The 47,805-nt window shown below is 57.6% G+C and carries 42 protein-coding genes and 1 CRISPR repeat array; of the genes, 22 read left to right on the plus strand and 20 right to left on the minus strand.

Features of this window, described 5'->3' with window-relative positions; translation table 11 throughout:
• The first annotated feature begins 241 nt into the window (after positions 1-241).
• On the plus strand, positions 242-889 hold the full coding sequence (locus tag GJV78_RS18300) for a hypothetical protein (RefSeq protein WP_155109659.1): 648 nt from the start codon (positions 242-244) through the stop codon (positions 887-889).
• Between the two features lie 588 nt (positions 890-1,477).
• Here the strand turns inward: GJV78_RS18300 and cas6f are convergent.
• From cas6f to GJV78_RS23735, 9 genes are all read right to left on the minus strand, one after another.
• On the minus strand, positions 1,478-2,032 hold the full coding sequence (gene cas6f, locus GJV78_RS18305) for a type I-F CRISPR-associated endoribonuclease Cas6/Csy4 (protein ID WP_155109660.1): 555 nt from the start codon (positions 2,030-2,032) through the stop codon (positions 1,478-1,480).
• A 9-nt stretch (positions 2,033-2,041) separates the two neighbouring features.
• On the minus strand, positions 2,042-3,043 hold the full coding sequence (gene csy3, locus GJV78_RS18310) for a type I-F CRISPR-associated protein Csy3 (RefSeq protein ID WP_155109661.1): 1,002 nt from the start codon (positions 3,041-3,043) through the stop codon (positions 2,042-2,044).
• Between the two features lie 9 nt (positions 3,044-3,052).
• Positions 3,053-3,988: a type I-F CRISPR-associated protein Csy2 gene (csy2, locus tag GJV78_RS18315; RefSeq protein ID WP_167519637.1), complete on the minus strand. Its 936-nt coding sequence runs from the start codon at positions 3,986-3,988 to the stop codon at positions 3,053-3,055.
• Entirely contained in the window at positions 3,985-5,298 is a 1,314-nt protein-coding gene (gene csy1 / locus GJV78_RS18320; protein WP_155109662.1) for a type I-F CRISPR-associated protein Csy1, read from the minus strand. Before csy1 ends, csy2 begins: the two co-directional genes overlap by 4 nt.
• 17 nt (positions 5,299-5,315) lie before the next feature.
• Complete coding sequence (gene cas3f, locus GJV78_RS18325; RefSeq protein WP_155109663.1) at positions 5,316-8,579, minus strand: type I-F CRISPR-associated helicase Cas3f; 3,264 nt, start codon at positions 8,577-8,579, stop codon at positions 5,316-5,318.
• A complete protein-coding gene (gene cas1f / locus GJV78_RS18330; protein WP_155109664.1) occupies positions 8,576-9,550 on the minus strand; it encodes a type I-F CRISPR-associated endonuclease Cas1f in 975 nt (324 codons plus the stop codon). Before cas1f ends, cas3f begins: the two co-directional genes overlap by 4 nt.
• A 126-nt stretch (positions 9,551-9,676) precedes the next feature.
• Positions 9,677-10,365: a CRISPR direct-repeat array (repeat unit 28 nt; unit sequence TTTCTAAGCTGCCTGTACGGCAGTGAAC).
• Between the two features lie 240 nt (positions 10,366-10,605).
• Complete coding sequence (clpA, locus tag GJV78_RS18335) at positions 10,606-12,882, minus strand: ATP-dependent Clp protease ATP-binding subunit ClpA (protein WP_155109665.1); 2,277 nt, start codon at positions 12,880-12,882, stop codon at positions 10,606-10,608.
• 30 nt (positions 12,883-12,912) lie between these two features.
• The gene (clpS, locus tag GJV78_RS18340) at positions 12,913-13,233 is read right to left on the minus strand and encodes an ATP-dependent Clp protease adapter ClpS (protein WP_155109666.1); all 321 of its coding nucleotides are present in this window, start codon (positions 13,231-13,233) and stop codon (positions 12,913-12,915) included.
• Positions 13,234-13,330: 97 nt separating this feature from the next.
• The gene (locus GJV78_RS23735) at positions 13,331-13,405 is read right to left on the minus strand and encodes a hypothetical protein (protein ID WP_230979185.1); all 75 of its coding nucleotides are present in this window, start codon (positions 13,403-13,405) and stop codon (positions 13,331-13,333) included.
• Between the two features lie 150 nt (positions 13,406-13,555).
• On the opposite strand from GJV78_RS23735, the gene cspD reads away from it, so the two are divergent.
• Entirely contained in the window at positions 13,556-13,777 is a 222-nt protein-coding gene (cspD, locus tag GJV78_RS18345) for a cold shock-like protein CspD (protein WP_155109667.1), read from the plus strand.
• Positions 13,778-13,864: 87 nt separating this feature from the next.
• On the opposite strand, the gene macB is transcribed toward cspD, so the two are convergent.
• Positions 13,865-15,808, minus strand: coding sequence for a macrolide ABC transporter ATP-binding protein/permease MacB (gene macB / locus GJV78_RS18350; protein WP_155109668.1), 1,944 nt, complete (start codon positions 15,806-15,808; stop codon positions 13,865-13,867).
• A complete protein-coding gene (macA, locus tag GJV78_RS18355; protein ID WP_155109669.1) occupies positions 15,805-16,923 on the minus strand; it encodes a macrolide transporter subunit MacA in 1,119 nt (372 codons plus the stop codon). The genes macB and macA overlap by 4 nt, the downstream gene beginning before the upstream one ends.
• 147 nt (positions 16,924-17,070) lie before the next feature.
• Between macA and GJV78_RS18360 the strand changes: the two genes are divergently transcribed.
• Positions 17,071-18,021, plus strand: coding sequence for a VirK/YbjX family protein (locus GJV78_RS18360; protein WP_155109670.1), 951 nt, complete (start codon positions 17,071-17,073; stop codon positions 18,019-18,021).
• Here the strand turns inward: GJV78_RS18360 and GJV78_RS18365 are convergent.
• Positions 18,018-19,676 carry an ATP-dependent endonuclease gene (locus GJV78_RS18365; RefSeq protein WP_155109671.1) on the minus strand — a complete coding sequence of 553 codons (1,659 nt, stop codon included), beginning with the start codon at positions 19,674-19,676 and terminating at the stop codon, positions 18,018-18,020. The two genes, GJV78_RS18360 and GJV78_RS18365, sit on opposite strands and share 4 nt — an antisense overlap.
• A 463-nt stretch (positions 19,677-20,139) precedes the next feature.
• Here GJV78_RS18365 and aqpZ point away from each other — a divergent pair, with 463 nt between their 5' ends.
• The 8 genes from aqpZ (at position 20,140) to GJV78_RS18405 (ending at position 30,487) form a co-directional block, all read left to right on the plus strand.
• Positions 20,140-20,835 (plus strand): aquaporin Z, encoded by a 696-nt coding sequence (gene aqpZ / locus GJV78_RS18370; RefSeq protein WP_155109672.1) that lies wholly within the window; start codon positions 20,140-20,142, stop codon positions 20,833-20,835.
• Positions 20,836-21,343: 508 nt separating this feature from the next.
• A complete protein-coding gene (locus GJV78_RS18375; RefSeq protein ID WP_155109673.1) occupies positions 21,344-22,246 on the plus strand; it encodes a lysine exporter LysO family protein in 903 nt (300 codons plus the stop codon).
• Positions 22,247-22,387: 141 nt separating this feature from the next.
• Positions 22,388-24,040, plus strand: a complete 1,653-nt coding sequence (gene hcp / locus GJV78_RS18380) for a hydroxylamine reductase (RefSeq protein ID WP_155109674.1) — start codon at positions 22,388-22,390, stop codon at positions 24,038-24,040.
• 10 nt (positions 24,041-24,050) lie between these two features.
• Entirely contained in the window at positions 24,051-25,019 is a 969-nt protein-coding gene (gene hcr / locus GJV78_RS18385) for an NADH oxidoreductase (protein WP_155109675.1), read from the plus strand.
• 159 nt (positions 25,020-25,178) lie between these two features.
• On the plus strand, positions 25,179-26,897 hold the full coding sequence (gene poxB, locus GJV78_RS18390) for a ubiquinone-dependent pyruvate dehydrogenase (RefSeq protein ID WP_155109676.1): 1,719 nt from the start codon (positions 25,179-25,181) through the stop codon (positions 26,895-26,897).
• A 37-nt stretch (positions 26,898-26,934) separates the two neighbouring features.
• Positions 26,935-27,933, plus strand: a complete 999-nt coding sequence (gene ltaE, locus GJV78_RS18395; RefSeq protein WP_155109677.1) for a low-specificity L-threonine aldolase — start codon at positions 26,935-26,937, stop codon at positions 27,931-27,933.
• 10 nt (positions 27,934-27,943) lie between these two features.
• Entirely contained in the window at positions 27,944-29,377 is a 1,434-nt protein-coding gene (locus GJV78_RS18400) for an SDR family oxidoreductase (protein ID WP_167519638.1), read from the plus strand.
• 96 nt (positions 29,378-29,473) lie between these two features.
• Entirely contained in the window at positions 29,474-30,487 is a 1,014-nt protein-coding gene (locus GJV78_RS18405) for an NAD-dependent epimerase/dehydratase family protein (RefSeq protein WP_155109678.1), read from the plus strand.
• A gap of 18 nt (positions 30,488-30,505) precedes the next feature.
• Here GJV78_RS18405 and GJV78_RS18410 read toward each other — a convergent pair whose 3' ends face one another.
• Both GJV78_RS18410 and GJV78_RS18415 read right to left on the minus strand, forming a co-directional pair.
• Positions 30,506-31,360 (minus strand): N-acetylmuramoyl-L-alanine amidase, encoded by an 855-nt coding sequence (locus GJV78_RS18410; RefSeq protein WP_155109679.1) that lies wholly within the window; start codon positions 31,358-31,360, stop codon positions 30,506-30,508.
• Complete coding sequence (locus GJV78_RS18415; RefSeq protein ID WP_155109680.1) at positions 31,360-31,680, minus strand: heavy metal-binding domain-containing protein; 321 nt, start codon at positions 31,678-31,680, stop codon at positions 31,360-31,362. The genes GJV78_RS18410 and GJV78_RS18415 overlap by 1 nt, the downstream gene beginning before the upstream one ends.
• A gap of 317 nt (positions 31,681-31,997) precedes the next feature.
• Between GJV78_RS18415 and GJV78_RS18420 the strand changes: the two genes are divergently transcribed.
• From GJV78_RS18420 to artJ, 6 genes are all read left to right on the plus strand, one after another.
• Positions 31,998-32,513, plus strand: coding sequence for a lipoprotein (locus GJV78_RS18420; protein WP_155109681.1), 516 nt, complete (start codon positions 31,998-32,000; stop codon positions 32,511-32,513).
• A 218-nt stretch (positions 32,514-32,731) separates the two neighbouring features.
• A complete protein-coding gene (gene artP / locus GJV78_RS18425) occupies positions 32,732-33,460 on the plus strand; it encodes an arginine ABC transporter ATP-binding protein ArtP (protein WP_155109682.1) in 729 nt (242 codons plus the stop codon).
• Positions 33,461-33,477: 17 nt separating this feature from the next.
• The gene (gene artI, locus GJV78_RS18430; RefSeq protein WP_155109683.1) at positions 33,478-34,209 is read left to right on the plus strand and encodes an arginine ABC transporter substrate-binding protein ArtI; all 732 of its coding nucleotides are present in this window, start codon (positions 33,478-33,480) and stop codon (positions 34,207-34,209) included.
• 6 nt (positions 34,210-34,215) lie between these two features.
• Complete coding sequence (artQ, locus tag GJV78_RS18435; protein WP_155109684.1) at positions 34,216-34,932, plus strand: arginine ABC transporter permease ArtQ; 717 nt, start codon at positions 34,216-34,218, stop codon at positions 34,930-34,932.
• On the plus strand, positions 34,932-35,600 hold the full coding sequence (gene artM, locus GJV78_RS18440; protein WP_155109685.1) for an arginine ABC transporter permease ArtM: 669 nt from the start codon (positions 34,932-34,934) through the stop codon (positions 35,598-35,600). Before artQ ends, artM begins: the two co-directional genes overlap by 1 nt.
• 175 nt (positions 35,601-35,775) lie before the next feature.
• The gene (artJ, locus tag GJV78_RS18445; RefSeq protein WP_155109686.1) at positions 35,776-36,507 is read left to right on the plus strand and encodes an arginine ABC transporter substrate-binding protein ArtJ; all 732 of its coding nucleotides are present in this window, start codon (positions 35,776-35,778) and stop codon (positions 36,505-36,507) included.
• 46 nt (positions 36,508-36,553) lie between these two features.
• Here the strand turns inward: artJ and rlmC are convergent, their stop codons facing one another.
• The 5 genes from rlmC to nfsA form a co-directional block, all read right to left on the minus strand.
• Positions 36,554-37,729 (minus strand): 23S rRNA (uracil(747)-C(5))-methyltransferase RlmC, encoded by a 1,176-nt coding sequence (gene rlmC, locus GJV78_RS18450; protein WP_155109687.1) that lies wholly within the window; start codon positions 37,727-37,729, stop codon positions 36,554-36,556.
• Positions 37,730-38,095: 366 nt separating this feature from the next.
• A complete protein-coding gene (locus GJV78_RS18455; protein WP_155109688.1) occupies positions 38,096-38,584 on the minus strand; it encodes a YbjO family protein in 489 nt (162 codons plus the stop codon).
• Positions 38,585-39,088: 504 nt separating this feature from the next.
• The gene (locus GJV78_RS18460) at positions 39,089-39,565 is read right to left on the minus strand and encodes a type III secretion system chaperone family protein (RefSeq protein WP_155109689.1); all 477 of its coding nucleotides are present in this window, start codon (positions 39,563-39,565) and stop codon (positions 39,089-39,091) included.
• An 89-nt stretch (positions 39,566-39,654) separates the two neighbouring features.
• On the minus strand, positions 39,655-40,557 hold the full coding sequence (gene rimK, locus GJV78_RS18465) for a 30S ribosomal protein S6--L-glutamate ligase (RefSeq protein WP_155109690.1): 903 nt from the start codon (positions 40,555-40,557) through the stop codon (positions 39,655-39,657).
• A gap of 52 nt (positions 40,558-40,609) precedes the next feature.
• On the minus strand, positions 40,610-41,332 hold the full coding sequence (gene nfsA, locus GJV78_RS18470; RefSeq protein WP_155109691.1) for a nitroreductase NfsA: 723 nt from the start codon (positions 41,330-41,332) through the stop codon (positions 40,610-40,612).
• A 229-nt stretch (positions 41,333-41,561) separates the two neighbouring features.
• On the opposite strand from nfsA, the gene GJV78_RS18475 reads away from it, so the two are divergent.
• Entirely contained in the window at positions 41,562-41,825 is a 264-nt protein-coding gene (locus GJV78_RS18475; RefSeq protein WP_155109692.1) for a GrxA family glutaredoxin, read from the plus strand.
• Positions 41,826-41,856: 31 nt separating this feature from the next.
• Here GJV78_RS18475 and GJV78_RS18480 read toward each other — a convergent pair whose 3' ends face one another.
• A complete protein-coding gene (locus tag GJV78_RS18480; RefSeq protein WP_155109693.1) occupies positions 41,857-42,234 on the minus strand; it encodes an inner membrane protein YbjM in 378 nt (125 codons plus the stop codon).
• Positions 42,235-42,501: 267 nt separating this feature from the next.
• Here GJV78_RS18480 and GJV78_RS18485 point away from each other — a divergent pair, with 267 nt between their 5' ends.
• The 4 genes from GJV78_RS18485 (at position 42,502) to GJV78_RS18500 (ending at position 47,617) form a co-directional block, all read left to right on the plus strand.
• The gene (locus GJV78_RS18485) at positions 42,502-44,193 is read left to right on the plus strand and encodes an aspartate:alanine antiporter (protein ID WP_167519639.1); all 1,692 of its coding nucleotides are present in this window, start codon (positions 42,502-42,504) and stop codon (positions 44,191-44,193) included.
• Between the two features lie 361 nt (positions 44,194-44,554).
• Positions 44,555-45,646, plus strand: a complete 1,092-nt coding sequence (locus GJV78_RS18490; RefSeq protein WP_155109694.1) for a hypothetical protein — start codon at positions 44,555-44,557, stop codon at positions 45,644-45,646.
• Between the two features lie 116 nt (positions 45,647-45,762).
• Positions 45,763-46,317: a serine acetyltransferase gene (locus GJV78_RS18495; protein ID WP_155109695.1), complete on the plus strand. Its 555-nt coding sequence runs from the start codon at positions 45,763-45,765 to the stop codon at positions 46,315-46,317.
• A gap of 94 nt (positions 46,318-46,411) precedes the next feature.
• On the plus strand, positions 46,412-47,617 hold the full coding sequence (locus GJV78_RS18500; protein ID WP_155109696.1) for an MFS transporter: 1,206 nt from the start codon (positions 46,412-46,414) through the stop codon (positions 47,615-47,617).
• Positions 47,618-47,805: the final 188 nt, after the last annotated feature.

The following is a 47,805-nucleotide window of genomic DNA, read 5'->3' on the forward strand; positions in this document are numbered from 1 at the left end:
ATTGCCGGGAGCAATTTTGAACAGCGCCTGCGCTGGCCCCGAAGGGGCGAGGCCCAGGGATGGGCCGGGTAACGGCGAGCGAAGCGAGTCAATCCCCCTCTCACCGCCATAGTTGAGTTAAAATTGCGCCTAATGGGCCAGGCTCTTATTTCATGATAATTGCTAATGGCGCTTACGCTTTTTTATGGTAGCATCACGTCAGTTTATCTCGACGTGCACTCAGACAATAATTTTTTGGATTATGATAAATGGAAAGATCGTTATTATTTTTTATTGCCTGGGGGGCTCTGCCCTGGTTTATTTCGGCATCAAACTTATAAAAGACGAACATAGAGGATATAGTTTTGCTCTGATTGCCTGTGTCATAACCAGTTGTATTATAGTGTCTTCCTTTTCATCATTGTCTACAGGAATCTGGTGGGTATTAGTCATAGTGCTAACCTTCACAATGTTATTCGTAGTATTGTTTTTATCAGTTATAATTAAAAATTATTTAATGACAAGGTACATCAACAGCCTTGTCACGCAGCTAAAGAACACTCCTTCCTTCAATTTAGCAGAACATTTAATTAAAGAGCACCATAAGTATCAATGGTATGCCTTGCATTTTCCTTTAGAAAACACGTTTGAGTTGGGTTTTAATTTTCACGGTATCAATCCTGTCATAGGCAAAAAACTTTATATCAAAACCTTAACCGGACGTCATCTTCACTTCATTCCCATGCAGCTACCGCAAGAAATTGATTTTAATTCAACTACTCTCTCTGTCCTTCCGTCTTTTTACAGTTTTAATCAACGGACAAAAGCGTTGGTTGACGATTACCTGCTCAGAATTAAGGATAATCACAAGACACCGTGGATTATTAACGATGTGGTTGATAAAGAATAAAAACAGGATGTTAAACTTAGCACCTGAAAATAATAAACCGCGGGACGACGTAATGCCCTGAAAAGGATCGGCAGTAACGTCCTCCCCTGCCATAAAATATCCGCCTTGAATAGTGGCAGCCCGGTCGGCCCGACGGCTTTTTGATCAGCAGCGTCGCAGAGCCCGTTTATCCTCTTCAGAAGAAAGCGCCTGCCCGACGCAGAAGCTGAACAGGCACCGACTACGCATTCAGGATACGACTCCCCAGGCCACGAGGTTGCCGCTCCCCTTCCCGTTACCGATCGTTTCGTTGCCTGGCCCGGAGAAATGCCGGCCTGCTCATCGCTCTTTCAATGTAGGTCTTAAGATGGTTATTTAAATCAATCCCGCACAGCAGCGATTGCAGTGTATCGGAGCAAATAAGGTAAAAGCCACCGCTGAGTGCCTTTCACGGTCGCCCGCCGGCCCATGCTTTAACACAGCCTGTAGCCCTTTCCCACAGGCTATGTTAAATATCTCCTGGCGGTGTAGAGCCATTTAGCTATCTTACTTCGAGTCTTCGTGCGAAATAGCGTCCACGTTCACGATAAATAGCACAGCGCCACGGCCTCAGAACCACGGAATTGTCGCTGTCGTACTCAGCCCATAAAAGTTGAACAAACCGCTCACTGGCTCTGTACGCAACTGACCGTGAAGAATAAACAGCCGGAACTGCTGACCGCTCGACAGGCTCTTAACGTTAATATAGGGTAGCCCGGTGCGCCGTTCTTTGATCGTCAACAGACGCTGTCGGGCCTGCTCCTGGGTCAACCACCCCTTGTTAACCGAGCGGCGAATTAGCCGCTGCGGACAGCTTTTTACCTGAACCCGGCTAACCGTTCGCCAGCCGATAATTTGTGGAACGAGAGCTACACCTGAACACTGGCAGTAGTCATTCAGCCCCTTGCGCCACGATAGCGCCTCAAGCGCCTGTAACGCCGTTTGGGAGCCGTGAAGCCGCAAAATCGCTCCCGGCGTTTTAGCCATCTGCGGAAAACTGACGCCGATATCGCCTTTACCCCGCGTCGCCAGGGCGCGATGCAGCTTTGCAAACAGCGCCGCCATCAGCATCTCTGCAGAAAATTCAGGGTCCGCAACAACCCGGATCTCAAGATAGTGATCCATCGTCGCTCCTTATTCGCCTTTCTCACCGAATACACCGCCGCGAATCAGCACGGCCATGACATAGTGTTGCTGTGCTACCTCCGGTTTTACACCCTTCGTTACCCAACTATCCAGCAGCGTATAGAAGTCCATTTTATCTTTTGGCTGCCGGCAGGCCACGCCGCGACTGGTTACCGAGCCGTATGGCTCAACCGCAATGGCTCCCATTTCTTCCGCTCTCGGATGCCAGGTATCAATGGTGCGCAGCGCATTACCGATCTTCTGCGAATGCATTCCGGCAACGCCTGCTACCTGGTATAAAACGCGACTCTTGCTGCTGTTGCTGTCCAGTACCAGTTCCTGCGATGGGAATACCTCCTGGCCGGCACCCAGACGGACCTGTGCTTCAACGTTCAACATAACCCACCCCTCACCCTGCAGACCTTTTTCGATAACGGCGGACAAGGCGGCAAGCTCAGTGTCCGACTGTCCGAACTCACGTAACGAATAGTCGTAGCTGCTGAACGTCCACTCATCCTCTCCGGCACGCACGCTAACCTGGATTTGCTCAGCGCCAATGCGATTGCGCCACAGAAAGCGTCCATTTGCCAAATTAAAGGCATAGCGACGGGCAAGCTCACCAAAACCCTGCTCACTAATATATCCTTCGATAACCTGGCGCAGCGCCTCCTGATAGGCCATATCATTACAGACCGATGGAGTCGATAAATTACCCAGCACGCGCAGCGTAAACGCCACCTTCAGCGTGTCGGCACCTGCCGGCAGCGCTGCGGTGTCCACGCGCTGTAGGTTCGCCTTCTGGATTTCAGCGTCCAGTTTGGCCGGATCGCCGGTAATGGCGTTTTTCAAACGGTTGGAGATGGTTCCACGAACGGCCTTCTCCTGAATTGCTATCGCCTGCCATTGATCTCCCAACCAGTTTCCGGAATACATCATGGCATCGGAAACGGCGAGCTTACGCTCAAATGCCAGTACAGAAGCAGTTTTTACAGTTACGGGGGCCTTTGCCATAATCAGTCCTTATTCAAAATCGTCGTCATCATTTAGCGTCAAATCATCGGAAACCGACAGCGCCGAGCAGTAGTAGCCTGTTTCCGTGGTACGGTAGCGCCAGAGAAGCGGTTGTAGATCGGTAATACGATGCACGCCGCGCCATTCACCGACGCCGTAAACGGCTTCAGTGAAGGCAAAAGGGATAGTGGTGTCTCGTGCATTAGCCACTTCACCGGCAGGATAAAGCGGTGAAATACGCTGATAGCCGCACATCAGCGGCACCAGATAGCCCGGCATCGGTTTAGGTTGATATTCCCACACTGCCTTATCCCCCTCCTCCGGGAGATTGGCCTGATACCGAAGCGCCGCAAAGTCCAGCCAGGCATCAAGCAGCGTTTTATTGCGATCCTGATGTTGTAACGTACGATGGTGCTCCAGCAGCCATTCACTACGATCGTACAGGGCAAAGCCTGGCATCAGGCACCAGAGGATCTGCCGCAGCTGTTTTTGATTGTCAGAGGCCTCATATATATGTGGATCGCGCATACTAACGACGTTCCCTCCCGCCAGCTTCTGCCCCTGGCAATGCTGCTTAAGCCATGAACACAGCACCTTCTTCCCATATTCGCCATTTGCAATCTCGCCCTGGCATTCAACCAGCAGGGAGACAGTAAGATGCATTCGCGCTTCTTCATTGAACGGCGCAGTTTTTCCTTCTTTCGTCAGCGGGTTACGGGTGAGAGCAAACAGCCAGTCGCGGCCCGATGTATGTGCCTGGACATACTGCTCGTGGCTGATAATCGCACAGCCGGAGAACGAGACGCCGTGCTCCGGGCCAATCTTACGGGAAAGCGCATGGACATAGCCCAGGAAATGAGTGATTGCCGGAAACCCCCACGTCAGCCCGGCAACAGCATTGGCATTTTCAATGCGTATGTGGGGCAACAAAACCAGATAGCTCACTTTAGCGCCTCCTGTACAATGGCTTCCATCTCACGCATCCGCTGGTCAAACAGCCGCTGGGTTCGCCACTCCCGACGCTCGGTTATCCCGACGTCCAGGCGTACGTGCTTCAGGCGCTGATTCAGCCAGCGGGAAAAATCATCCGCAACGGCGGATTTCCAGCCCTCTTTTTCGCGCTCAAGCCGAAAGGCCGCATCCACTTTGCTGTGCCAGGGATCGAGCCAGAGCTGCTGATGACGAGGAAGCTCCGGACTATTTAACGTCCATCCCTGCCAGCTTTCCTGCTGAAACACCGCCGCATGCATAAACAGAAGATCGATAAGCTCATCGACAGCGTTTCCTCGCGCACGGCGGATATGACGGCTATTTTTTGCCGCATTCTCTTGCAGCAGGAGGACTATGCGCCGGACGGTATCTGAAGCTTCCCGATTAAAAGATCCGCTGAGACTAAAGAGGCTACGCATATTTTGGGGCGGCTTTTGCGACTTCGTCCAGACAGGGGGCCGCGACGGCAGCAGCCAGACACGCCCGCCGCGCGTGCTGTTCAGTGCAGAGATATTTTGCGGCTTGGTGCCGCCAAAATGCATTTCGGCCAGATGTGGATAGCGCACGTCGGGAGACGGATGCCATCTGCTGGCCCGGTGCGCCTCGCGCACCGCTTTTGCCTGCTCGCCAAAACGCGCGGCAATCAGTTTTTCATGCATCCTCTGCGCCAGCGAGGTGGCAAACAGCGGGCACAGAAGGTGATAGCCCTCCTCTACGGGAAAATAGATCTGTTTGGCAAGTTTATGCGAAGCGGGCTGAGCGGGGGCGAGCGCCTGTTGAAATCCAGTGACCCATTGCCTGAGCTGCGCTTCATTTTCAGCAAGAGTATTAAGCGGCCGATAATCGCCCCGCTTCAGACAGGCCAGCAGCGAATCGCCATCCACGTTAGTTTGCAGCAGCTTCGCCACGTCAAGGGCTGCGGCGTTACCTACAGCGTCCGACGTGATATCAGCAAGCGATGCGGTGCTTAAATAGCCCTCTTCATCCGGAGTTTCACGATAGATGCTGCTGCTTTTTGAATCCCCGTGGGTAAACTTCGCCGCATGGGTCACCAGGCTGATTTGCCCCGCCCGCCTTGCCGCCTCCGTCAGCCAACTCTGCGGCTGATAGCGTGCCTCAAGATCCTGGCGCTCCTGGGCCACGACGGCGGGATCTTCCCCCCGCGCCAGGCGCCTTGCCGCCTCTTTGTCAAAGGCATCCAGTTTGGGCTGCTTTCGCGAAGCGATATACCCGATGATAAAACGGGTCAGAGCTTCTGTTGACATAATTTTTCCTGACATCATTAAAATTTATCCCGATAAACACCCAGCCACGGGTGATAGCACCAGTCGCTAATGGCGCTTTCTTGCTTATTAACCGGCACGGTTATCTCACCAAAAGTCTCACTGGCGAGTCCGATTTCGATATTAAGCCTGTCGGCCAGCTCCAGCAGCACCTCGCCATAATCCACGCTTCCCCAGTTGGCAACCCCTTCGGCGCACTCAACCTCAGCCGAAACAAACCCTTCGGCGGACTTCATCTCACCGCCTTCGGTGCGAAAGACGAAGTACGGCTCGCTCAGTTCATCTTCCAGGTACAGAAAAAACGTCGCCTCCGGCTGCGACTGGCGAAACGGCGTTCTGCGCTGCATCCAGGCGTTCCATGAAAGGGGATTGCGCCACCACTCTGCGGCCACAATTCGCTTGCCCCGGCTGTTCATAAGCGTTTCTCTTAAGCGTCGGTGCTCCAGCTCTGCCAGTTTGTTATCGCCGTTTGCCGGTAGGATACGCGGCAGAGCGTTAATGGTCTGGTAATCCTGCGGCGGCAAAAGTGTATAGAGATCGTGACTGTCCAGCGGACAGGCCTTATCTTCAAAACCTGGTCGACAGAATGCGGGCGTCAGGTTTCTGAGCGCCCTGATATTACGGCTGAGGAGCACCACGTTTTCCGCATCCGGTACGATGCGCCGATGGCGCTGTATTCGCCCTGCAAACTGAATAATTGAGCGCATGGAGCTGGGCTCAATAATGCCCCAGCTGGCGTCCCAGTCCCGGCCCACCTCCATTACGGAAGTACCGAGCACCACAAAAATATGCTGCGTTTCCGGGCGCTGCCGAAGAACATGCGCTATTGTCGGATGCTGCCACAGGGTGGCAGCATCGTGACGGATAAAGGCGGCATCGAGACTCGCTTCCATCGCCGAACGTACCGCCAGAGGATGACGGGCGTGGTAAACGCAATAGTGAATACACACATCCTGCGGCGAGGGGGTGGCCAGCAGCGCTTTTGCTACCGCCGCCAGCGGGTCAATATTGGCAAAGCGTACCAGCCCCAGGGAGATCGCTTTTCCATCGGTGCGGGTTTCTTTGTGCACCCGATGTAGTTCAAGGATTTGCTGGTGTACGGTCTGTGCCACAGCCGCAATCACATCAGCAAAAGAGGCAGAAACGGGGCGAACCGACGCAATGCGACCAGAATGTAGCCCCGGCTTTTCCGCCAGCATCAGCGCACGTCGTTCGACAAAAGCACGATGTGCTTCGCTAAATTTACGTCCGTCGGGCAGCTGTTCCGCATGTGCTCGCTGTTCGTCAAACCACGCACAGCAGATATTAACCGGCCTGTCGCTTTCCCCGCATGACTTCTGCCATACTTTGCGCCCCGCGAGGTATGCGGCGAACAACGCCTGAACCAACTCCGGCGGCAGCGTAGCGGAAGATAACAGCACCCGCGTTCCCAGCATTCCTGCCCAGTTCATTAGTCGACAGACCGCATACAGATCGGCAATATCAAAATCATCTGGTTCATCCAGGATCAGATCGCTGCTCAACAGACGTAGCATGGCAGGTAGCTGCTTTCCTCCACGCACCCCCTCCGTAGCCGGGATCAGATGATCAATAGTGGCTACCAGCACCGGAGCGCTGACCAGCGCGGACAGCCGGGTATCGCTCTGTAGCCACTTTTCCAGCGCCCCCGCCTGCACGCTGCCGTCGTAATGCACGTATTGCTGCTCATCCAGCGGTGATTCCACCGACGCGCTGCCCCGATCGGATTCCGCTTGTTTTTTCTCTTTTTCCACCTGCTGCCAGAGTTGCTTCACCGCTGGCGAACCCACTAATACCGCCAGATCGTCTTCATCCAGATGCAGACGCCGCCGCAGCGCGTCGCCGGTTTGCAGCGTCAGCGTACGCAAACCCAGCGCAATGGTGAAGCGGCAGCCTTTCTGCTCGTCCGCTAAGGCGTACATAATTCGGGCATTAGCAAACGTTTTACCACAGCCGGTGGAGGCCATATTTACGCCAAAGAATCCTTGTTCCCGGCTGCGTTCACGCAGCGCGACGGCAACATCCCAGGCCTTATTTTGCCACTGGAAAAGCGGATCTATCGCCCGTTGACGAAACCCCTTATGGCGAGCAATGGCGGGCAGCGACGCGCGGGCGCGCATCAGCTGGCGTCCCACAAGTAAAGCGTGATGTGCCACGCCGGTCAGATGCTCATCAACCCGCAGCTTCAACGCGCCGCTGCTTCGATCGCTGTTGGCCCAGACAGGATACAGCGGGTCCTGCCAGTGCGGCTGCGGATCGCCTGATGAACAGAAGCGATCGGCCAGCATAAGACAAAAACGCGCCATATGCAGGATAAACGGCTGCTCCATGCTTCCCCATTGCCTTAGCGCCGGCGTATTTCTCGCCCGCCTGGCTATCTGTCGGGCCTTTTCACGCCAGACGCGGCTCTGCAACGGCGTTCCTGACGGAAAGGTCCAGACATGATGAAAATCGGCCTCCGTCCAGCGAAAGGCTTTTTCCGTATCATCATGATTTAACGCATTCCACTCGACATTGAGCTGCGTTTCCAGCCATCGCGCGCAGTGCTCAGACGACTCCTTACTCTGGCTGCGCAAATTTTCCGGCAGTCGATGGTGAGACAGCACCAGCCAGGCGACAACCCTGGCAAGCGGAGGAAGCGTGGTAAAGGGGCTATCACTATAGTGCGGATTATCCTTTTGCAAACGAGCAAGAAGCGCAGTCTCATCTTCGCTTGTCAGCGATTCCAGCTTTTCCAGCCACCGAGCGTCATCCTGTTCTCCAACGAACGCCTGAAACAGCCGTACGGAAATCCACTCATGCCGATAAGGCTGAAAGCTTCTGCTATTTTTACCGGTCAGACTCTCCTGAAAACAGCGCCCTGCCTTACCAAAATCGTGAAACAGCCCGGCAATGGCTGCCAGCAAGGCAATACTCTCCGCGCTTTGCCAGCGGTATTCCTCTTTATCTACTGTGGCAAGGGTGGAGGTACGATGGGTTGGCACGCGCCCCTGGGCGTTAAAGCGTCGCGGATTGCCGACGATCCACAGCAGCTCCGACTGACCGTTTTTCTTAAGCCAGTGGCAGGCAACCGCAGTATTACGCCTTGCACTTTTCCGCAACAGCCGACGTAACGTATTTGCGCCTTCAAAAGTAATGATGGTCTGCCAGGCAGCATCGCCGGTACGCTCGGCAAACTGGTCGAGAATACGACAGCTTTCCTCACGGGCGTGCTTGCTGCAGCGGGAAATAATCAGTACGTTCATAGCTGGTTTCCGGCGAGACTGCGAGCGGTTTCCTGCAGGGTAATAATCATCAAATCCAGCGCCTCAGACTGCTGAAACTGACTAATACAGCGCTGGCGGAAACCTTGTGCGTCCTCCCCCTCCATAGCGGCAAGAAAGGCCAGCGGCATGACTATGGCATCTTTAATTAAATCTGCCAGATCGAAAACCAGCCCGCCACGCCGCGTTTTTCCATGCATAACGGCAAGCGCATGCGGTATGCCCGTTACCCATGCGGCGACGGCAGCCAGACCATAAGCCAGATAATTCCCCTGGTCAAGAAACCGGTTTGCCAGATCGATTCCGCCACCCCGTTTTGCGCGCGTAAATTCTCCATAGCCGACGGTCTGGCTCACCAGCTTATATAATGATTTGGTAAGTAGCGCTTCCTGCAATAGTAATGAGGTATGATTTTCTGCTTTAGACAGGGATTCACGTGCACGATTGATTATATCACCCAGCCGTTTTATATCAGGTTTAAATAAATTACGCGGAGAAGAAAACCAATATTTTTCAATCTGCTGCAGCCGTATTTCCTGAAATCGCTTTGCTGCTGCGAGTCTTTTTTCTTCATTAAACCAGAAAGAAACCCAGCACTGTAAATATTCTGTCGGGCGATATTCGCTTTGCGGCGATAGCCATGAAACTTCAATATCCACTTCATTGGCAGAGTAAAGCGGAGTACCGTCCGTGCCGCAAAAACCAACCATTACGCCCGCTCTGGCAAATTCACGCATGGCTGCCTGCGATACCGAAGTACCCATTCCCAACATCACTGCCGTAGTATTAGCGACAGGAATATTCCAGTAATACGATTCATTACCCGCCTGGGTAATATATTCCACCCGCCCGCCGTTTACCTGCACACGACATTTCTCAAGATAATAAATATTGGCACGTTTAGAATGCAATATCGTTTTCAGATCGGTTGGCGAGATAAATTTTTCGGGCATAGACGCGCATTTCCCCATAAAAGAGGCTTAACATAATGAACTATGCTACCGTCAGGTAGAAGTAAACAGAATTGATTAGAATCAATCTATTCGTTATTGCTTTATTAACTGTATAACAGGAGCTTTTTTATACGCTGATTGTACGGCAGTGAACGCGCCATGTGCGCCCGGTGCGCTGGTCTGGGCTTTCTAAGCTGCCTGTACGGCAGTGAACCGATTACAGAAAGGCGGCGGGCTGGTTATGTGTTTTCTAAGCTGCCTGTACGGCAGTGAACAAAAAACAGTCCTGACAAACAGACGCCCGTAATTTCTAAGCTGCCTGTACGGCAGTGAACGGATATACCCAGCTCCTTCAGGTTCGGAGTAATTTCTAAGCTGCCTGTACGGCAGTGAACAAACACTGCGCCACCACAGGCTGCCCGATTAATTTCTAAGCTGCCTGTACGGCAGTGAACGTTCATGGTGCAATGCCCTCGTCCCAGGCGTATTTCTAAGCTGCCTGTACGGCAGTGAACACTGACTCTGGCAGAACGCTGACTTTACGCACTTTCTAAGCTGCCTGTACGGCAGTGAACGCCGGATTTGTCCAATCCCTCAACGGCTAACATTTCTAAGCTGCCTGTACGGCAGTGAACAGAGCCGCGCGCGATATACAAAATGCTGTTGCTTTCTAAGCTGCCTGTACGGCAGTGAACCCAATCACGACGTGCAGCAGAGCGTGAAATCTTTTCTAAGCTGCCTGTACGGCAGTGAACGAAATAAAGCTGCTCTCCGGCATGCTCGTTCCTTTCTAAGCTGCCTGTACGGCAGTGAACTGATAGCAACAAACGCTATCATATTGTTATATAACATATAAATAAAATTAAATGATTTTAACCCTATTCTTTGCTGCATAAATAATAAATCTTAAAATCAATAACTTATAATTTATATTGAAAAAAGGGTCAGAAGAAAGACGCTCCATTGCGGCTGCAGCTTAAGCAATGAAACCCGTCGTTGGCGGATATAAAAAACCGGGTACGTGAACGGAACCCGGTTTATCGTTTAAAACAGCATTAATGCGCTGTTTCTGGCTTGTGCTTCTGTGCGCTCTGGAAACCGTAGGTCAGAGCGTTTTTCTCTTTATCCAGCGCAACGGTGACCTGCCCGCCGTCCACCAGCGTTCCAAACAGCAGCTCGTTCGCCAGCGGCTTCTTCAGATTATCCTGAATCACCCGCGCCATAGGCCGCGCGCCCATCGCCCGATCGTAGCCCTTCTCCGCCAGCCAGTTGCGCGCTTCCTGGCTGACTTCCAGGGAAACGCCTTTCTGATCCAGCTGAACCTGCAGCTCAACGATAAACTTATCGACAACCTGATGGATCACCTCGGTAGAGAGATGCTCGAACCAGATAATGTTGTCGAGACGGTTGCGAAACTCCGGCGTAAAGATCTTTTTGATCTCACCGAGCGCGTCGGTGCTGTTGTCCTGATGGATAAGGCCAATGGATTTACGCTCGGTTTCACGCACCCCGGCATTGGTGGTCATCACCAGCACCACGTTGCGGAAATCCGCTTTACGCCCGTTGTTATCGGTCAGGGTGCCGTTATCCATTACCTGCAGCAGCAGGTTAAAGACGTCCGGATGCGCCTTTTCGATCTCATCAAGCAGCAACACCGCGTGGGGATGTTTGATCACCGCGTCCGTCAGCAGCCCGCCCTGATCGAAGCCGACATAACCCGGAGGCGCACCGATCAGGCGGCTTACGGTATGGCGTTCCATATATTCGGACATATCGAAGCGCAGCAGCTCAATGCCCAGCGCTTTCGAAAGCTGCACCGTTACCTCGGTTTTCCCGACGCCGGTCGGACCGGCAAACAGGAAAGAGCCAACCGGCTTGTGCTCATGGCCGAGGCCCGCCCGACTCATCTTAATAGCCTCGGTCAGGGCCTCAATGGCCTTATCCTGGCCGAAGACCAGCATTTTCAGGCGATCGTTGAGGCTGCGCAGCGTATCGCGGTCGCTCCGGGAAACGCTCTTCTCAGGAATGCGCGCAATTCGCGCCACCACCGACTCGATATCCGCCACGTTGACCGTTTTCTTACGCTTGCTGACCGGCATCAGGCGCGCCCGCGCGCCGGCTTCGTCAATCACGTCAATCGCCTTGTCCGGCAAATGTCGGTCGTTGATATATTTTACCGCCAGCTCTACCGCCGCACGCACCGCTTTCGCGGTGTAGCGCACGTCGTGGTGCGCTTCATACTTCGGCTTCAGGCCATTGATGATCTGCACGGTTTCCTCCACCGACGGCTCGGTAATATCAATCTTCTGGAAACGACGCGCCAGGGCGCGATCTTTCTCAAACACGCCGTTGAATTCCTGCCAGGTGGTGGAGCCCATGACGCGAATTTTGCCGCTGGAGAGCAGCGGTTTAATCAGATTCGCCGCGTCCACCTGCCCGCCTGATGCCGCCCCCGCACCGATGATGGTGTGGATCTCGTCAATAAACAGAATGCTGTTGCTGTCCTGCTCCAGCTGCTTCAGCAGCGCTTTGAAACGTTTCTCAAAATCGCCGCGATACTTGGTGCCCGCCAGAAGCGAACCGATATCCAGCGCGTAAAGCGTGCAGTCCGCCATAATATCCGGCACGTCGCCCTGGACGATGCGCCAGGCCAGCCCCTCGGCGATAGCGGTTTTACCGACGCCGGATTCCCCCACCAGCAGCGGGTTATTCTTCCGCCGACGGCAGAGCACCTGAATGGCGCGCTCCAGCTCTTTTTCACGACCGATGAGCGGATCGATACCGCCCACGCGAGCAAGCTGGTTGAGATTGGTGGTGAAGTTCTCCATGCGCTCCTCCCCGCCGGCCTGCTCTTCGCTACCCGGCTGCTGCGCCGAGTCAGAAGGCTGGCCCGGCTCATCTTTGCGCGTGCCGTGAGAGATAAAATTCACCACGTCAAGGCGGCTGACCTCATGCTTACGCAGCAGCCAGGCCGCCTGAGATTCCTGTTCGCTGAAGATAGCAACCAGCACGTTAGCGCCGGTGACTTCGCTGCGCCCGGATGACTGAACGTGAAAGACGGCGCGCTGCAGCACGCGCTGAAAGCTCAGCGTCGGCTGCGTGTCGCGTTCTTCAACGCTTTCAGGCAGAACGGGCGTGGTTTGTTCAATGAAGGCTTCGAGTTCCTGCCGGAGCGCAGCCAGATCCACCGAACACGCTTCCAGCGCTTCGCGGGCCGACGGGTTACTGAGCAGCGCCAGTAACAAATGCTCGACGGTCATAAACTCATGACGGTGCTCGCGCGCTCTGGCGAAAGCCATATTTAAACTGAGTTCCAGTTCTTGATTGAGCATTGGCACCTCCCCCAATTTTTATGCCTGTATTCAGGCTTTTTCCAGCGTACACAGCAGCGGATGCTCGTTTTCCCTTGCGTACTTGTTCACCATCGCTACCCGGGTTTCCGCAACCTCGGCGGTATAAACGCCGCAGATTGCTCTCCCCTGGTAGTGAACCGCAAGCATCAGCTGCGTTGCACGTTCAATATCATAAGAAAAGAATTTCTGTAACACGTCAATAACAAACTCCATCGGAGTGTAATCATCATTGACTAATATCACTTTATACATAGATGGCGGTTTTAGCGCGTCGCGCACTTCATCTTCCGCCAGCTGATGGAAATCCATCCAGTCGTTCGTTTTACCCATGTCAGTCATCATCTTCAGTTACTGTTTTCGGCAAACCATGCCGCCGCTGACAAGAGCGATTACGCACTCTCAATCTACCTCAATTGCCAGATAACTATCACCTATTACTGGCATCCGCGACACCTGTCACATTCCTGGCAATAGCGTTAACTGCTTCAAATTTTTGATTCAATTTTACCCAATCAACCCTGTCTGATGCTTGACGCCTCGTCCGTTTTCTCTAAATTGTAATTTCGAGAGTTGGCGAGGTTTTGAACAGCCTCCACTCCACCACCGGTTCATTCCATCTTACTTATATAAGATTTATGAAGGATGTCGAAGCATGGAAACGGGTACTGTTAAGTGGTTCAATAATGCCAAAGGGTTTGGCTTCATCTGCCCTGCAGGCGGCGGCGAAGATATTTTCGCACACTATTCCACCATTCAGATGGATGGTTACAGAACGCTAAAAGCCGGACAAGCCGTCCAGTTTGATGTACACCAGGGGCCAAAAGGCAATCATGCCAGCGTTATCGTGCCCATCGAAGCAGAAGCGGTCGCCTAGCTCTTCTGTTTTATTGTGTACATCCCGCAGACAAAATGCCAGCCCGATCGGCTGGCATTTTTATTGCCGTCGCCCCTCCGTGCCCGGCTACTCTCTGGAGAGGGCGTCAACCGGATCGAGCCGCGCCGCGCTGCGGGCGGGCAGCCAGCCGAACAGCACGCCGGTAAAGGACGAGCAGAAAAACGCCGTCAGCAGCGCCACCGGTGAAAAGCCAATTTCCCATCCGGGCAGAAACAGCTGCAGGGCAAAGGCGATCAGCATCGACAGGATAATGCCGAGCGCCCCGCCAACCAGGCAGACCAGCACCGCCTCAATTAAAAACTGCTGCAGCACGTCGCTGGCCCGGGCACCAACCGCCATGCGAATGCCAATTTCCCGCGTCCGTTCGGTGACCGACACCAGCATAATGTTCATTACGCCAATTCCTCCGACCACCAGCGAAATCACCGCCACCAGCGTCAGAAACAGCTGCAGGGTGCGCGTCGTCTTTTCGGCGGTTTTCAGCACGCCGTCGACATTCCAGGTAAAGAAATCCTTCTTGCCGTGGCGCAGGGTCAGCAGCCGGGTAATCTGCTGCTCCGCCTTCGCGCTGTCGAAACCCTCTTTTACCCGCACGGTAATGACGTTCAGCCACGACTGCCCCATTATCCGCCCGGCCATGGTGCTGTAGGGCAGCCAGACCCGCAGGATCTGCGAGCTGCCAAACATGGTTTTCTTCTCTTCCACGACGCCGATTACCGTGGCGGGCATATTACCCACCAGAATCACTTCACCCACCACCTTCGCCTTATGCGGAAAAAGCTGGCGGCGGGTATTGCTGTCCAGTACCACCACCTGGGCGCGCCCGGCGATCTGCTCGCGGTTGAAGGTACTGCCTTCGCTGAAGGTCATCCCGTAAACGCTGAAATAGTCGCTAACGCCGTTGGCGCTCGCCGCCACGTCGATATTGCCATAGCGCAGCCGCAGGTTTTGCGATACCGCAGGCGTGGCCGATTCCACCCAGGGCTGCTTCTGAATGGCGCTCAGATCGTCATACTTCAGCGCCTGCTGGTACTGCGGATCGTCGTCGCCAAAATCTTTGCCGGGGTAGATATCAATGGTGTTGGTGCCGATGGCGCGGATATCCGCCAGCACCAGCTGCTTTGCCGCATCGCCCACCACCACGATCGACACCACCGACGCAATGCCGATGATGATCCCAAGCATAGTCAATAGGGTACGCATCTTGTTGGCCGCCAGCGCCCGCCACGACATGGTCAGCGCCTCGCGAAAACCGCCGACGAACTGGCTCCAGCCGGAGGCAGCCTCTGCGGCCGGCCCGGCGATCCCCCTGCCGGCGGAGGCCTTTTGCGACGGCGGATTACGCACGATCTCACCGTCGCGGATCTCAATAACCCGCTCCGCCTGGGCGGCGACCTGGGGATCGTGGGTGACGATAATGACCGTATGCCCGCGATCGCGCAGCTGATGTAAAATCGCCATCACCTCCTCACCGGAGCGGCTGTCCAGCGCGCCGGTCGGCTCGTCGGCGAGGATCACCTGGCCGCCGTTCATCAGGGCGCGGGCAATGCTGACGCGCTGCTGCTGGCCGCCGGAAAGCTGGGAAGGCTGATAGTTTATCCGCTCCTCCAGCCCCAGACGCTTCAGCAGCTCGCCGGCGCGCGCCAGCCGCCGTTTACGTTCCGTGCCGGCATACACCGCCGGGACCTCGACGTTCTGCACCGCGGTCAGATGGGAGAGCAGATGGTAACGCTGGAATATAAAGCCGAAATGTTCGCGCCGCAGCTGCGCCAGGGCGTCGCCGCTGAGCGTCGAAACGTCGCGCCCCGCCACCCGATAGGTGCCGCTGGTGGGCCTGTCCAGGCAGCCAAGAATGTTCATTAGCGTCGATTTGCCGGAGCCGGAGGCACCGACGATCGCCACCATTTCACCGGCGTGGATCTGCAGGGTGATGCCCTTTAGCACCTCAACCTGCGTCTCTCCGGAGGGGTAGCTGCGGCGTATGTCGCTAAGCTCAAGCAGCGCCGTCATTGCGCCGCTCCCGGCGCGCCTTCGCCGATCACCACCTCATCGCCCGCCTCCAGCCCTTTGACGATCGCCACGTCGGTGTCATTGCGTACGCCGAGGGTCACTTCGCGCTCGCGGGTTTCGCCGTTGCGCAGCAGCGTCACCTTATAGCGGTTGTCGCCCACCGGCTCGCCGAGCGCCGACAGCGGTATGGTCAGCACATTTTTTACCGTGGCGAGCTGAATGTGCACCTGGGCGGTCATGTCGAGGCGCAGCACGCCCTGCGGGTTAGGCACTTCAAACCGGGCGTAATAGAAAATGGCGTCATTGACTTTCTCCGGCGTCGGCAGCACGTCCTTCAGCGTTCCCTCATAGCGGGTCTGCGGATCGCCAAGCACGGTAAACCAGGCCTTTTGCCCCGGCCGAAGATGAATCACGTCCGCTTCGGAAACCTGCGCCTTAACCAGCATGGTGCTCATATCCGCCAGCGTCAGAATGTTCGGTGCCTGCTGGGCGGCGATGACCGTCTGCCCCTGCAGGGTGGTGATTTGCGTCACCTCCCCCGACATCGGAGCCACGATACGGGTGTAGTCGAGGTTAATTCTGGCGGTGTCTAACGAAGCCTGGTTGCGCTGAATCTGCGCGTCGATGGTGCCAATCTGCGCCTGCCTGACTGCCATCTGGGTGGCGGCGGTATCCAGATCCTGACGGGATATCGCCAGCGTTTTCGCCAGCTGCTGCTGGCGCGCGAGCGTCACCTTCGCCAGCTTCAGCTCCGCCTCCGCCTGGGTGCGCTGGGCGCGAAGCTCCATCAGCGTGGCTTCCGCCTCTTTGATCTGGTTCTCCGCCTGTTCCGGATCGATCACCCCAAGCAGCTGATCTTTTTTGACTTTGTCACCGATGGCCACCGACAGCGTTTTCAACTGGCCGCTCACCTGCGCCCCGACGTCCACCTTACGCAGCGCGTCCAGCTTGCCGGTTGCCAGCACGCTCTGTTCAAGGTCTCCGGGGCGGACAATCAGCGTCTGATAGCGGGGTAACGGTGCGTTTAACGTTTTCCAGAGACCGATTCCTCCCAGGATGAGTATAAAAAGAAGAAGCAGATAACGTTTTTTAAATTTATATCCCTTAATACCCATAGCTATCCCGTTGGAAAGTGACGTTCTGAATTTAAACCGTACCTAAACCAACCCGCGGTCAGGAAAACCAGGCCGGGAGACATTGACGATTGGTTAACATTCAGCGTGATTCAATCTGCGGCATCATCTTTGTTGCGGATTTCACTCATGACGCAGGTTACCGATAATACCTTCTCTGGCACCGGGATTACCTCTCCTTTACAATTATTTATTCACCTTAGCCGAGGCCAGCTGCTGCCGGGAAAGTTCTGGCGTAAGGCCAGCTTTCGACGCAAATTTTTACTGCGTTCGCTGCTGATGCCCCGCGCGACCGGTCGGCTGTTGGAAACCCTGACCCAATGGCCCGAGCTGGCTTCGCTGCTGGCCCGCCAGCCCCGGCTGCCGATTCGCCTGCACCGTCCCTATATGGCCGTCAACGTTAAGCGCGCGTTCGCGCTCAGCGCCCTCTGCTGCCATTATGACAAAATGCGGCAACTCCTGACCCACAGCCAGCTTACCGACTATCTAAGCCACTCCGGCCTTAATCTGGCAAAATTTACCGCTAAAGATGATGCCCCCTTCCAGCTGGATTTAGTCAGCCTGGTCTCACTGGATAAAGAAGGGGAAAGTACCCTCGTGATTCGCGATGCGCAGCTGCGCATTCTGGCGGAAATTACCTTTACCTTCTGCCAGCTCAACGGCAAGCCGACGCTGTTTATCGGTGGGCTGCAGGGCGCAGCCAGCGACGTGCCGCACGAGGTGATTCAGCAGGCGACCAAAGCCTGCCACGGGCTGTTTCCAAAGCGGATCGTTATGGAGGCCGTCTGCTGCTTTGCTCAGGTGCTGCGGGCCGAACAAATCATGGCGGTCAGTAACGACGCCCATATTTACCGCAGCTGGCGCTACCGGGATAAGAAAAGAGAGATCTACGCCGACTATGACGCCTTCTGGACATCGCTGGGCGGCGAGAAGGTCGCCGGCAACTATTTCTCTCTGCCGCTGGCCCTGGCCCGTAAAAGCGAAGAGGAGATTGCCAGTAAGAAGCGGGCCGGATATCGCCGCCGCTATGCGCTGCTCGACGACGTCGCCGGACAGATCTCCCGCGGCTTCAGCGGCTAGTCGGCGCGCCCCCGCGCCAGCCACAGCACCCGCGAAAACATCTTGCGCAGCAGCGGCGGTACGGCGTCCACGCCCCGCCGTCCGGCCTCCATCGCCACCTCAATGGCCAGCTCCGGCTTCGATGAGCGGTGGATCGCCTTTGAGATGATTTTGCGCATGTTCATCGGCACCTTCTCCGGAAGCTGGGCAACCCGGTGGAAGACGTCGGCGAAACCCTGCCGGTACATAAAATGCTCCATATCCAGCGCCGGCAGCGCGGTAAGGTGCTCGTGCTCGGCTTCCCGATCGTTGTTGAGCAGTCCGCGCACCGTGGCGGCATATTTTTTCCCCGCCTCGTCGCCATCCACCAGCACATGCCACTCAATGCCCATCCGGCGGGCGAACTTCACCAGCGGCCGCAGACCGGACTGGGCAAACTCAATAACCTTAATCCCCTCGGCGTCAAAGTGATGGCCGCACTGGCGCGCCAGCTCGTGGATCAGCCAGGTCTCGGTTTCGCCTTCAACCAGCAGCCAGCAGCGGGCGAACAGCGACGAGGCGCGGTTAAAGCGAATATGAAAGGCAATACGCCGCCCATCTTCGGCGCTCAGGCCGCCCGGCCCCAGCCGCCAGGCCGCCACGCGCGACGACTCGCGCACCAGCCGACAGACGTGCTCCACCGGCGTTAGCGACAGCAGCTCGCCGGAGTTGGTGGTGGCAATACGCTGCAGCGGCAGCAGGTTCAGCAGTTGCCAGGCTACCGACAGCATAATCGGATGCAGCCGCGTTTCCGGATCTTCAACCAGCAGCAGCGGACGGGCGTCTTTATCCAGCCGAAGAGAGCCTTTCGCCTGCAGAAGCGTGGCGAAAACCCCCAGCAGGATCACCCGGTGGGTTCGTCCGCCCGGCCTGTCGATTATCCGGTTAATGATGTCGAGATAGCGCCAGCTGCGCCGCTCGTTATCCGCCCGCCGCCGCATCAGGCGATGGCGGGCGGGCGAGGCCCCCTGCGCGGAAAAGTAGTGCTCCAGCAGCTGCACCATCGCCGACAGCCCCTGGCGAATCTGTCCGTCGGTCAGATTCTGCGGCCGGGCGGCCAGCTCCCGGGCCAGGTAGTCCAGCTGGCGGGCGGTCACCTCCACGTCGGGCATGTCGGGGAGCGCGCCGTCGCGAATGCGTCGCATAAAGCGCGCGTCGCGCAGGCGTAGTACCGGCATTAAGCGCACCAGGTGCCGGGCCAGGTCATTGATATCTTCTCCAATGAGAGGATGTCCGTCACAGTCCAGAAAGCTGCGCAGCGTCATCACGCTACCGTCCCCGGCACTCTCTCCCTCCAGGCGATAGAAAATGCGCTGATAGCCGTCGCGGCAGAGTGACCAGCAGGGAGCCAGCGGCCGATAGCGCCGCGCCCGGTAGCGGCCCGGCAGAGATTCACGAAAGGTAAGAATGATATGCAGGTGATGCTCGCGCCCTTTGCGATCGCCGGGGGGAAACCAGAAGTCATGCTGCTCAAAATGGTACAAATCGATTTCTGGCGACAGCAGCAGGGTCAGCGCGTCCAGCAGGCTGGATTTCCCCCAGGCGTTCTCGCCGATCAGCACGTTGTTGTGCTCCAGCATCAGCGACAGCCGGTTGATACCGCGAAACCCTACGATCTCAACACGTTCGAGAATCATCTTTCCTCCAGCGGCGAAGCGTTATCCCTTAAACTCCCGGCAGTATATACCAGCCGCCAGGTATATTGGCGACATGAGGCTCCGGAATCCCTGAGCCTTGCCCGAACGGACTATCGCCCGGCGGCGTTCAGTCGCTCCCCGGCCGACTGGACGATCGTTGAGCAAAACGCACTGCGCATTATCACGCCACCCGAATTTTCAGAATATGGCCCGGCGTAATAAATAGAAAAACAATACATTTCGTTTGAAAATATTCTGAATTACGTTTCCCCAAAAAAAACGCCGCCGTAATTAAACCGCATTGTCCTGAATCAAATTTATAACTTTTATTTAACTGATGAATAGTTAGCACATTTTTTTAAAACAGCGGCTTATTTATTGCTGTTGTCGTCCTACGTTTATGGTGATAATAGCGCCCGGCCCGGCAAGTGGGGCCACTATTTTAATTTTGAGGTGGAAAAATATGTTCAGAAAGTTAGCAGCCGAATGTTTTGGTACATTCTGGCTTGTTTTTGGTGGCTGCGGGAGTGCCGTTCTGGCAGCAGCGTTTCCGGAATTAGGCATCGGCTTTACCGGCGTTGCGCTGGCCTTCGGCCTGACGGTGCTGACCATGGCCTACGCGGTGGGCCATATCTCAGGCGGCCACTTTAACCCGGCGGTCACCCTCGGCCTGTGGGCGGGCGGCCGTTTTGCGGCAAAAGAGGTGATTGGCTATATCGTGGCCCAGGTTATCGGCGGCATTATCGCCGCCGCGGTGCTCTATGCTATCGCCAGCGGAAAAGCGGGCTTTGACGCGGCGGCCAGCGGCTTCGCCTCTAACGGCTACGGCGAACATTCACCGGGCGGCTACTCCATGCTGTCGGCGATGGTGATTGAAATCGTGCTGACCGCCGGCTTCCTGCTGGTGATCCACGGAGCCACCGACAAGCACGCCCCGGCCGGCTTTGCGCCGATTGCCATCGGCCTGGCGCTCACCCTGATCCACTTAATCAGCATCCCGGTAACCAATACCTCCGTTAACCCGGCGCGCAGCACCGCGGTGGCGATCTTCCAGGGCGGCTGGGCGCTGCAGCAGCTGTGGCTCTTCTGGGTGATGCCGATTATTGGCGGCATCCTCGGCGGCCTTATTTATCGCGTCCTGCTGGAAAAACGCGATTAATTTATCATTGCGCCGGCCTCGCCCGGCGATTAACCTGGCCCTGACCGCAAGGTTGGGGCTTTATTTTTTAAGCGTATATTCCCGTCCGCCTTCAGGCTGCATGTGCGTTGGCCTTCCTGCAATCCGAATTATTTAGGGTATATGACGCATTCCGGCTTTTAAAAGCGACACAGATTATCCTTAACGTGGGTTATCCCCTGACTAATTCGGGTGGCATGATAAAACCCGGAGCGTTTTTAACAGCCGTAGTGCTGGCCCCGCAGGATAAGTCTTATACCCGGCATGGCGGGAATAGCGGTGAAATAAGGGCGGATAAAATAGACGCCGCGAAAAAACGCGCGTGGCCGGAAGCCTCCCCTTCCCGGCGACGGCGCAAAAACGCCCCCTGCCGCTCCGGGTCATCGGCGAAACCCTCGCCCGGCTTCGCGCAGGCGGCTTTACTCATCTCCCGCCATTGGGTAGTGTGTCACCGCGCCGTTTATTCTCTTATTGCAAGGACCGGGTATTAATGTTTTCTGGGCTGTTCATTATTCTGCTTCCGCTGATCGTCGGCTATCTTATTCCACTTCACCACGCGGCCGTTTTACGGCTAATCAACCGGCTGCTGAGCGGAATCGTTTATCTTATCCTGTTTTTCATGGGCATCAGCCTGGCATTTCTTGACAACCTTACCGCCAACCTGGTGGCGATTGTTCACTACTCCGCCGTCAGCGTGGCCGCGATTTTGCTGTGCAACGCCGCGGCGCTGCTCTGGCTGGAGAAAGCGCTGCCGTGGCGATATCAGCACCAGCAGGAGACGCTGCCCTCACGCCTCGCAATGGCGCTGGAATCGCTGCGGCTGTGCGGCGTGGTGGGGCTGGGATTTATCACCGGTCTCAGCGGGTTCGCCTTTTTACAGCACGCCACCCAGGCCAGCGAATTTACCCTGATCTTCCTGCTGCTGCTGGTCGGCATCCAGCTGCGCAACAGCGGGATGACCCTCCGCCAGATCGTACTTAACCGCCGGGGGGCGATCGTCGCCGCCGCGGTGGTGGCCAGCTCACTGCTCGGCGGCCTGATTAGCTCGCTGCTCCTCGGCCTGCCGGTAAAAACGGCGCTGGCGATGGCCTCGGGCTTTGGCTGGTATTCGCTGTCCGGCATCCTGCTGACGGAGGCCTACGGCCCGGTAATCGGCAGCGCCGCCTTCTTTAACGACCTGGCGCGGGAGCTGATCGCCATTATGCTGATCCCAGGCCTGGTGCGCCGCAGCCGCTCAACGGCGTTGGGGCTGTGCGGTGCCACCTCCATGGACTTTACCCTGCCGGTGCTGCAGCGCTCCGGGGGCCTGGAGCTGGTGCCCGCCGCCATCGTTCACGGCTTTATCCTGAGCCTGCTGGCACCGGTTCTGATGGCGTTTTTCTCCGCATACTGACGCTCCGGCGGCGCTCCGCCCGCCGCCAAAATTGCGCTAAATCAATGTCCCTTTAAGTTGTATCAGAAATTACTTTTCTCCCTTCGCCCACAGGCATAACCTTAAACATGTATATTAAATATAACTTTAAAAGGTGTGATCATGTTTTGTGTGCAATGTGAACAAACCATCCGTACTCCGGCAGGAAACGGCTGCTCTTACGCGCAGGGGATGTGTGGTAAAACGGCAGAAACTTCCGATCTGCAGGATCTGCTGATCGCTTCCCTGCAGGGGCTCTCCGCCTGGGCGGTGAAAGCTCGTGAGTATGGCATCATTAATCACGATATCGATAACTTTACTCCGCGTGCGTTCTTCTCCACGCTGACCAACGTTAACTTCGATTCCCCGCGCATCGTCGGCTACGCCCGCGAAGCGATCGCCATGCGTGAAGCGCTGAAAGCGCAGTGCCTGAGCGCTGACGCAAACGCCTCCGTCGATAACCCGATGGCCGATCTGCAGCTGGTCAGCGACGATCTGGGCGACCTGCAGCGCCAGGCGGCGGAATTTACGCCGAACAAAGACAAAGCCGCTATCGGCGAAAACATCCTGGGCCTGCGCCTGCTGTGCCTGTACGGCCTGAAGGGTGCCGCGGCCTATATGGAGCACGCCCACGTTCTCGGCCAGTATGATAACGACATCTACGCGCAGTTCCATAAAATCATGGCGTGGCTGGGCACCTGGCCTTCCGATATGAACGCTCTGCTGGAGTGCTCTATGGAAATCGGCCAGATGAACTTTAAGGTCATGAGCATCCTGGACGCCGGTGAAACCACCAAATACGGCCACCCGACTCCGACCCAGGTTAACGTGAAGGCGACAGAAGGCAAGTGCATTCTGATCTCCGGCCACGATCTGAAAGATCTCTACAACCTGCTTGAGCAGACCGAAGGCACCGGTGTTAACGTCTATACCCACGGTGAAATGCTGCCGGCTCACGGCTATCCTGAGCTGCGTAAATTTAAACATCTGGTCGGTAACTACGGCAGCGGCTGGCAGAACCAGCAGGTGGAATTCGCCCGCTTCCCTGGCCCGATCGTGATGACCTCTAACTGCATTATCGATCCGACCGTCGGCTCCTATGACGACCGCATCTGGACCCGCAGCATCGTCGGCTGGCCGGGCGTAAGCCACCTTGAAGGCGACGACTTCGGGCCGGTAATCGCTCAGGCGCAGCAGATGGCGGGCTTCCCGTACAGCGAAATTCCGCACCTGATCACCGTCGGCTTCGGTCGTCAGACCCTGCTGGGTGCCGCCGATTCGCTGATCGACCTGGTGAGCCGCGAAAAACTGCGTCACATCTTCCTGATCGGCGGCTGCGATGGCGCGCGCGGTGAGCGTAACTACTTCACCGACTTCGCCACCAGCGTTCCGGACGACTGCCTGATCCTGACCCTGGCCTGCGGTAAATACCGCTTCAACAAGCTGGAGTTCGGCGATATCGAAGGTCTGCCGCGTCTGGTGGATGCCGGTCAGTGCAACGACGCCTACTCTGCCATTATCCTGGCGGTCACCCTGGCGGAAAAACTGGGCTGCGGCGTCAACGACCTGCCGCTCTCGCTGGTGCTCTCCTGGTTCGAGCAGAAAGCGATCGTTATCCTGCTGACCCTGCTCTCCCTGGGCGTGAAAAACATCGTCACCGGCCCGACCGCGCCTGGCTTCTTTACTCCGGATCTGCTGGCTATCCTCAACGAGAAGTTTGGTCTGCGTTCCGTAACCACCGTTGAAGAAGATATGAAGCAGCTGCTGAGCGCCTAAGGAGTTACCTATGACTATGCCAACCAATCAGTGCCCGTGGCGGATGCAGGTTCATCACATCCATCAGGAAACGCCGGACGTATGGACAATTTCGCTGCTGTGCCACGGCTATTATCCTTACCGCGCCGGGCAGTATGCACTGGTGAGCGTGCGCAATTCGGCGGAGACGCTGCGCGCCTATACGATCTCCTCCACGCCGGGCGTCAGCGAGTACATTACGCTGACCGTGCGTCGAATTGACGAAGGCGTCGGCTCACAGTGGTTAACCCGCGACCTGAAGCGCGGCGACTATATCTGGCTTTCCGACGCGATGGGTGATTTCACCTGCGACGACAAAGCGGACGATAAGTTTCTGCTGCTGGCAGCGGGCTGCGGCGTGACGCCGATCATGTCGATGCGCCGCTGGTTGGCAAAGTACCGCCCCCAGGCGGATGTGCAGGTCATCTTCAACGTGCGCTCGCCGCAGGACGTTATTTTCGCCGAAGAGTGGCGTCAGTATCCGGTCACCCTGGTGGCAGAAAACAACGCCACCCACGGCTTCGTGGCCGGTCGTCTGACCACGGAGCTGCTGAAAAGCGTGCCGGACCTCGCATCCCGCACCGTAATGACCTGCGGCCCGGCTCCCTATATGGATCTGGTCGAGCAGGAGGTGAAGGCGCTGGGCGTGACGCGCTTCTTTAAAGAGAAGTTCTTTACGCCGGTGGCGCAGGCGGCTACCGACGGGCTGAAGTTTACTAAGCTGCAGCCCGTGCAGGAGTTCTACGCGCCGGTCGGCACAACGCTGCTGGACGCGATGGAAAGCAATAAGGTTCCGGTCGTCGCGGCCTGCCGGGCGGGCGTCTGCGGCTGCTGCAAAACCAAAGTGGTTTCTGGTGAATATACCGTTACCAGCACCATGACCCTGACCGACGCGGAGATCGCCGACGGTTACGTGCTGGCCTGCTCCTGCCACCCGCAGGGCGACCTGGTGCTTGCCTGACCCTTAGCCGAATAACGGCATAAAATCTTCAAAAATGGCCTGGCCGGATATGCATAACGCTGTCCGGCCATTTTTTTGCTCCTCTCCCCCGCCCGCCGCTATCGCCGTGAGATTCAACTAGACTTGAAGCCGGTATCATAGTGAAGGAGACGGAGAACCATGAAACAAACGGTTGCTGCTTTTATTGCCAAAACCCTGGAACAGGCGGGCGTTAAGCGGATCTGGGGCGTGACGGGCGACTCCCTGAACGGCCTGAGCGACAGCCTCAATCGCATGGAGACGATTGAGTGGATGCCCACCCGCCATGAGGAGGTTGCCGCCTTCGCCGCGGGCGCGGAGGCGCAGCTCACCGGCGAGCTGGCGGTCTGCGCCGGCTCCTGCGGGCCGGGCAACCTGCATCTGATAAACGGGCTGTTTGACTGCCATCGCAACCAGGTTCCGGTACTGGCGATCGCCGCCCATATTCCCTCCAGCGAGATCGGCAGCGGCTATTTTCAGGAGACACATCCGCAGGAGCTGTTCCGCGAATGCAGCCACTACTGCGAGCTGGTCTCCAGCCCGGAGCAGATCCCCCAGGTGCTGGCGATCGCCATGCGCAAGGCCGTACTGAACCGCGGCGTCTCGGTGGTGGTGGTGCCGGGCGACGTGGCGCTGAAGCCGGCCCCGGAAGGCGCGACCTGCCACTGGTATCACGCCCCGCAGCCCGTCGTCATCCCGCAGGATGAGGAGCTGCACAAGCTGGCCCAGCTGCTGCGCTACTCCAACAAGATTGCCCTGCTGTGCGGCAGCGGCTGCGCCGGGGCGCACGACGAGCTGGTGGAATTCGCCGGCAAAATTAAAGCGCCGATCGTCCACGCCCTGCGCGGAAAAGAGCACGTTGAATATGACAACCCGTACGATGTCGGAATGACCGGGCTGATCGGCTTCTCGTCGGGCTTCCATACCATGATGAACGCCGACACGCTGCTGCTGCTCGGCACCCGGTTTCCCTATCGCGCCTTCTACCCGGCCGACGCGAAGATCGTGCAAATCGATATCAACCCGGGCAGCATCGGGGCGCACAGCAAGGTCGACATCGCGCTGGTGGGCGACATCAAAGCCACCCTCCGCGCCCTGCTGCCGCTGGTGGAGGAGAAAAGCGACCGCCGCTTCCTCGACAAGGCGCTGGACGATTATCGCGACGCCCGCAAAGGGCTGGACGATCTGGCGAAGCCCGGCGACAGGGCCATTCACCCGCAGTATCTGGCCCGGCAAATCAGCCGCCTGGCCGACGATGACGCTATCTTCACCTGCGACGTCGGCACCCCTACCGTCTGGGCCGCCCGCTATCTGCAGATGAACGGTAAGCGTCGCCTGCTGGGGTCGTTCAACCACGGCTCGATGGCCAACGCCATGCCGCAGGCCCTGGGCGCGCAGGTCACTGCGATGGACCGGCAGGTCATCGCCCTGTGCGGCGACGGCGGCTTCAGTATGCTGATGGGCGACTTTCTCTCGGTGGTGCAGATGAAGCTGCCCGTTAAGATCGTGGTGTTTAATAACAGCGTGCTGGGCTTTGTGGCGATGGAGATGAAGGCCGGCGGCTACCTTACCGACGGCACCGACCTCCATGAAACCAACTTCGCGCGTATCGCCGAGGCCTGCGGCATTACCGGCATCCGCGTGGAGAAAGCCTCCGAGGTGGACGAGGCGCTGCAGAGGGCGATGGCCATCGACGGCCCGGTGCTGGTGGACGTGGTGGTGGCCAAAGAGGAGCTGGCGATCCCGCCGCAGATCAAGCTTGAGCAGGCGAAGGGGTTCAGCCTTTATATGCTGCGCGCCATCATCAGCGGTCGCGGCGATGAGGTTATCGAACTGGCGAAAACCAACTGGCTGAGGTAAAACATCAGGCATTTCCTCTCTCTTCTCAGGTAATGCCATGATCGATTTACGCAGTGACACCGTTACCCGGCCGGGTCGGGCCATGCTGGAAGCTATGCTGGCCGCCCCGGTGGGGGACGACGTCTACGGCGACGACCCCACCGTCAACGCGCTTCAGCGCTACGTCGCCGAACTCTCCGGCAAAGAGGCGGCGCTGTTCCTGCCCACCGGCACCCAGGCCAACCTGGTCGCCCTGCTCAGCCACTGCGAGCGCGGCGAAGAGTATATTGTCGGCCAGGGGGCGCACAACTATCTCTATGAGGCCGGCGGCGCGGCGGTGCTCGGCAGCATTCAGCCGCAGCCGGTTGACGCGGCGGCGGACGGCACGCTGCCGCTGGACAAGGTGGCGGCGAAAATCAAACCGGACGACATCCACTTCGCCCGCACCCGGCTGCTCAGTCTGGAAAACACCCACAACGGCAAGGTGCTGCCGCGCGACTACCTCAACGCGGCGTGGGACTTCACCCGCGAGCGCGGCCTGGCGCTGCACGTCGACGGGGCGCGAATTTTTAACGCCGTGGTGGACTACGGCTGCGGGCTGGAAGAGATTACCCGCTACTGCGACTCCTTCACCCTGTGCCTGTCAAAAGGGCTGGGCGCACCGGTCGGCTCCCTGCTGGTGGGCAGCCGCGACTATATCAAACGGGCGACTCGCTGGCGGAAGATGGCCGGCGGCGGCATGCGCCAGGCGGGAATTCTGGCGGCGGCGGGACGCTATGCCCTGGAAAACAACGTCGCCCGCCTGTGCGAGGATCATGACAACGCCGCCTGGATGGCCCGGCAGCTGCGCGACGCGGGTGCCGAGGTGCTGCGTCAGGACACCAATATGCTGTTCGTTCGCGTCGGCGAGGCGCACGCCGCGCTGGGGGAATTTATGCAGGCGCGAGAGGTGCTAATCAACGCCGCACCGGTCGTCCGGCTGGTGACCCACCTGGACGTATCGCGGGAGCAGCTTGCCGGAGTCGTCGCCCACTGGCGCGCCTTTTTAAACCGCTAAGGAGCAGGACGTGTCGCAACGCATACTGGTTCTCGGGGCCAGCGGCTACATCGGCCAGCATCTGGTCAGAGCGCTCAGCCAGCAGGGACATCGGGTGCTGGCGACGGCGCGCCGCACCGACCGCCTGCGGAAGCTGGGGCTGGCCAACGTCAGCTGCCACAGCCTCGATCTCAACGGGCCGGAGCGCTTGCCGGCCCTGCTGGCCGGGGTGGATACGGTTTACTACCTGGTGCACGGTATGGGCGAAGGCGGCGATTTCATCGCCCACGAGCGTCAGGTGGCGCTGAACGTTCGCGACGCGCTGCGCCAGGTGCCGGTCAGCGAGCTTATCTTCCTTAGCTCGCTGCAGGCTCCCGCCCACCAGCGTTCGGATCACCTGCGCGCCCGCCAGCTTACCGCAGAAACGCTGCGCGAGGCCGGAGTGCCGGTAACCGAGCTGCGGGCGGGCATCATCGTCGGCGCTGGCTCCGCCGCCTTTGAGGTGATGCGCGATATGGTTTATAACCTGCCGGTGCTCACTCCGCCCCGCTGGGTGCGCTCGCGCACCACCCCCATCGCTCTGGAGAATCTGCTGCACTACCTGGTGGCGCTGCTGGATCATCCGGCCACCGGTCATCGGATATTTGAAGCCGCCGGGCCGCAGATCCTGAGCTATCAGCAGCAGTTCGAACGCTTTATGGCCGTCAGCGGCAAACGCCGTCCGCTGATCCCCCTGCCTCTCCCGACCCGCTGGATTTCCGCCTGGTTTTTAAGCGTCATTACTTCGGTTCCTCCCTCCACGGCGAAGGCGCTGATCCAGGGGCTGAAGCACGACCTGCTGGCCGATGACGCCGGGCTGCGGGCGCTGATCCCGCAGCCGCTTATCACCTTTGACGACGCGGTGCGCCGCACCCTCAAAGACGAAGAGAGGCTGGCCCACTCCAGCGACTGGGGCTATGACGCGCAGGCCTTCGCCCGCTGGCGGCCGGAGTACGGCTACTTCGCCAAACAGGCGGGGTACACCGTCAGAACGTCGGCCAGCCCGCGGGCGCTGTGGCGGGTGATTAACCGCCTCGGCGGTCGGGAGGGCTACTTCTTTGGCAATGTTTTATGGAAAACGCGGGCGGCGATGGATCGGCTGGTGGGCCACCGGCTGGCAAAGGGCCGCCCTGCCGGTGAGCTACTGCAGGTCGGCGACGCGGTGGACAGCTGGAAGGTGATTGTCGTCGAACCGGAAAAGCAGCTCACCCTGCTGTTTGGCATGAAGGCACCGGGGCTGGGTCGCCTGAGCTTTACCCTGGAGGATAAAGGCAGCTACCGCCAGCTCGACGTCCGCGCCTGGTGGCACCCGCACGGTATGCCGGGACTGTTTTACTGGCTGCTGATGATCCCGGCGCACCTGTTTATCTTTCGCGGAATGGCCCGGCGAATCGCCGCCCTTGCGGAACAGCGCACAGAAGAATAAGGAAGATATGCGGTATTCTTTCCCGTTTCTCATTGCATACAAACGTAATTCACGAAAGAATGCGCACGAAGTTCTATTTAATCACAGTGGATTGCTATGAAGGTTCTGGTTACCGGCGCTACCAGCGGCTTAGGCCGAAACGCGGTTGAATTTTTACGCGGCAAAGGCCTCAGCGTCAGGGCCACCGGTCGCAATGAGGCGATGGGCAAGCTGCTGGAAAAAATAGGCGCAGAGTTTGTCCATGCGGATCTGACCGAGCTGATGTCCGCCCAGGCGAAAGTGATGCTCGCGGACGTGGACACCCTCTGGCACTGCTCCAGCTTTACCTCGCCGTGGGGCACCCAGCAGGCCTTCGATCTGGCCAACGTCCGCGCTACCCGCCGCCTCGGCGAGTGGGCGGTTGCCAGGGGCGTGCGCAACTTTATTCATATCTCGTCGCCCTCGCTCTACTTCGACTACCACCATCACCGGAACATCAGCGAAACGTTCCGCCCGCACCGCTTCGCCAACGAATTCGCCCGCAGTAAAGCGGCGAGCGAAGAGGTGATTAACCAGCTGGCGCAGGCCAATCCCCAGACTCGTTTTACGATCCTGCGCCCCCAGAGCCTGTTCGGACTGCATGACAAGGTGTTTATTCCCCGGCTGGCGCATATGATGCATCGCTACGGCAGCGTACTGTTGCCGCACGGCGGCAGCGCGCTGGTGGATATGACCTACTTTGAAAATGCGGTCCACGCCATGTGGCTGGCCAGCCAGAACAGCTGCGACGGGCTGCCGTCAGGCCGGGCCTATAACATCACCAACGGCGAACACCGCACCCTGCGCAGCATCGTACAGAAGCTGATCGATGAGCTGAACATCGACTGCCGCATCCGTTCGGTGCCTTACCCGATGCTGGATATGATTGCCCGCAGCCTGGAGCGCTTTGGCGATAAAACGGCAAAAGAGCCTGCGCTGACCCACTACGGCGTGTCGAAGCTCAACTTCGATTTTACGCTGGACATCGCCCGCGCCCGGGACGAGCTGGGCTATCAGCCGGTGGTCACCCTTGACGAAGGGATCGAGCGCACCGCGGCCTGGCTGCGCGACCACGGCAAGCTGCCGCGGTAGGCGTTCACCGCTATCCCGCTACGCCCGGCTGCCGGACGCGGCCCGCTCCCCGCCGTACTTTTCCAGCAGCGCTTCGGCAATGGCCTGGGTTTCAGCGTCCGGCGCGCCGTTCCATCGCGCCGGGCGGAAATGCATCTGAAACGCCATGATCACCCGCCGCTGCTCCCGGGGCGTCATCTCCGGCCTGACCTCGTAGCCGTAGCGCCCCAGCAGTTCGAGCAGCGAGTCCATCGGCACCGGCGCGTGGGGATCGCGCCCCGCCAGATAAAACGCAACCCGCTGCGCGTCCGGCCAGGCTCCGATGCCCTGCTCCGCCAGCGCGCGCCACGGAAACAGCGGCCCGGGGTCGTCCTTGCGCTGCGGCGCGATATCGGCATGGGCCACCACGTCCTGCGGCCGGATGCCGTAACGGGCGATAATATCGCGCGCCAGCGGGACAAGAGCCAGGATCTGCGCCGGCTCAAACGGCGCAAACGTCCTGCCGGCCGCCGTTTCCTGCCAGCCGCGATTCTCCAGCTCAATGCCGATTGAGGTGTCGTTAAGGCGGGTGGCCCCGCGCCAGAAGCTACTCCCGGCATGCCAGGCGCTCTGCTGTTCCGGCACCAGCTGCCAGATACGCGGCCGGCCCTGATGCAGCGGCGGCTGCGCCGGGATCAGATAGTGTACGCTGACCTCCCTGCCGGTCAGGGTCGCCAGGGAGGTGGCGAAGCCTTCCGCCGTATAGTGAATCACCAGCACCCTGACGCGCGGCGAGGATCCCTGCGCCTGCCGCCGGGTATCCAGCTGGTATCCCTGACGGTCGACAATACCCTTTTCGCCCGCGCAGCCCGCCAGCAGCAGCGCCAGCACGAGCGGCCATAGCAGACGTCTCATCAGCGCGTCTTCACCGCCGTACCGCTGACGCTGACCATCAGCATACTGCCGTCTTTACCGACGGTTTCGTAGTCGATATCAATACCGACCACGGCGTCGGCACCCAGCGCCTGCGCCTGCTCGCCCAGCTCCTGAAAAGCGATCTCCCGCGCCTTGCGCAGCTCTTTCTCATAGGCACCTGAGCGACCGCCAACGATATCGCGGATGCCCGCGAAAAAGTCGCGGAAGATATTTGCGCCCAGAATGGCCTCACCGGTTACTACGCCGCAATACTCTTTAATGCTCTGCCCTTCCAGCGTTGGGGTGGTTGAAAACTGCATGGTTACTCTCCTTATGTCGCTAAGCGCTCGATCTGAAAAGCATTATCAGACCGATACGCTATTATTGAAAGGTTATATACCCTGGACGATGCCCCTTATTCACTCCCGAAAGCATAGCGAACGATGTGACCGGAACAGGCAGCCTGAAGTATGACGGGTATAATTGATTATCGTAGATTTTATTCACGCAAAATCATTCAAAGCGCTTCGCGACAGCGGAGTGACTCCCCGGACGCTTACCGAAGCCTGCTTCCGGTCAGGCCACGCCGGGGCAGTTTGAAAGATGAAATGCACAGCTCGCTAATAAGGAAATCACTATGCGCTACCGTAAACTCGCTCTGATCGCTCCCTTTGCCCTGCTGCTCGGCGCATGTACCACCGTCACGCCGGCCTATGAGAATAACGGGCCGCGGATCGGCACCTGCGTGGAGGGCGGGCCGGACGCCGTGGCCCGGCAGTTCTATGATTATCGCCTTACCCACCGCAGCAGCGACGTCGCCGCCCTGCGCCCTTATCTGAGCGATGGCCTGGCGAAGCTGCTGTCTGACGCCAGCCGCGATCCGCAGCGCCGCCAGCTCCTGAGCAGCGATCTCTTCTCCAGCCGCCCGACGCTCCCGGAGAGCGCCAGGGTAGCCAGCGCCTCTACCATTCCAAACCGGGATGCGCGCAATATTCCGCTGCGCGTGGAGCTGGCCCAGGGCGAGCAGCGCTGGCAGGATGAAGTGCTGATGATCCATGAAGGCCAGTGCTGGGCCATTGACGACGTACGCTATCTGGGCGGCAGCGTACACGCGCCGGCGGGCACCCTGCGCCAGTCGATTGAAAACCGTTAACACTTCGCGATCGAAAATTACCCCCATAAATTATCCGGCGTTCTGCATAGAACGCCGATAAATATTCTCACCTCATACCATCTTCGATATTTTGTGCTATGGTTAGTGAATAATGCGCTTTGTAGTTAACTTTTAACGCATAAATATTGCATAACTATTCTGTCAAAGGTACTATCTGCGGCCTTAATTGCTTTCAGACTGCCAGCATACGAGTATCAATGAGCATTCAATTAAACGGCATTAATTGCTTCTACGGCGCGCATCAGGCGCTGTTCGATATCACGCTGACTTGCCCTCAGGGCGAAACGCTGGTGCTGCTTGGCCCCAGCGGAGCGGGTAAAAGCTCGCTGCTGCGCGTACTTAACCTGCTTGAAATGCCGCGCTCCGGCACGCTTGAGATCGCAGGGAACCACTTCGACTTTACCCGCACCCCCTCCGATAAGGCGATTCGCGAACTGCGCCAGAACGTCGGTATGGTCTTCCAGCAGTATAATCTCTGGCCGCACCTCACGGTGCAGCAGAACCTGATCGAAGCCCCCTGCCGGGTGCTGGGCCTGAGCAAAGAGAAGGCGATGGCCCGCGCCGAAAAGCTGCTGGAGCGTCTGCGCCTGACCCCTTACCGCGATCGCTATCCCCTGCATCTTTCCGGCGGACAGCAGCAGCGCGTGGCCATCGCCAGGGCGCTGATGATGGAGCCGCAGGTGCTGCTGTTCGACGAGCCGACCGCCGCGCTGGACCCGGAAATTACCGCCCAGATCGTCAGCATCATCCGCGAGCTGGCGGAAACCAATATTACCCAGGTCATCGTGACCCATGAGGTCGAGGTGGCGCGTAAAACCGCCAGCCGCGTGGTATATATGGAAAACGGTCATATCGTGGAGCTTGGCGATGCGGGTTGCTTTACCCATCCGCAGACCGAAGCCTTTAAAAACTACCTGTCACACTAAGAGCCGGGACAAAAACTATGAAAAAAGTTCTGATTGCCGCGTTAATTGCGGGCTTTAGCCTCTCCGCTACGGCGGCCCAGACTATCCGTTTCGCTACCGAAGCGTCCTACCCTCCCTTTGAATTAGTTGACGCCAATAACCAGATCGTCGGCTTCGACGTCGATCTGGCCAACGCGCTGTGCAAAGAGATCGACGCCACCTGCACCTTTACCAACCAGTCGTTCGACAGCCTGATCCCCGGCCTGAAGTTCCGCCGCTTCGACGCGGTCATGGCGGGCATGGACATCACGCCCGAGCGCGAAAAGCAAGTGCTGTTCACCACGCCATACTATGACAACTCGGCGCTGTTCGTTGGTCAGCAGGGGAAATACGCGCAGATTGACCAGCTGAAGGGTAAAAAAGTGGGCGTGCAGAACGGCACGACCCATCAGAAATTTATTATGGATAAGCACCCGGAAATCACCACCGTGCCCTATGACAGCTATCAGAACGCGAAGCTGGATCTGCAGAACGGCCGCATCGACGGCGTGTTCGGCGACACCGCCGTGGTCACCGAGTGGCTGAAGGCGAATCCGCAGCTGGTGGCGGTCGGCGACAAGGTGACCGATAAAGACTACTTCGGCACCGGCATCGGCATCGCGGTGCGCCCGGGTAATACCGAGCTGCAGCAGAAGTTCAACGCCGCGCTGGAAAAAGTGAAGAAAGATGGGACCTACGAGTCCATCTATAACAAATGGTTTCAGAAGTAAGCCTGAATGAACGAATTTTTTCCTTTAGCAAGCGCCGCCGGGATGACCGTCGGCCTTGCGGTTTGTGCGCTCATCCTCGGCCTTGCGCTGGCGATGGTCTTCGCGGTCTGGGAGTCGGTTAAATGGCGTCCGGTTGCGTGGGCCGGCTCCGCGCTGGTCACCATTTTGCGCGGCCTGCCGGAGATCCTGGTGGTGCTGTTTATCTACTTCGGCTCCTCCCAGCTGCTGCTGACGCTCTCCGACGGCTTTACTCTCCATCTCGGCTTTGCGCAAATCCCGGTGCAGATGGAAATTGAAAATTTTGACGTCAGCCCGTTCCTCTGCGGGGTTATCGCCCTGTCGCTGCTCTATGCGGCCTACGCCTCGCAAACCCTGCGCGGCGCGCTGAAGGCGGTGCCGGTTGGCCAGTGGGAGTCTGGCCAGGCGCTGGGGCTGTCGAAGGCGGCGATCTTCTTCCGCCTGGTGATGCCGCAGATGTGGCGTCATGCGCTGCCGGGCCTCGGCAACCAGTGGCTGGTGCTGCTGAAGGATACCGCGCTGGTCAGCCTGATCAGCGTCAACGACCTGATGCTGCAGACCAAAAGCATCGCCACCCGCACCCAGGAGCCGTTTAACTGGTACATTATCGCGGCGGCAATCTACCTGGCAATCACCCTGATAAGCCAGTACATTCTCAAGCGCATCGATCTGCATACCACGCGCTTTGAGCGGAGGCCGGGCTGATGTTTGAGTATTTACCTGAGCTGATGAAAGGGCTGCACACCAGCCTGACGCTGACCGTCGCCTCCATTCTCATCGCGCTGATCCTGTCGCTGATTTTCACCATCATCCTGACGCTGAAGACGCCGGGGCTGGTCTGGCTGGTGCGCGGCTATATTACGCTGTTTACCGGCACGCCCCTGCTGGTGCAGATCTTCCTGATCTACTACGGGCCGGGCCAGTTTCCGTCGCTGCAGACGTACCCTGCGCTCTGGCATCTGCTCTCCGAGCCGTGGCTGTGTGCGCTGATCGCCCTGTCGCTGAACAGCGCCGCCTATACCACCCAGCTGTTCTACGGTGCCATCCGGGCGATCCCGGAAGGGCAGTGGCACTCCTGCAGCGCGCTGGGAATGAGCCGGAAGGATACCCTGGCAATTCTGCTGCCCTATGCGTTCAAGCGCGCCCTCTCCTCTTACTCCAATGAGGTGGTGCTGGTGTTTAAGAGCACTTCGCTGGCGTACACCATTACGCTGATGGAGGTGATGGGCTACGGGCAGCTGTTCTATGGCCGCACCTACGACGTTATGGTGTTTGGCGCGGCGGGGATTATCTACCTGGTCGTCAACGGCCTGCTGACGCTGATGATGCGCTTAATCGAGCGCAAGGCGCTGGCATTTGAGCGGCGGAATTAGCCCGGGCGGCTGCATAAATTCTAAGCTAATGGCGGACAAACTTTATGATTGTCCGCCTTTTTTACGCCCAAAACAAAATAGTTAATCATTTTTATTGCATATAAATTCAATGAATGGCATTGTGAACTCCGGCCGCAGATACGGCGCAAAATAGTTGAATGACGGGAGTTTCACCATGAAAAAGTTAGTTCTGGCTGCATTACTGGCTTCCTTCGCCGCAGGCAGCGTTGCCGCAGAAAAAATCAGCTTTGGCGTCTCCGCCACCTATCCCCCCTTTGAGTCGCTGGACGCCAACAACCAGATTGTCGGCTTCGATCTCGACCTGGCGAAAGCGGTGTGCAAACAGATGCAGGCAGAGTGTACTTTTACCAACCACGCCTTCGACAGCCTGATCCCGGCATTGAAGTTCAAAAAGTATGACGCGGTCATTTCCGGCATGGATATCACCCCGGAGCGCAGCAGGCAGGTGGCGTTTACCCATCCCTACTACGCCAACTCGGCGCTGGTAATTGCGAAGAAAAATACCTATAAGTCCTTTGCCGAGCTGAAGGGCAAACGCATCGGCATGGAAAACGGCACCACGCACCAGAAGTACCTGCAGGATAAGCACCCCGAGGTGGAAACCGTGGCCTATGACAGCTATCAGAACGCCTTTATCGATCTGAAAAACGGGCGTATTGACGGCGTTTTTGGCGACACGGCGGTGGTAAACGAATGGCTGAAAACCAACCCACAGCTTGGCGCGGCGACGGAAAAAGTCACCGACGCCCACTATTTTGGCACCGGCTTAGGCATTGCGGTACGCCCGGATAATAAGGCGCTGCTGGATAAGCTTAATAACGCGCTGGCGGCGATTAAAGCCAACGGCATATATCAGGAGATCAGCAGCCGCTGGTTCCCGGAATAACCGTCTCAGGCCCGCGAAAGCGGGCCTCCGTCTTATCAGAAAGGCGTCAAATCACCGCATCCCGACGACGGGCCGAGCAATGGTCCACGGCCAGATCCGCGCGGATCAGCAGAGTCAGCACCTCATAGTGCGCGGTATGGGGGAACATATCGAAAAGCTGAACCCGGGCCACGCGGTAGCCCGGCAGAAGAGCTATATCTTTCGCCATGGTCCGGGCATTACAGCTGGAGTAGATAATCCACCGCGGAGCCATGCGGGCAAGGTAGTCGCACAGCGCCCCGCCGACGCCGCGGCGCGGCGGGTTCACCAGCACCAGATCCGGCACGTCGTCCTGGGCTGTGGCGAAACGGGTGGAGTCGAGCGCCTGGAACTGCAGCCGGGTTAACCCCAGCCGGGCGGCGGACTGCTTCGCGCAGGCTATCGCCTCGGGGGAGATTTCAATGCCGGTCAGGCGCATCTCCTGCGTGGCGCAGTGCAGACCAAAGCCGCCCACCCCACAGAACAGATCCCACATGTGCCGTACCGGCAGCTCGCGCACCCACTCGCGCGCCGTGGCGTACAGCCGCGCGGCGACGGCCGGGTTGGTCTGAAAAAAGCTCCGGGGGCGGATCCACAGCGGCACGTCGTTAAAGCGTTCCGCCAGCGCCTGCTGCTCCGTCAGGGCGATCTCGGTCTCGCCCTCCATTATCGCCATGTGTACCGGCTGAATATTGGCGGTAATAACCTTCAGCTGCGGGAGCTGCGCCTGCAGCCACGGCAGCGCGGCGCGCAGCTGCGCCAGCTTATTTTCCGATCGCAGAACAAAGCGCAGCATCATTCCGCCGTCGAGCCGGCTTCCGGTGAGCAGCAGATACTTCAGCTCGCCGCGCCTGCGCGCCACGCTGTAGGGCGTCAGCCCGGCCCTGGCGATAAAGGGCTTCAATGTGGCAAAGATCGGGGCGAACGCGGCGGGATAGAGCGGACAATCGCACAAATCTTCCGGCGTCCCGTCGCGGTGCAGCATACCCAGCAGCGGCTTCTCCACGCTGCCGCTGACCACCATTTTGGCCTTATTGCGGAATCCCTGCTCCGGGCCGCTGACCGGCGTACGCCACTCCCGTACCGGAAAAGCAGCCATAAGCTGTTGCAGATCGGCCGTTTTGGCGGCCAGTTGCTCATCAACCGGTCGCGCAAGCCACTGACAGGAGCGACAGCGGCCGGCGTCATAGAGTGCGCACTGCATAGAAAAACCTTTAATTAACGAGGGTGGCGATTATATACCCGTCATACTTCAAGCTGCATATGCGTTGGCTTCGGGTTACTCGTCTCATCCATGAGACTCGCCCTGACGGGCCGCCGCTGCGCGGCGTTCAAATCTGCTCCCGACAGATTTGTCACTNCTGTTCGCTATGCTCCCGGGGATAAATGGGGGACATCCCTGTCCCTCACCGAAGGCGGCCTGAGGCCGTTCAAATTCGTTCCTGACGAATTTATCGCTCGCTTGCCGCGTGATTCGGCCTGAAGGCCTCACCCCTTCGGGGCCAGCCCGGGGGCTGTTCAAAACGCGCTGCGTTTTGTCCTGCAACTCGAATTATTTAGGGTATACATGCTATTGCAAACGGAAAAACCGGCGGCTGCTCGCCGGGACGAACAGCAGCAGGAGCACCAGCATGTCCGGCAGCTTTTGCAGCACCAGGGTGCGCAGAATTTCCCGCGGTGATTCGCCGGCGATGCTGAACAGCTCGGGGTAGCCGTAGCCCAGCGATGCCGCCCACAGATAGCCGGTAGCGACAATCCGGGTCAGCAGATAAACCCAGCGCGCCCGGCGGCTCCCCTTTAGCAGTGAGAAGGCGCACCAGACTTCGATAAATACCAGCGCCAGGCTGCTGAGAAAAACCAGCGTCAGGCTCCAGGTCTGCACGCTGCGATGAATAAACTCGCCGGTGCCGCGCACGCCAAGCGTGTTAAAAAGCAGCAGCAGATCGAGTCCGCGAATCAACAGAATAGCCAGCGCCGCCATCTGTACCAGCGCGGGCGTATTCAGCCGGGCATGTGATGAAGGTGATACTTTTATAAATCCCAACGATTCCTCTTCCATGAAAGCAGTACCGCGACATTAACGCGGCACCAGGGACCCAGTTTCACAGATTTTAGTTTCTCCGGCCGCCTCTTGCACGCGGGATATCTCGTATCCGCCGTTTTTTCGCACGCGGCCTCTCGATCTGGTGAAAAAACCATCGCTTCCGGCACCTTAAGGGCTAACGTCGCCTGGGATATTGATTTTCGGGGTAAGGTTTATCTTCGGACTGGAGACGGTCGGCGCGGTTAGCCTTATCCTCCCGGAGGTCGTCACTACGGGCGTGCGGCGCTGAGTGTTAGGGCAGAGTGGTGACAACGTACAGCGGCATCGCGCCGGGCGGAAGCGCTCCGCCACGCGCAGGGCGAACCGCCGGTACAGTTCATCCGGGCGTGCTCCCCCCCTTTCGTTGCAGCAGCAAAAACGTTAAGAAAAGATTTATGCCGTACAAAAGCGTGCGGCACGTTACGCCCTCGCCAATGACGCGGCGAGAGAGGCCGCGCCCCTTAACGCCTGGTCCGCATCTCAGTGCAGAAAATGGCTCCCGACGCTGCCTTTGGGGGCGTCCTCTTCCGCATCGAAAAGCAGCTGATGGGCGCAGGCTTCCAGAATCACCATTGAAATTTGTTCTTCGCTCTGGCGAACAAACCATTCAAACTGCCCGAAGGCGATCCCCGGCATGGCGGGTAAAGACTGGCAGACCACCAGCTTTGGCAGGTTATCATCCTGCATGTCGAGAAACGCCTTAACCGTCAGGGAGCTGGCGTTGATGGCGGAGAGATCCGCCGCCAGCGGCAGCAGCGCGGAGGGGCGAACTTCCGCCATTGCGGAAAACAGCAGCGTATTATCGACCAGATCGATTTTGGCATCATAGATGCCGTCAAAATTCTGCATGTGCGGCAGATGCAGCGCCTGGCAGGTATCACATTCAAAAAAACATATGCCCAGGTCGTCGAGCCATTGACGCAACGTATCCAGAGTGGGTACGACCAGTGATGCCATAATAATGTGCTACCTCTTACGCTAAAAAATTTCCGCCACAGCTTACGCAAAAAGCGTCCGCGATACTATGTCCGCCGGCGATATTGAGATTATCCGCCCGTTTTAAGACAAAATTCCGGCGTGGCGTGCTGTTCGATCCAGGCGATCATGCGCCCGGCAATATCCACGCCGGTGGTTTTCTCCACCCCTTCAAGGCCCGGAGAGGCGTTCACTTCCATCACCAGCGGCCCGCGCCTGGCGCGCAGGATATCAACCCCGGCGACGTCCAGCCCCAGCGTCCGGGCGGCGGCAACGGCGATTTCCCGTTCGCGCGGCGTAATCTCCACCACGCAGGCGGAGCCGCCGCGATGCAGATTCGAGCGGAAATCGCCCTCCTTCGCCCGCCGCTCAATGGCCGCCACCACCTCGTTCCCCACCACCAGGCAGCGAACGTCGCGCCCTTTCGCCTCTTCGATATACTCCTGCACCAGAATATGGGCGTTCAGCCCGCGAAAGGCGTCAATGACGCTCTCCGCCGCCTGACGGGTTTCCGCCAGCACCACGCCGATACCCTGGGTTCCCTCCACCAGCTTCACCACCAGCGGCGCGCCACCGACCATGCCGATAAGATCGCTGGTATCGTCCGGCGAATGGGCAATGCCGGTAATAGGCAGATCGATGCCCTGGCGCGCCAGCAGCTGAAGGGAACGCAGCTTGTCGCGGGCGCGAACAATCGCCACGGATTCATTGAGCGGATAGCTGCCAAGCAGCTCAAACTGGCGCAGCGCCGCGGTGCCGTAAAAGGTTATCGCCGAGCCGATACGCGGGATCACCGCGTCAAAATGCGGCAGCCGACGCCCTTTATAGTGGATAGAAGAGGCCGCCGGGCTGATGTTCATATAGCAGGAAAGCGGATCGAAGATAGCGACCTGATGGCCGCGCTGGATCGCGGCTTCGCGCAAACGCCGGCAGGAGTAGAGCGTTCCGTCCCGGGACAATATGGCAATTTTCATCCTCTACCTCGTTGATAAACCCGGCCTGAATCGGCGTATCTTACCCCAACCGCTAGCGCGTCGCCCAACCCTGCTTGTGCAGATAGTCGAGTATAAACGGACGGCTCTCTTTTATGATGGTGCGGCGAATATGATCGCTCCAGGTGTCGCGGCGGTTATTGCTGTCGCGGGTGAGGTAATACTCCGCCAGCCGTTCGTCATACTGCGCCAGTACGTCGCTGTCCATCGGCTGATAGTGGTTCTCGTGGACCAGCAGCGCCGCCGGCAGGCGCGGTTTGAGGTCGGGAGTATCGGCCGGCCAGCCCAGACACAGGCCAAACAGCGGCAGCACGTGCTTCGGCAGCTTCAGCAGCTGGGTCACCGGCTCGATATTATTGCGGATACCGCCAATATACACGCCGCCCAGCCCCAGGGATTCCGCGGCGGTCAGCGCGTTTTGCCCCATCATGGCGGTATCGACCACCCCCAGCAGCAGCTGCTCCGCCAGCCCCAGCTGCGCCTCCGGGCAGATCTGCAGATGGCGGTTAAAGTCGGCGCAAAACACCCAGAACTCGGCGGCCCGGGCGACGTGCTGCTGGCCGCCGGTCAGCGGCACGAGGGCTTCGCGCAGCGTCTTATCGGTGATGCGCACGATGGAACTGCACTGTAAAAAGCTGGAACTGGAGGTGCCCTGGGCGGCGGCGATAATCGCCTCGCGCTGCGCATCGGAAACGGGCTGGTCCGTATAGTGGCGAATGGAGCGGTGGCTCCGCAGTAAATCAATAGTGGGTGTCATGACGTTTTCTCTGTCTGCTCGAAAAGGGGTCGGCCGGACATGCTCCGCGCAGGGCGGCCTGCCGACAAGCTGCTGAATATTGTAGATGGATCGGGTGGAATGTGTTTAGCAGATATCGTCAAAAGGAATTAAAGCGTAATCCGCTTTCCCGATCGGCCTTTTGGCGGCATTATAACAGCCATTCACCATCAGGCCTGGATACGCCTGACCCTAATCTGAGGAGAGAAGCATGTTTACCGTAATTTTTGGTCGCCCGGGATGTCCTTACTGCGTACGTGCAAAAGAGCTGGCGGAGAAGCTGAGCCAGCAGCACGACGATTTTAACTATCGCTACATTGATATTCATGCCGAAGGCATCAGCAAAGCGGATCTGGAGAAAACCGTCGGTAAACCCGTCGAAACCGTACCGCAGATTTTTGTCGATCAGAAACATATCGGCGGCTGTACCGATTTCGAAGCGTGGGCGAAAGCCAACCTCGATCTGTTCGCCTGACCACTGCGGCCGCGCCCCCGGCCCGGGGGCGTTAGCGGCTCTTTCTGCGCCGCTGGCTAAGTACATGACTAATAAACAGATAGCATAGCGCGCCAAGCGCACACCAGAAGACCGCGCTGAACAGCCATGCCAGATCCTGCCACAGCGAACGGGTGGAAGTAAAAAACAGACGCATCAACAGCATACAGAATGGTGCCGCCAGCACTGCGCCAAGAAGAGGCTTAATCAGCCTCCGCCGATGGGAACAGAAGCTGGCCGCGGCACCCGGCAGGATAAAAAACAGCAGGCCAGTTTCAGGATTTCCGGAAGTTCGAAACACCCCTTCCATCTTCATCGCCAGAATCAACCACACAGTGATAAAGAGTACAAAGCAGCAGGCCGCGCCTGCCCAACCACGTTTATGTTTCAATCATTTCTCCTGACACTGTCTCTACCGGGCGCGCTTTGCGTAGCGGCGACCCGTCAGATAAAGCCGTTTGGCTGTCCGTGCCAAAAATACGTCCACACGATTCTTATAGCCGTTGATACGTAATGAGATTAAACTAGCTGAAAATATTGCCGTGTTTCATTTATTCGGTTGCCTGACAAAGCGCCGGCTCCATTAAACATAGCAAAAAAGTTAGCTTAAATTACCATTTCTTTCAACAGCTTACTCGTAAACAAGAAGTTAGTCTCCGTGAATATAAACGTCGCTGATTTGTTAAATGGGAATTACATCCTGTTATTATTTGTCGTTCTGGCTCTCGGCCTGTGCCTGGGAAAACTACGGCTGGGTTCTGTCCAACTGGGTAATTCCATTGGCGTTTTGGTGGCCTCTCTGTTATTAGGCCACCAGCATTTCACTATTAACACCGAGGCGCTGAATCTGGGCTTTATGCTGTTTATTTTTTGCGTCGGCGTTGAAGCCGGGCCTAACTTTTTTTCGATTTTTTTTCGCGACGGTAAAAACTATCTGATGCTTGCCCTGGTGATGATCGGTAGCGCTCTGCTAATCGCCCTGGGCCTCGGCAAGCTGTTTGGCTGGGATATCGGCCTGACGGCCGGTATGCTGGCCGGCTCCATGACCTCCACCCCGGTGCTGGTGGGCGCAGGCGATACGTTGCGCCACTTCGGTATGGCACCGGAACAGCTCTCCATAGCCCAGGACAACCTGAGCCTCGGCTACGCCCTGACCTATCTTATCGGGCTGGTAAGCCTGATTATTGGCGCGCGCTATCTGCCAAAGCTGCAGCATCAGGATCTGCAGACCAGCGCCCAGCAGATTGCGCGCGAGCGCGGGCTGGACAGCGACGCCAACCGGAAGGTCTATCTGCCGGTGATCCGCGCCTACCGGGTCGGTCCGGAGCTGGTGGCGTGGACAGACGGCAAGAACCTGCGCGAGCTTGGTATCTACCGGCAAACCGGCTGCTATATCGAGCGCATCCGCCGCAACGGCATTCTGGCGACGCCGGACGGCGACGCGGTGCTGCAGTCGGGCGATGAGATAGCCTTGGTGGGCTACCCGGACGCGCACGCCCGCCTTGACCCCAGCTTTCGCGACGGCAAAGAGGTGTTCGACCGGGATCTGCTCGACATGCGCATTGTCACCGAAGAGATTGTGGTGAAAAACCACAATGCGGTGGGCCGCCGCCTCGCCCAGTTGAAGCTGACCGACCATGGCTGCTTCCTGAACCGGGTGATCCGCAGCCAGATCGAGATGCCGATCGACGATAACGTGGTGCTTAACAAAGGCGACGTGCTGCAGGTCAGCGGCGACGCCCGCCGCGTGAAAACCATTGCGGACCGCATCGGCTTTATTTCTATTCACAGCCAGGTCACCGATCTGCTGGCCTTCTGCGCTTTCTTTATCATCGGCCTGATGATCGGCATGATCACCTTCCAGTTCAGCAACTTCAGCTTCGGCCCGGGCAACGCCGCCGGGCTGCTGTTCGCCGGGATTATGCTCGGCTTTCTGCGCGCCAACCATCCCACGTTTGGCTATATCCCCCAGGGCGCGCTGAATATGGTGAAGGAGTTTGGCCTGATGGTGTTTATGGCGGGCGTCGGCCTGAGCGCGGGCAGCGGCATCGGCGCGGGGCTGGGCGTGGTGGGCGGCCAGATGCTGGTCGCCGGGCTGCTCGTCAGCCTGGTGCCGGTGGTGATCTGCTTCCTGTTCGGCGTCTGGGTACTGCGAATGAACCGCGCCCTGCTGTTTGGCGCGATCATGGGCGCGCGCACCTGCGCCCCGGCGATGGAGATCATCAGCGATACGGCGCGCAGCAATATTCCCGCGCTTGGCTATGCGGGCACCTACGCCATCGCCAACGTGCTGCTGACCCTTGCCGGCACGCTGATCGTCATCATCTGGCCCGGTCTGGGATGGCCCTGAGGCAGGCGGTAAGAGAAATTTTTGTGATCTGACAGAACTTTTTGCTTAAACGTCAGTCCTAACTATTGCCACTGCTTTTCTTTGATGTCCCCAATTTGTGGAGCCCATCAACCCCGCCACTTTGGTTCAAGGTTGATGGGTTTTTTGTTGCCTGTTATCGTATCTCCTGAAAAGCAAAGCCTGCGCTTTCCTTCTTACGCTTTAGCCTTCGCTGACGGCGGTTTCCTGCAGACTGCATCTTTCCGATAAAATTTAGCCATTGCTGGTTTTAATTGATAATTAAAATATTTTCACAGGTAGGCAGACATTAAGTTTACAACCCGCCAATTTAACAGGACATTATTTCATGCAGGGTGGAAAAATGGAAAAGATACACTTCAAATACAGGAATAATAAACTTTTAAGACATCCGCTATATCGCTCTTTTCACCAGACCCTCTCCTTCTTCTTTTCCCATTTACCGCAGATCAGCGTACTATTTGCGGCAATCGGCTTTATCAATATCTGGATATATCTTTCGCGTATTGAGCAGCTCAACCTCCTGCCCTCATTTCTGGCAAGCCCGGCCACGCTGCTGGCTATTTTCGCCTCCATGAGTTTAATTATTATTTTATGGGGGCTAATGCTGCTAATGCCAACCATATTATTTTTATTTAGCGCCGTTATCAACAGCAAGAAAAAAACAGAAAAGGCCATTGCCCATGCCATTGTTATTAGCGTTACACTGGCTGTTCTGGGAACTACCGATACCACAATAGCGACAGGAAGCTTGATCTTTATTATCACCTTCTATCTCTGTTACTTTCTCTGGCAATATATACAAAACAAGAATTTAAAAACGCTATGGGGATTTTTTAAAGGATTATATTTAAACATCCCTACGCTTATAATTATCACTTTTATTTATGACAAAGCTGAACTGGTTCATATCGGTCGTTTTGGTAAGATATATATCTTGATTATATATCTTTTTTTAATTTACATGCCTTTGATTATTTGCAAAAACATTATAAGTAAAAAGAAGCTCCCCAAAAAAGATCTGTTAGTCGTCGGTTTTTTAATCGTCGCACTTGTCACCATCTATTTTACCGCAATGAGCACGCCCGGGCTTTTTATCAAATTAAATAATTACACCATCTCCTTAGCCGGTCTGCGCAGCGAACAAAAAATCTGGCATAAGGTTAAACGTCAGAGTTTTCCTTCCGGCTGGCTGGAAGCTAACTGGCAGGATCTAAAAGAGAGTGGCGAAGAGGCATGGATACAGGGATACCCGGTGATACAAAACAATAATATCCTCTTTCTCTGCCCTGAAGCCGTTCATAACCAGATGAATCAATATATCCTCAGCCGGTTAAACTTATTTATCCAGGAAAAATCTGGCTCAATGGATACCCGCAGTTGCATCCTGCTGGAAAAAAATAGCGAATCATCAGTCAAAGCTATCAATGAATAACCCCCTGTCACCGGCGGCCAGAGGAGGTTTTTGGCGATCCGTTTACCCGGTTAGCAAAAAACGTTGTCTGGCTGGCACTTTGTTTTAAAATGGTGTTTTTTCTCCGGTGAGGATCTATGACGTCGTACCATGAGCTTAAAGAGTGCCTCCGCCTTGAGGTCATTGGCCATAATAAAACCTTCTCATGGCGTAAAGCGTTACTTCGTACCAGGCGCAACCCTAAGAAGCACTTTCTGTTCTGGTGGCGCATCGCCTGCTGGCTCTATGCGCAGGAAGGCAGATTTAAGAAACGCCTCGCCCGGCGGATTGAAAACCGTCTGAAATACCGGCACAGCGTCGATATTTCGCTGTCCTGCAAAATCGGCAAGGGTTTAAACATCGCTCATCTGAACGGCATCGTTATCACCGACAACTGCATCATTGGAGAGTACGCCGATCTCAAGCAGGGCATTACCATTGGGCTGCGGACGGACAGCGCTGACGCCATGATAGTGATTGGCGATCGGGTTGACATTGGCTGTAACGCTTCCATCCTCGGTGGAAAGATCGCCATTGGCGATAACGTCACCATCGGCGCGCACTCGCTGGTGCTGCAGAATATACCCAGCGATACCGTATACAAAAATAAAATCACCCCGGTGATGACGCCCAGACGACCGGCGGATCGTTAGCGCGTCGCGCGGCGCTTCCTCATCTCAGGTTTGTGTACACCTGTACACTTCCTTGCTACTGTTGTCCCATTCTCTTTATTATCGATCTGGAATAATGCCACCTCTGTCTGCACGTAAAGCTTTAAGGTGCCGGGCCTCGGCGCTGTTTGTGTTCTTCTTTCTGCCCGGGCTGATGATGGCCTCCTGGGCTACCCGCACTCCCGCGATCCGCGATACGCTTTCCGTTTCTACCGCCGAAATGGGCGCGGTGCTGTTCGGGCTGTCCATCGGTTCCATGAGCGGCATTCTCTGTTCGGCCTGGCTGGTCAAACGCTTTGGCACCCGCAGCGTAATTCGTACCACCATGACCTGCGCCGTAGCGGGTATGGTCTTCCTCAGCTTCGCGCTGTGGCTGGCCTCCCCCCTGCTTTTTGCGCTGGGGCTATGCGTGTTCGGTGCCAGCTTTGGTTCCGCCGAGGTGGCGATTAACGTCGAGGGCGCGGCGATTGAGCGGGAAATGAATAAAACCGTACTGCCGATGATGCACGGTTTCTACAGCTTTGGCACCCTCGTTGGTGCCGGCGTGGGAATGGCGTTAACCGCCTCCGGCATTCCGGCGACGACGCATATTCTGCTGGCGGCGCTGATCGCCATCGCGCCAATTTTTATCGCCATCCGGGCGGTGCCACCCGGCACGGGCAAAGCGGCGGCGGGCGAGTCGCGGCGCAGCCAAAAGGCAGCAACCCCCTTTTATCGCGACGTTCAGCTGCTGCTGATCGGCGTGGTGGTGCTGGCGATGGCCTTCGCCGAAGGCTCCGCCAGCGACTGGCTGCCACTGCTGATGGTGGACGGCCACGGCTTCAGCCCCACCTCCGGCTCGCTGATCTACGCGGGCTTCACCCTGGGGATGACCCTCGGGCGCTTTGCCGGCGGCTGGTTTATCGATCGCTACAGCCGGGTCGCGGTCGTGCGCGCCAGCGCGCTAATGGGCGCGCTGGGCATCGGGCTGATTATCTTTGTTGACAGCGCCTGGGTGGCGGGCGTCTCGGTAATGCTGTGGGGGCTGGGCGCGTCGCTGGGCTTCCCGCTGACCATCTCCGCCGCCAGCGACACCGGGCCGGATGCCCCGGCGCGCGTCAGCGTGGTCGCCACCACCGGCTACCTCGCCTTCCTCGTGGGGCCGCCGCTGCTTGGCTACCTCGGGGAGCACTACGGGCTGCGCAGCGCCATGCTGCTGGTGCTGGCTCTGATGCTGGTAGCCGTCGTCGTCGCCCGGGCAGTCGCCAGGCCTGACGCCTCCGGGGAGGGCAACGAGAGATGAAAGCAGTAGATGGCAGGTATGCCCCGAACCTGCCATCTGTACCGCGTATCCTGTTATCAGTCGGTTTCAACGGGGTTATTGAACTCCTCAAGCAGCTCGTCCAACTCTTCTTCCTCCTGCGCCGCTTTACGCTGACGGTAGATCTCCCGTAGCCGGGTAATCTCATACGCCGGAGACGCGATAAACCT

The sequence above is a fragment of the Intestinirhabdus alba genome, from assembly GCF_009711095.1.
GTDB lineage: Bacteria > Pseudomonadota > Gammaproteobacteria > Enterobacterales > Enterobacteriaceae > Intestinirhabdus > Intestinirhabdus alba.

Excerpts from the sequence above, each read along its gene's own strand:
- macB (WP_155109668.1), bottom strand. The coding sequence starts at position 15,808 with ATGACGGCGCTGCTTGAGCTTAGCGACATACGCCGCAGCTACCCCTCC.
- GJV78_RS18495 (WP_155109695.1), top strand. The coding sequence starts at position 45,763 with ATGACGTCGTACCATGAGCTTAAAGAGTGCCTCCGCCTTGAGGTCATT.
- csy3 (WP_155109661.1), bottom strand. The coding sequence starts at position 3,043 with ATGGCAAAGGCCCCCGTAACTGTAAAAACTGCTTCTGTACTGGCATTT.
- artJ (WP_155109686.1), top strand. The coding sequence starts at position 35,776 with ATGAAAAAGTTAGTTCTGGCTGCATTACTGGCTTCCTTCGCCGCAGGC.
- nfsA (WP_155109691.1), bottom strand. The coding sequence starts at position 41,332 with ATGACACCCACTATTGATTTACTGCGGAGCCACCGCTCCATTCGCCAC.
- macA (WP_155109669.1), bottom strand. The coding sequence starts at position 16,923 with ATGGGTATTAAGGGATATAAATTTAAAAAACGTTATCTGCTTCTTCTT.
- GJV78_RS18365 (WP_155109671.1), bottom strand. The coding sequence starts at position 19,676 with ATGATTCTCGAACGTGTTGAGATCGTAGGGTTTCGCGGTATCAACCGG.
- GJV78_RS18500 (WP_155109696.1), top strand. The coding sequence starts at position 46,412 with ATGCCACCTCTGTCTGCACGTAAAGCTTTAAGGTGCCGGGCCTCGGCG.
- aqpZ (WP_155109672.1), top strand. The coding sequence starts at position 20,140 with ATGTTCAGAAAGTTAGCAGCCGAATGTTTTGGTACATTCTGGCTTGTT.
- GJV78_RS18475 (WP_155109692.1), top strand. The coding sequence starts at position 41,562 with ATGTTTACCGTAATTTTTGGTCGCCCGGGATGTCCTTACTGCGTACGT.
- ltaE (WP_155109677.1), top strand. The coding sequence starts at position 26,935 with ATGATCGATTTACGCAGTGACACCGTTACCCGGCCGGGTCGGGCCATG.
- hcr (WP_155109675.1), top strand. The coding sequence starts at position 24,051 with ATGACTATGCCAACCAATCAGTGCCCGTGGCGGATGCAGGTTCATCAC.
- artP (WP_155109682.1), top strand. The coding sequence starts at position 32,732 with ATGAGCATTCAATTAAACGGCATTAATTGCTTCTACGGCGCGCATCAG.
- hcp (WP_155109674.1), top strand. The coding sequence starts at position 22,388 with ATGTTTTGTGTGCAATGTGAACAAACCATCCGTACTCCGGCAGGAAAC.
- clpA (WP_155109665.1), bottom strand. The coding sequence starts at position 12,882 with ATGCTCAATCAAGAACTGGAACTCAGTTTAAATATGGCTTTCGCCAGA.
- csy1 (WP_155109662.1), bottom strand. The coding sequence starts at position 5,298 with ATGTCAACAGAAGCTCTGACCCGTTTTATCATCGGGTATATCGCTTCG.
- GJV78_RS18415 (WP_155109680.1), bottom strand. The coding sequence starts at position 31,680 with ATGCAGTTTTCAACCACCCCAACGCTGGAAGGGCAGAGCATTAAAGAG.
- artM (WP_155109685.1), top strand. The coding sequence starts at position 34,932 with ATGTTTGAGTATTTACCTGAGCTGATGAAAGGGCTGCACACCAGCCTG.
- GJV78_RS18410 (WP_155109679.1), bottom strand. The coding sequence starts at position 31,360 with ATGAGACGTCTGCTATGGCCGCTCGTGCTGGCGCTGCTGCTGGCGGGC.
- artI (WP_155109683.1), top strand. The coding sequence starts at position 33,478 with ATGAAAAAAGTTCTGATTGCCGCGTTAATTGCGGGCTTTAGCCTCTCC.
- GJV78_RS18420 (WP_155109681.1), top strand. The coding sequence starts at position 31,998 with ATGCGCTACCGTAAACTCGCTCTGATCGCTCCCTTTGCCCTGCTGCTC.
- poxB (WP_155109676.1), top strand. The coding sequence starts at position 25,179 with ATGAAACAAACGGTTGCTGCTTTTATTGCCAAAACCCTGGAACAGGCG.
- GJV78_RS18455 (WP_155109688.1), bottom strand. The coding sequence starts at position 38,584 with ATGGAAGAGGAATCGTTGGGATTTATAAAAGTATCACCTTCATCACAT.
- GJV78_RS18375 (WP_155109673.1), top strand. The coding sequence starts at position 21,344 with ATGTTTTCTGGGCTGTTCATTATTCTGCTTCCGCTGATCGTCGGCTAT.
- cspD (WP_155109667.1), top strand. The coding sequence starts at position 13,556 with ATGGAAACGGGTACTGTTAAGTGGTTCAATAATGCCAAAGGGTTTGGC.
- GJV78_RS18300 (WP_155109659.1), top strand. The coding sequence starts at position 242 with ATGATAAATGGAAAGATCGTTATTATTTTTTATTGCCTGGGGGGCTCT.
- cas3f (WP_155109663.1), bottom strand. The coding sequence starts at position 8,579 with ATGAACGTACTGATTATTTCCCGCTGCAGCAAGCACGCCCGTGAGGAA.
- GJV78_RS18360 (WP_155109670.1), top strand. The coding sequence starts at position 17,071 with ATGACGCAGGTTACCGATAATACCTTCTCTGGCACCGGGATTACCTCT.
- GJV78_RS18490 (WP_155109694.1), top strand. The coding sequence starts at position 44,555 with ATGGAAAAGATACACTTCAAATACAGGAATAATAAACTTTTAAGACAT.
- GJV78_RS18460 (WP_155109689.1), bottom strand. The coding sequence starts at position 39,565 with ATGGCATCACTGGTCGTACCCACTCTGGATACGTTGCGTCAATGGCTC.
- cas1f (WP_155109664.1), bottom strand. The coding sequence starts at position 9,550 with ATGCCCGAAAAATTTATCTCGCCAACCGATCTGAAAACGATATTGCAT.
- rlmC (WP_155109687.1), bottom strand. The coding sequence starts at position 37,729 with ATGCAGTGCGCACTCTATGACGCCGGCCGCTGTCGCTCCTGTCAGTGG.
- rimK (WP_155109690.1), bottom strand. The coding sequence starts at position 40,557 with ATGAAAATTGCCATATTGTCCCGGGACGGAACGCTCTACTCCTGCCGG.
- artQ (WP_155109684.1), top strand. The coding sequence starts at position 34,216 with ATGAACGAATTTTTTCCTTTAGCAAGCGCCGCCGGGATGACCGTCGGC.
- GJV78_RS18405 (WP_155109678.1), top strand. The coding sequence starts at position 29,474 with ATGAAGGTTCTGGTTACCGGCGCTACCAGCGGCTTAGGCCGAAACGCG.
- cas6f (WP_155109660.1), bottom strand. The coding sequence starts at position 2,032 with ATGGATCACTATCTTGAGATCCGGGTTGTTGCGGACCCTGAATTTTCT.
- clpS (WP_155109666.1), bottom strand. The coding sequence starts at position 13,233 with ATGGGTAAAACGAACGACTGGATGGATTTCCATCAGCTGGCGGAAGAT.